The 57671-nt window shown below is 48.5% G+C and carries 40 protein-coding genes (2 of these 40 cut by a window edge); 6 read left to right on the top strand and 34 right to left on the bottom strand.

All coding sequences use genetic code 11. The annotated features are described in order from the left end of the window. The 14 genes from AAHF22_RS18520 to AAHF22_RS18455 all read right to left on the bottom strand — a co-directional run. On the bottom strand, positions 1–1969 hold the 5' portion of the coding sequence (locus AAHF22_RS18520) for a DEAD/DEAH box helicase (protein WP_347326512.1). The gene continues 272 nt to the left of window position 1, outside the view; only the first 1969 of its 2241 coding nucleotides appear in the window; the start codon lies at positions 1967–1969; its stop codon lies beyond the left edge, outside the window. After that, positions 1966–3366 (bottom strand): ATP-binding protein, encoded by a 1401-nt coding sequence (locus tag AAHF22_RS18515; RefSeq protein WP_347326511.1) that lies wholly within the window; start codon positions 3364–3366, stop codon positions 1966–1968. Before AAHF22_RS18515 ends, AAHF22_RS18520 begins: the two co-directional genes overlap by 4 nt. Positions 3367–3373: 7 nt before the next feature. Continuing rightward, on the bottom strand, positions 3374–7933 hold the full coding sequence (locus tag AAHF22_RS18510; protein ID WP_347326510.1) for a TerB N-terminal domain-containing protein: 4560 nt from the start codon (positions 7931–7933) through the stop codon (positions 3374–3376). Positions 7934–8129: 196 nt separating this feature from the next. Further along, entirely contained in the window at positions 8130–10190 is a 2061-nt protein-coding gene (locus tag AAHF22_RS18505) for an FAD-dependent oxidoreductase (protein WP_347326509.1), read from the bottom strand. Between the two features lie 182 nt (positions 10191–10372). Beyond that, on the bottom strand, positions 10373–11422 hold the full coding sequence (locus AAHF22_RS18500) for a YheC/YheD family protein (protein WP_347326508.1): 1050 nt from the start codon (positions 11420–11422) through the stop codon (positions 10373–10375). A gap of 454 nt (positions 11423–11876) precedes the next feature. After that, positions 11877–12938, bottom strand: coding sequence for a YheC/YheD family protein (locus AAHF22_RS18495; RefSeq protein ID WP_347326507.1), 1062 nt, complete (start codon positions 12936–12938; stop codon positions 11877–11879). An 85-nt stretch (positions 12939–13023) separates the two neighbouring features. After that, positions 13024–16494 carry a GAP1-N2 domain-containing protein gene (locus AAHF22_RS18490; RefSeq protein ID WP_347326506.1) on the bottom strand — a complete coding sequence of 1157 codons (3471 nt, stop codon included), beginning with the start codon at positions 16492–16494 and terminating at the stop codon, positions 13024–13026. After that, positions 16491–17753: a TRAFAC clade GTPase domain-containing protein gene (locus tag AAHF22_RS18485; protein ID WP_347326505.1), complete on the bottom strand. Its 1263-nt coding sequence runs from the start codon at positions 17751–17753 to the stop codon at positions 16491–16493. The genes AAHF22_RS18490 and AAHF22_RS18485 overlap by 4 nt, the downstream gene beginning before the upstream one ends. Positions 17754–17769: 16 nt before the next feature. Next, positions 17770–18468 carry a beta-mannanase gene (locus tag AAHF22_RS18480; protein WP_347326504.1) on the bottom strand — a complete coding sequence of 233 codons (699 nt, stop codon included), beginning with the start codon at positions 18466–18468 and terminating at the stop codon, positions 17770–17772. Between the two features lie 331 nt (positions 18469–18799). Then, positions 18800–20089, bottom strand: a complete 1290-nt coding sequence (locus AAHF22_RS18475) for a vWA domain-containing protein (RefSeq protein ID WP_347326503.1) — start codon at positions 20087–20089, stop codon at positions 18800–18802. A 42-nt stretch (positions 20090–20131) separates the two neighbouring features. After that, positions 20132–22507 (bottom strand): transcription initiation factor TFIID, encoded by a 2376-nt coding sequence (locus tag AAHF22_RS18470; protein WP_347326502.1) that lies wholly within the window; start codon positions 22505–22507, stop codon positions 20132–20134. Position 22508: 1 nt separating this feature from the next. After that, positions 22509–25898 (bottom strand): tubulin-like doman-containing protein, encoded by a 3390-nt coding sequence (locus tag AAHF22_RS18465; RefSeq protein ID WP_347326501.1) that lies wholly within the window; start codon positions 25896–25898, stop codon positions 22509–22511. A gap of 654 nt (positions 25899–26552) precedes the next feature. Continuing rightward, entirely contained in the window at positions 26553–28370 is a 1818-nt protein-coding gene (locus tag AAHF22_RS18460; protein ID WP_347326500.1) for a vWA domain-containing protein, read from the bottom strand. A gap of 117 nt (positions 28371–28487) precedes the next feature. After that, positions 28488–28895: a hypothetical protein gene (locus AAHF22_RS18455; RefSeq protein ID WP_347326499.1), complete on the bottom strand. Its 408-nt coding sequence runs from the start codon at positions 28893–28895 to the stop codon at positions 28488–28490. A gap of 244 nt (positions 28896–29139) precedes the next feature. Here AAHF22_RS18455 and AAHF22_RS18450 point away from each other — a divergent pair, with 244 nt between their 5' ends. The 3 genes from AAHF22_RS18450 to AAHF22_RS18440 are packed head-to-tail and all read left to right on the top strand — an operon-like array spanning position 29140 to position 32258. Continuing rightward, positions 29140–29292: a hypothetical protein gene (locus AAHF22_RS18450; RefSeq protein WP_347326498.1), complete on the top strand. Its 153-nt coding sequence runs from the start codon at positions 29140–29142 to the stop codon at positions 29290–29292. A 36-nt stretch (positions 29293–29328) separates the two neighbouring features. Then, positions 29329–30282 carry a hypothetical protein gene (locus tag AAHF22_RS18445; protein ID WP_347326497.1) on the top strand — a complete coding sequence of 318 codons (954 nt, stop codon included), beginning with the start codon at positions 29329–29331 and terminating at the stop codon, positions 30280–30282. Beyond that, positions 30279–32258: a hypothetical protein gene (locus AAHF22_RS18440; protein WP_347326496.1), complete on the top strand. Its 1980-nt coding sequence runs from the start codon at positions 30279–30281 to the stop codon at positions 32256–32258. Before AAHF22_RS18445 ends, AAHF22_RS18440 begins: the two co-directional genes overlap by 4 nt. Before the next feature lie 142 nt (positions 32259–32400). Here AAHF22_RS18440 and AAHF22_RS18435 read toward each other — a convergent pair whose 3' ends face one another. The 7 genes from AAHF22_RS18435 to AAHF22_RS18405 form a co-directional block, all read right to left on the bottom strand. Then, positions 32401–32991 carry a DUF3238 domain-containing protein gene (locus tag AAHF22_RS18435; protein ID WP_347326495.1) on the bottom strand — a complete coding sequence of 197 codons (591 nt, stop codon included), beginning with the start codon at positions 32989–32991 and terminating at the stop codon, positions 32401–32403. Positions 32992–33140: 149 nt separating this feature from the next. Continuing rightward, positions 33141–33482: a hypothetical protein gene (locus tag AAHF22_RS18430; protein ID WP_347326494.1), complete on the bottom strand. Its 342-nt coding sequence runs from the start codon at positions 33480–33482 to the stop codon at positions 33141–33143. Between the two features lie 20 nt (positions 33483–33502). Continuing rightward, on the bottom strand, positions 33503–34831 hold the full coding sequence (locus AAHF22_RS18425) for a helix-turn-helix domain-containing protein (protein ID WP_347326493.1): 1329 nt from the start codon (positions 34829–34831) through the stop codon (positions 33503–33505). A 465-nt stretch (positions 34832–35296) separates the two neighbouring features. Beyond that, a complete protein-coding gene (locus tag AAHF22_RS18420; protein WP_347326492.1) occupies positions 35297–36103 on the bottom strand; it encodes a YcnI family copper-binding membrane protein in 807 nt (268 codons plus the stop codon). 221 nt (positions 36104–36324) lie between these two features. Further along, a complete protein-coding gene (locus AAHF22_RS18415; RefSeq protein WP_347326491.1) occupies positions 36325–38055 on the bottom strand; it encodes a copper resistance CopC/CopD family protein in 1731 nt (576 codons plus the stop codon). 185 nt (positions 38056–38240) lie between these two features. Beyond that, a complete protein-coding gene (locus AAHF22_RS18410) occupies positions 38241–38906 on the bottom strand; it encodes a response regulator (RefSeq protein WP_347326490.1) in 666 nt (221 codons plus the stop codon). After that, positions 38899–39732 (bottom strand): sensor histidine kinase, encoded by an 834-nt coding sequence (locus AAHF22_RS18405; RefSeq protein WP_347326489.1) that lies wholly within the window; start codon positions 39730–39732, stop codon positions 38899–38901. Before AAHF22_RS18405 ends, AAHF22_RS18410 begins: the two co-directional genes overlap by 8 nt. A 371-nt stretch (positions 39733–40103) precedes the next feature. Here AAHF22_RS18405 and AAHF22_RS18400 point away from each other — a divergent pair, with 371 nt between their 5' ends. Then, on the top strand, positions 40104–40259 hold the full coding sequence (locus AAHF22_RS18400; RefSeq protein WP_347326488.1) for a hypothetical protein: 156 nt from the start codon (positions 40104–40106) through the stop codon (positions 40257–40259). A 316-nt stretch (positions 40260–40575) separates the two neighbouring features. Here the strand turns inward: AAHF22_RS18400 and AAHF22_RS18395 are convergent, their stop codons facing one another. Next, positions 40576–41121: a glutathione peroxidase gene (locus tag AAHF22_RS18395; RefSeq protein ID WP_347326487.1), complete on the bottom strand. Its 546-nt coding sequence runs from the start codon at positions 41119–41121 to the stop codon at positions 40576–40578. Between the two features lie 335 nt (positions 41122–41456). Further along, the gene (locus AAHF22_RS18390; RefSeq protein ID WP_347326486.1) at positions 41457–42305 is read right to left on the bottom strand and encodes a formate/nitrite transporter family protein; all 849 of its coding nucleotides are present in this window, start codon (positions 42303–42305) and stop codon (positions 41457–41459) included. A 635-nt stretch (positions 42306–42940) separates the two neighbouring features. Here AAHF22_RS18390 and AAHF22_RS18385 point away from each other — a divergent pair. Next, positions 42941–43243 (top strand): hypothetical protein, encoded by a 303-nt coding sequence (locus AAHF22_RS18385; protein ID WP_347326485.1) that lies wholly within the window; start codon positions 42941–42943, stop codon positions 43241–43243. 305 nt (positions 43244–43548) lie between these two features. Here AAHF22_RS18385 and AAHF22_RS18380 read toward each other — a convergent pair whose 3' ends face one another. Further along, on the bottom strand, positions 43549–44115 hold the full coding sequence (locus AAHF22_RS18380; protein WP_347326484.1) for a DUF420 domain-containing protein: 567 nt from the start codon (positions 44113–44115) through the stop codon (positions 43549–43551). Positions 44116–44246: 131 nt separating this feature from the next. Then, positions 44247–44528, bottom strand: a complete 282-nt coding sequence (locus AAHF22_RS18375; protein ID WP_347326483.1) for a GNAT family N-acetyltransferase — start codon at positions 44526–44528, stop codon at positions 44247–44249. Between the two features lie 294 nt (positions 44529–44822). On the opposite strand from AAHF22_RS18375, the gene AAHF22_RS18370 reads away from it, so the two are divergent. Then, positions 44823–46418 carry a methyl-accepting chemotaxis protein gene (locus tag AAHF22_RS18370; RefSeq protein ID WP_347326482.1) on the top strand — a complete coding sequence of 532 codons (1596 nt, stop codon included), beginning with the start codon at positions 44823–44825 and terminating at the stop codon, positions 46416–46418. 508 nt (positions 46419–46926) lie between these two features. On the opposite strand, the gene AAHF22_RS18365 is transcribed toward AAHF22_RS18370, so the two are convergent. The 9 genes from AAHF22_RS18365 to AAHF22_RS18325 form a co-directional block, all read right to left on the bottom strand. Then, complete coding sequence (locus tag AAHF22_RS18365) at positions 46927–47694, bottom strand: NAD-dependent epimerase/dehydratase family protein (RefSeq protein WP_347326481.1); 768 nt, start codon at positions 47692–47694, stop codon at positions 46927–46929. A 13-nt stretch (positions 47695–47707) separates the two neighbouring features. Next, positions 47708–51175: a PAS domain S-box protein gene (locus AAHF22_RS18360; RefSeq protein WP_347326480.1), complete on the bottom strand. Its 3468-nt coding sequence runs from the start codon at positions 51173–51175 to the stop codon at positions 47708–47710. A 391-nt stretch (positions 51176–51566) separates the two neighbouring features. Next, positions 51567–51749 (bottom strand): hypothetical protein, encoded by a 183-nt coding sequence (locus AAHF22_RS18355; protein ID WP_347326479.1) that lies wholly within the window; start codon positions 51747–51749, stop codon positions 51567–51569. Between the two features lie 274 nt (positions 51750–52023). Next, positions 52024–52485 (bottom strand): SRPBCC family protein, encoded by a 462-nt coding sequence (locus AAHF22_RS18350; RefSeq protein ID WP_347326478.1) that lies wholly within the window; start codon positions 52483–52485, stop codon positions 52024–52026. Between the two features lie 43 nt (positions 52486–52528). Next, complete coding sequence (locus tag AAHF22_RS18345; protein WP_347326477.1) at positions 52529–53029, bottom strand: SRPBCC family protein; 501 nt, start codon at positions 53027–53029, stop codon at positions 52529–52531. A gap of 396 nt (positions 53030–53425) precedes the next feature. Beyond that, complete coding sequence (locus tag AAHF22_RS18340) at positions 53426–54280, bottom strand: aldo/keto reductase (RefSeq protein ID WP_347326476.1); 855 nt, start codon at positions 54278–54280, stop codon at positions 53426–53428. Positions 54281–54760: 480 nt separating this feature from the next. Continuing rightward, the gene (locus AAHF22_RS18335; RefSeq protein ID WP_347326475.1) at positions 54761–55756 is read right to left on the bottom strand and encodes a hypothetical protein; all 996 of its coding nucleotides are present in this window, start codon (positions 55754–55756) and stop codon (positions 54761–54763) included. Positions 55757–56150: 394 nt separating this feature from the next. Next, positions 56151–57029: an N-carbamoylputrescine amidase gene (gene aguB, locus AAHF22_RS18330; RefSeq protein WP_347326474.1), complete on the bottom strand. Its 879-nt coding sequence runs from the start codon at positions 57027–57029 to the stop codon at positions 56151–56153. Positions 57030–57223: 194 nt separating this feature from the next. Beyond that, positions 57224–57671, bottom strand: the 3' end of a protein-coding gene (locus AAHF22_RS18325) for an agmatine deiminase family protein (protein ID WP_347326473.1). The gene runs 581 nt beyond the window's last position; only the last 448 of its 1029 coding nucleotides appear in the window; its start codon lies off the right edge, out of view; the stop codon is at positions 57224–57226.

Below are 57671 nucleotides of genomic sequence, written 5' to 3'. Positions count from 1 at the left end.
AATACGGCTCCATCGGTGTGACCGCACGCAGTCCAAGACGCTCGGACAGATTATGCTTGAGCAAGCGCTCCAACGTGCGAAACGACTTACTGCCCATCCACGGCAAAACGAAGCAGGAATCGCCACCAGCAGGGAGCACTGGCGTTTGCAGCAAGCCTGTTTCCCGCGCCAATCTACGCGCACGCTCCAAACGTGCCGCCGCATTAGGTGCCAGATAAGAATACAGCTCAGACGATGCGAGGATATCACGGATTTTCTGCATCACACGGGTATCGACATCGCCGCCGGCACCTAGCCAGAGCGTATCCACTTTGCCTTGAGACGATTTGACATACACCGCCTTATGACGACTATCGATCTCTTCTACTTTCCATAGCTTGCCAGCAAGTGAGAAACAATAGCCTGGCGGCGGTACGGTCGTGATCGAACCGATCTCCTCTGAGCCGTTATACACCGAATGCTCCTCATCGTCCTTGAACACCGCATAAAAACGGAAATTGTTTACGATTTTCTCACCGGCCATACCGATAATTAACGTACCTTCCTCGGTACGCTGAATATGATCCAGCTGAAGCAAATACTGCAAAAATTGCTGATACTGCTCCACCGTAAACTCGCGAAATGGCGGCAATGTCATAATCGCACGCGCCAGCTCAGCAGGCTCTGCTTCGCCCATACTTTTGAGCGTGCTCATCGTCTGATGATACAAAATGCCAATCGGCAGGTGCCGCGCCTGAAATGGCTCGACCCAGCGATCGCGCACATACAGTTCAATGACCGCAATCGCGCGCAGCATCATCCACGGCATACGTGCCGGAAGCTGTGCTTCTTCATCCTCTTCCTCCGGGCAAACGAAAATCATTTCCGATACCGCACCTTCGCGGCGCCCGGAACGTCCAAGTCGCTGGACAAAGCTGGAACAGGAATACGGCGCACCCAGCTGAATGACCCGTTCCAGTTCACCCAGATCGATCCCCAGCTCCAGCGTGAGCGTCGCAGCAGCTACAGCAGGACCATAGCCTTCACGCAGAGCCGCTTCCGCTTCTTCGCGCAACATCGCCGAGATGCTGCCATGATGCACATGGAAAATGTCCGGCTCCTGTCGTTTAGCTGCCACACGCCGCATTTCGAGCGTCAAATACTCCGCATCGGAGCGGCTATTGGTGAAGATCAGCGCCTTTTTGTGATGGGTCTGATCGTAAATGAAATTATGATACGCCTGCTGCGCATACTCCAGCTGCTGTGCCTGCTCCTCATTGCGCGCATCCGGGAATGAGAAATGTTCCACACTCAGGCGCAGCTTACGCGATCCTTGTGGGGACACCACTTCAACCGGTTGCCCCGTATCCGAGCTAAGCCATGCACATGCACTTTCATAATCGCTCAATGTCGCAGACAGACCGATCCGTTGCGGTCGACAGCCTGCCATACGCTGAATGCGAGACAGCTGTGCTAATACCTGCACTCCGCGATCCACACCCATAAAGGCATGCACTTCATCGACGACGATATAACGCAGATCGCCGAACAATGCCGGGATCGCATTCGGCTTGTTCATCAGTAATCCTTCCAGCGATTCAGGCGTAATTTGCAAAATGCCGGATGGGTTCTGAACCAGCTTTGTTTTATGTGATTGCGGCACATCGCCATGCCAGTGCCAGACTGGAATATCTGCGTCACGCAGCACTCCTTTTAACCGTTCATACTGGTCGTTAATGAGCGCCTTGAGCGGGCCAATGTACAGAATGCCGACCGAGCTGGACGGCTGTTCATACAATGCGGTCAACGCCGGGAAAAAGGCAGCTTCCGTCTTGCCGGAAGCCGTACCGGAGGCGATTAGCAGATGATGCGGCGTGTCGAGTAGTACGCGGCACGCTTCGACCTGTGCCTCACGCAGCTCTTTCCAGCCGCTACGGTAAATATATTCCTGAATGAACGGCGCCAATCGGTAAAACGGATGACCGCTCACAGGTCAAACTCCGCCAGAAAATCATCCACTTCATCCGGCTGAGCCGCAGCGACCGGTCCGCGTGCGCCGTTGCCTGTGGCAGATGCTTTTGCCGGAACTGCCTCATGCCCGGATGTTGGAGTAACTGAAGCTGGAACCGCAGCAAGCTCGCCAAGCAGAATCTCAAAGCTCAATTCCTCGTTAAAATGGAGCGTGTTCAGCAGATCGACAAAGTCACGCACGACTTCACGCGGCGTGAGCAGCTCATCTGCACCCAGTCTGCCTACCGCTGTTTGCATAAAGGCAACGAGCTGATGCTGCTCCAGTACAACGTCATATTTATAATGCTGACTGTGAATATCACGCAGCTTCTGTAGCATGATTAAAATTTCCTCATGGGATAACATTTCCAGACGAATCACAGGGCCGGCAAAATTTTTCGTACTGCTGGCAGCAAAGCGGCTTTCCGCCAGACGCGAACGCAGCGCTTCATAACTGTATAAGCCACGGCGCGGGTCCTCTACAAATTGCGGCGTTCCTCCAACAAATACGCCCAGATGCCCCGCTTTACCCTGCATCGTGTCATTAAAAATGGTCAGCAGCTTCTCATAGTTACTCTGACGGGAGACACTATTCGAAATTTTGTATAAATTCACGCCTTCATCGACAAACAGCAGCAAGCCTTTATAACCGATACGAGCGGCAAATTCCGCCCACAGCTTCATATAGTCATACCAGCCATCATCATCGATAATGACGCTCACATTTAATTCACGTTTTGCCTCGGTGCGTGTCTGATATTCCCCACGCAGCCAGCGTAAAGCGGATTGCTTGAGCGCATCCTCATTCAAACGAATGCCTTGCCAGTACGCCGATAACACTTTGGCAAAATCAAAGCCATGCACCCAGCCTTCCATTTCGGCAGTGACCGCATGGATACGGCGCTGTACTTCGATGCCAATCATTGGATCATCGGCAGACACACGTTGTTCTTCCATCACCTGCTGTTGCAAGGTGGAAATCCACCTTTGCAGCATCGATTCCAGTGCACCGCCGTCCGGGCGTGTGCGTGTGGACAGATTGGTCATCAGCTCACGATACGTCGCCAACCCCTGTCCTTTCGTTCCAGTTAGACGACGCTCCGGTGATAGATCACCATCCGCAACGATAAAACCGCGATCCATCGCGTAATTGCGTACCATTTGCAGCAGGAAGCTTTTCCCGCTACCGTAGCGTCCGGTAATGAGCTTGAACGCTGCGCCACCATCGGCAACATTGTCCAGCTCACGTAAAATGGACTCAATCTCATATTTGCGTCCAACCGCGATATGCTCAAGGCCAATTCTTGGCACTACACCTGCGGCAAACGAATTCACCAGTGCGGTCGTCACACGTTTTGGTATTTTCACATCATTCATTTCCAGTTCACCTCATGATGATTGCATCCAGCAATGATCTGTATTCTTCCATAACCGCACCATCGTCCAGCAATAGATCGCCAATATGATCCATCGCCAGATCGTTGATCTCGTCAGCCAGCAGCGCGGACATCGTGCCATAACGTGCGGCTACTGTTTGTAATGCGTGCTCGTCGGCATCGTCTAGCATTGCAGCCAGTAGTTCGATATGCGGCGTCTGCATCGCTTGCAGACATTCCTGCCATTCCTCTTCCAATTCCGACACGTCCAGCAGTCTCGCCGCGGATGTTGTCGCCGCGTCAGGCTTGCTCGATGTAGTTTGATGGACAAACCCGGAAGATTCCTGCTCAGCTAGCGATGATGCAGATTGCATAGTGTTGCCGTTGCCGGTTCCATATGCAATCGGCTCTGCTTCTAGCACGAAATCTTCATCCTGTCGTTGCCCCACCTGAGCCGATTGTACAGTTATAGGCTTATGTTCCGTATACACGGATGCGCCATATTCAGACGATACATGCTGCTTGTTGATCGCTAACGGGTTGTTTACGTTTATGTTCAATGATTCGCTTATATCCAATGGTTGCTCCGCTTCGTCCAGCATATGGATTGCACCAGGAACAGCCAGTTCATCTCGTTGTTCATAGTCATCAATCACTTCATTCTGGTCATCGATCGGCTCATCCGGTGGATACATCGCTTCAGCACGCACAGCTGCAATAGGAGCTTCATTCGCTGCACCTGCAACTGCGGCTTGAATCGCCGCTTCCGATGCTCCTGACTGACCTGCGTCTTGACCCACCGCTTCCGATACTCCTGACTGACCTGCATCTTGACCTACCGCTTCCGATGCTCCTGACTGACCTGCCGCGGCAGCCCATTCAGCATAAGCTTGCTCCGCCTCGTGCTCCTGACGAATCGCTTCCTTCTCCTCTTCCCGCAAGGTTAGCATATCGCGCACGACCGCTGAATCGGCCTGTAGACGTTCCAGCAATGCCGGATCGATCTCTACCCGGCGCGGTGCAGCCTGTTCTTCGGGAACGGTAAAAGCACGGCGAATATAGCGCTCGATCAGACGAGCAATTTCCGGTTCGACAGGCGGCTGAATACGTAGTCGTCCGTTAACATTTAACTGCTTGCGTAGTTCATTTTCGGTCAGCTTGACGATCCCGGTCAGAAATTCGCGTAGTGGCACATGCTCTGTCAGCGGTAAGCGACGTACCGTGCATGTACGTCCATGTCGTGTGGAATCATATACCGCGCTACGGAACAGATAGCGGTCATTTTCCCGATACACCGGTGGCCGGAACAGACCGAGCAACCGACTTCCTTGCTGACGATCCAAAAAGGCATCGATCGCCGCCAGCACTTTAGGAATATATTCGTTCATGACTTCTTTACCTTCATCGATATAGAAACGACTTCGCTCCAGATCATAATCAAGTAACGACGGTAACAGCTCCATCGGCACGTTTACAGGCGATGCTGTCAGCAGTCGCTCCCATTCCAGATCGGTCAGCTCAGACGGCACATGACGTGGAGATTGCAGCAACAGCTCTAGCATCGACTCATCCAATTCATGCACCTGTGCAAAGTCGACAATCCACGGCGGCAAATACCGATCCAGTTTGCTAAAGCGATGACGATAATGGCGCCATAGGTTCATCAGCAAACGATGTCCATCCAGCGGCTCCTGCCAACCTGCTCCATTAATCACTTCATAGCAGAGCAGGAAAATATACGATAGATCGGTGGCCGGATAACGTTCCTGACGCACCTCACCGCGCCAGTAAAAATACCAGCGCTTTTGCCGCCATGTCATACTCTCATACGTCGGCCAATAGCTCATAAATGGAACAAATTCCGCTTCTTCCTCCACCTGCGCTGCCATCTCCTGAGCACGTAGCGCAAATACATGCTCCGCACTCTGGATCGCTGACATCGAGCGTCCCATCCCTGACGAAGCCGGCTGATCAAACACCGTCGTACCCGTCGTCGTTGGCGGATACGCATCAAACAGCGGTTCCAGTGACAACAGCTCCTGCTCGGCAGGCGTCTGTTGCTCATTACGATGTATAGATGAAGATACATCCGGCTTCGGTATCAAATCAGACGCCTTCAAATGAAGCTCATCCTGGCGTGGCAATGGCTCCTCCGGTGCTGGAATGGAATACGAAATCCCATCCGCGCGCGATAATAGAATCGGCCCTTGCCCTTCGTGGCGTTCATGCCCGTTCGCTTCATCTGGACGAGCATGAGCAGAATGCGTCCCAGTCTTACCATCAGAGTATGTCCCATGAACATTCTGATCTCTATCGGCAAAGGATGATTCCAGTGATGCCGACAAATTAGGAATATCAGCATCCCCTACAATTGTGGTGTCATCGGTAAAGTTTTTCTCTACCGCGTGCACATCTGTAGACTGACCATCTGTAAACTGCTCCTCTCTCGTCCGCCCAGCAGGTGCAATCTCGATGATTTCGCGTTGCTCCGTACTCGGATGTAGAGAACTTGCAGCAGTTGCCACATCATTCGCCGCTTGTCGCCAGCCCAATCCTGCTCCAGCAGATGGATGATTCCATTTATCCCAAGCATCCTTCAATTCCGTAGGTTCGGATACTGCTGGCGGCACATATAAGCGACGCGTGCTAGCTTCGGTATGTGGCATCTCCAGCTCTGCCCCTGCATAGGCAGTATGCGGAGTGTATTCGGTCGGAGCATGCACCTCGGATGGATGTTGCTGATACTCCGGCTGTACAAATGCAGGCGGTCGCTCGACATGAATGCCCTGACGGGACAATTCTTGCAGCAGTCCTTCCATCCGTTCGGATTTGCTGCGATGATCTATCGCTGGTTTGGAAGATACTGGTGGTCGCTCGATAACCATATCTTCCTTGTTACTATATTGTTGGTTGTCGTGTTGTTGGTTACCGTATTGGTGGTCACCATGCTGCATTTGCGATGCAGACGATTCCCATTGCGGTGAATATGCTACTCGTTTGGGCACATCCATCGTTTCCGTTCGCGGTGGAATACGCAAGCCGCGTTCTTCTGTGCCCAGCTCTAGCTCGGTAAAGCCGCCGGTACGCGCCATTTGCGGTAATCCCGGCTGTGCAGCACGCCGAACCATCATCGTATACGGTGGCGGCAGCTCGGTTAATGGATGTTCTGGATCGGCAATCGCATATTCACGCACGACCGAATGGAATAGCTTGAGCAGACTCGTCTGCGCTGTACGCAGATGCGGATCATCCAGAAATTCATTTTCTGTAAAAATAGACAGTCGAATACGTGCATTCATTTTGTTCATCGCACGATACATTTTGCTGGACACATCCGCGGTCATTTGGTCCGGCTCCAGATAGATCGCAATATCGACACCACCAGGCAATACGGCACTGCGCTGACTGAGCAGGCTAACCGGTACAACGGTTAGCGAGCGATTGGAGTCAGTACCAGACTTTGTCGCTTTGCCGGTTTGTGCTTCCTGCCAGTGCGGTTCCAGCATCGATGACCAGCGCTTGCGGAGTTCAGTCAGCAGCGCTTTGCGTCCGATCAGGGCGATCTGGCAGGAAGGAAAACGTCCAATACGCTCCGCAATGAACTCACCCAGCGCATCTGCCTGCGACATCACACCGCCCAGCATCGCGCCAGATATCCCCCAGCGGCATAAAAATTCAAAATGGTCATATAAGCCGCCATTTCCGTCCGGTAATGCCAGTTCGGGGATGATCATTTCTTCCCAGGGTCCACGCAGTCGCTCAGAGCCACGCTGGATAATTTCCTGCGGTGTCAGCCGACTATTGCGCTCAATCGGCGTGCCATCTGCCATTCGCCCCATCGGACCCAGTCCAAGCTCGCGCAGCAGATCGGTTTCGACATGGTTGCCGTCTTCCAGCCGAATCATCGCGCCTGCTGAACCCATACGGCGTGATAACTCTACAGCTGGATAACGTATACTACCGATCTCAATCATCGGCAGCGCCATCACCGTACCGACACCATCTCGTTCCTCCAGCCGACCTTCCAGTAGCCAGCGAGCGTCAGTATGACTGTCCGTTTCAAATGTTGTTTCTTCATACGGAATAAGCGGCGTGGATGCAGCCATTACCTCCGTAGCGGACTCTAGCGGCAGATCATCTGCCACATCCGCCATAAAGCTCGCTTCCTCATGCTCATACCGAGCACGATCTCCTTCATACAGCGTAGCTGTCGCTACATCTGTACTTCCTGCCAGCACGGCTGCGGCATGTTTGTCCCAATACGCTTGCACAGGCGCGCCATCTTCCGTTTCCAATGTGCCTGGCAACAGCCGGAGCAGCCGAGCATACAATTTGCCTGCTTCATCAGGACGCAGCAAACATTCACTATGACCGGATGCGCTGAGCTGCCAGCGCTCCTCACCGGACAGCGTGCAGCCCATCACAAGCTGCTGGATATCCCGCGCCTTTTCCGGCTCGATGGCGTGACTGCCATACGAGATATGCAGGAAAAAGCCTCGGTCTTCCTCGAAGCTGAGCAGGGCGATATACGATTTGTCCGTGAATGATACCGGAGAAGTTAACGTCATGATGTAACCTGGCCTTTCTATTTCAGCGTAGTCAACATAATATCCCAATTATACATGAACCGTTCGCCCGATTGGTATAGGTAACGAACATATTTTCGTTATTTCAGGTAGCAGCAAGAAGCCGAAGCACTATCATGAAAGTATCACAATAGGGTTGCTCCGGCTTATTTTATCGTCCGATTTTATTAAAAAATATTTACTGTACTTGCGATGGAATCCGAAATTGGCGATATACCCATCCAATTAATTCCATTTCATCCGGTAATCCGCCTGCAAAGCCGATATAGCCGTCCGGTCGTAGGGCTACATAACCGCCGCGCTCCATCCCGTATAATTTACGTAGCTCCGCATTCGGATCATCTAAAAATGTGCTTGGACGCGGCTCAGGAAGCATAAGTGGCAGATCAGGCAATACAATGACGGTATCCATCACCGGACGCCAGCTATCTGAAATGCGATTCAGCAGCGGAATATGGGTACGTTCGTCTTCATCCCATTGCTGCGGATCTTCGGGACGCGGTAGGAGCGGCTCGGTATTAGGAAACACAAGCAGCACATGCTTTTCCCTGCTCCACCACTCCAGCTCTGCCGCTCCATTCGGAGCACGATCACCAGGTACAACCATGCCGTGCTTCCAGCTATCGCCTTGCATCACCATCTCGCTATGGCGATAGTGGATACCTGTCTCCGATAAAGCGCGTGCCAGTAAACGCTGCACGACCTGTCGTGAGGAGACAAGCGGTGCCATCGTATTGCGTGCAACTGCAAAAAGTGGGAAACGATTGAGCGCCAGTCGGGTCAACCAGCCTGTCCAGCGCAGCAAATTGCGTCCCACCGGCTCACGCTCTTCCTCATAGCTATCGAGCAGACTTGCATCGGCGCGTCCGCTACAAACGAGTGCCAGCTTCCAGCCCAGATTGAGGGCATCCTGCATGCCGGTGTTCATCCCCTGCCCACCGAGCGGAGAATGAATATGAGCGGCATCGCCAGCAAGCATCACGGCACCGGCGCGATAATGCTCCACTTTGCGCTGATTAATCCGGAAGCGTGTCATCCAGATCGGATCATATACGCGAAATTGTCCACCTGTACATTGATCCAATATATGTTGTACCTCAGATAGCGAAATATCGCGTGCTTTCCCGTCTGCCGCCGACCATGCCTTGCCGTCGTTCGATGACGGTGTTGCCTGATCCTGTGGCTGTTCTGGCGAAGCAAGGATAAGTCGATGACGCCCTTCTCTCATTGGGAAAAAGGCGGCAATCTGCCCTTGATGCAAATGAATATGCAGGCGATCCTGCTCGATAGGACCTTCCACTTTCACATCAGCCAATGCAAAATTTTGCATCATCGATACACCCGGAAAATCCATACCGAGCAGATGACGTACTCTACTATGCGCTCCATCACAACCGATAATCCAGCCTGTATGAATGCGCTCTGATTGTATTTCTTTGCGATCAATCGGCAGAGCATCTGGCATGTGTCCACTTTTTGGAGTGTTTCCATTCTTTAGCATGCTGCTATCTTCTGGAGTGCTTCCATGCTCTAGCGTGTTTCCATCTTCTAGGTTCCTTCCATTCTTTAGCGTGTTTCCGTCTGCTAAAGTTGACTCAGCCGCCAGAGTATTCTCAGCTGCTTCAGCGTCATTCGCTTGCTTGTGTACCTGCTCCACGAGCGCTGTCATTCGCAGTACAGTAGAGCTTTTCCCCTTTCCCGTGCCTGGCGATGATACACGTCGCAGATGTGGCGGTAGCACCACACGGGATGACGATGCGGCAGCAGCATTCGACTCGCTCGACTGCGCCGTGTAATGCTCCATATCGACAAGCGCACGTCCATACTCTACCTGCACACCAAGCTGGGCTAGCCGTTCCAGTAAAATCCGCTCTGTCTCATTTTGCGGTAACATTAGCACAAAAGGATACCGGCTCGGAATGCGCTCACCAAACGCAAGATCAGCAAGCTGACGGGTGCCGCTATACATCGCAGCCTGTCGAATCGGCAAACCGTGCTCTACCATTTGTGCAGATATGGACGGTTCCAGTAGCTCCAGCGTACGTGCCATCACACCGAGCGCTTTACTATGCTTAGAAGGCCCTGGCGCCTGATCGATAATACGAATAGCGAGGCCGCGCCTTGCAAGCTCAATCGCCAGCGTCAGTCCGGTTGGCCCGGCGCCGACGATCAACACGTCACAGGTGGAGGAATGTGCAGCATCGTGTAAAGAATCAAGCGAAGATCCATTGAATGACATCAGAATCACTCCTTTTCGGCTTGCCTTCTTCTGTATAGACCTATATAGAAATTGATTGAACATGAATCGTTGAAAATGGACGTTAAGCTACGTAAATGGTACCCTCAGCGCATCGAAAAAGGTAAACCTACAAAACCGCCTATAACGGTCTATCACCATCGTATAAGAACACGGTCCGTATCTCACTTCATGTCCGGATGCGTAGCAACATACAAGCTATACGCAATCGCCGGTCGCGCCATTTCGACGAATTGAAACATCGCAGATGGCACCCCTGCGCCTACTTCAAACAGCCCAATCCGTCCCTCTGCATCGATCCCAATATCCAGACCGATCTCGTGCAAACGGCCATCCAGCTGCTGCTCCATAAACGATGCCAGACGCAGCGCATACGTATGAATCCGCTGCTCCATCGCACCGCCCACATCCTCGTCAAACTGATGCTGCAAAAAGCGGTTCCATGTCGTCGTCATCTGAAATGTATGCTTGCTGTTCGTCACCTTACTCTGCGGCTCAGATGAAATCCAGACGGCACAAAAAGCGACGATCCATTCATTGTGACCATTTTTGGCAAGATGCACACGAATGTGAAAAGGTAACCCTTGCTTCGTCACACTGGTCATCAGCTTTTGCATGCAATACTTTTCACGAATAAGCATCTCCAGAAAGGCCAGCATCTGCTCTTCATTCATCCGGTGCACATACTCCTGATCAAACACCTCAAATTCATTACCCTCCATACGAATCGTAAACGCGCCCTTGCCGGAGGTGCCGCGATCCGGCTTAGCGATTACTGTCCTATGCTTATATATAAACGCAAGTCCTTTCGCCGTATCCCGTAGCGTCTGAAATGGAATCAGATACGACTTCAGCTCCTCATCCTTGCGTAGCATATTGTATGCCACCGTCTTATGCACCGACATGCCGCGCAGTGTATGGGTAAACGGAATCGTCTCCAGCTTTCGATATACGTCTGCATACTTTTGAATGCCGCGGCGACGCATACGATCGTAGATTACATCAGGATAAGTAAACTCACGCTCCACCCATTCTCCGTGCTCCAGACGGTGCCCGTGAATGCGGCGTTGCCCTTCATTAATGCCTGCCGGATAAAAATAAAAGAAGTCCGCCCCATAGCTTGCAGCCACCAGCGCATTCGCAAGCAGCAGCTCCGGCTCTACCTTCCAGCCGATTAGTAAACCAATCGTCAGCCGCTGCTTTCCAGTTGACATATTTCGCCCACTCCTTTATTCGCTTATTATGTGTACCGTTAAGCTCATCACATAAGAAGAATCATACCGATGACAACACCATGATTGTATTGGATACCGATATAGCTAATTTGCCATCGTCAACGGAATCGTGCTGTGCCGGTAGAGATCAGATTGTTCATGAGAGCGAGCCTATGTTGCTCTTATATCGTTGCTGCTACTATGCATTTTCTGTGCGTACACATGAATTTCTTGCTCATATAAACGTTCTTCTTACTCGTTTGCAGTGCCTATTCGTATATCGTTCATCTACAAAAACCCACGGTTCATGACCAAACAGTACACTTCCCTTTGTAGCGTACCTGTCAAGAGCATGATAGAGCAATACATGTTCAGGAAACTATAGGATTTTACAAATCGGTTCGTTTCTGCTCTGCGAGTTGCCGGAGTTACGGAATGCTTCGATAACTTCATTTTACAACTCTGTTTGTTGCTGTTCTGCCCTTGCAGCGACATGCAGACTGTACGCGATCGCCGGCAATGCCATTTCCACAAAATGAAAGAGCGCAGAAGGAAGACCTAGCCCCGCTTCAAACAGCCGAATACTACCCTGCTCAGTCAAGCCGATATCGAGTCCAATTTCGTGAAATCCGCCTTGCAGCTCCCCGTCCATAAACTGTGCCAGTTGAATCGCATAGCGCTGAATATGACGATCGGTAGCCCCGCCCAGTTTCTCATTCAAATGCTGCGCTAAAAACTTCTCCCATGTGGGCGATACACGAAACGCATGCTCACTGTTCGTCACCTTGATCGACGGATGGAGCGACAGCGAAGGGGAGCAAAAGCCTACGATCCATTCCCCCTGACCATTTTTGGTCACATGCACACGAATATGAAACGGAAATCCCTGCGCCGTCACGCTTGGAATGAGCTGCTGTACACAGTATCGTTGTGGAACGAGCATTTGCAGCATGTCCCGCATCTGCGCATCGTTTAAGCGATGCACATACTCCTGATCTGACACCTCGATCCAACCTTCCTTCACCTGAACGACAAACATCCCTTCACCCGAAGCCCCTCTGTCCGACTTGAGAATGACCGATTGGTATTCATGAATAAACGCGAGTGCAGCATCTGCATCGCGTAACGTTTGAAATGGAATCAGATAGCGCCGTAGCGTCTCGTCTTTGCGCAGCATATTGTAGATGATCGATTTGCGTCCCCATCTACCACGCAGCGTGTGGGTAAAAGGGACATGCTCCAGCTTGCGATACACTTCGGTAAAACCGGACACCTCGCGCCGACGCATCCGATCATACACGACATCTGGATAAGCAAACTCCCCTTTTTCCCATTGCCCATCATTCAAATGCATCCCTTGAATCCGCTGCCGTTCCTCATCGACACCGGATGGAAAGAAATAATAAAAGTCTGCATGCAAACTGGCTGCCGATAATGCACAGGCTTGCAACATAGCTGGCTCAATATCCCAACCGACCAGCAAAGCGACGACAGGTCGACGCTGCTGTACTTGCATAGATGTCACCCTTTCACGATAAACATGTATCATTATGTGCAAATAGCTCGCTTTTCATAAACGAAGAGCGAGCTATTCCTGTAAACTAATTGGTAGTTGTGTCTGTAGTTGTGTCTGTAGTTGTTCCAGACAGTGTAGTGATGATATATTGCTGAGCACCGATGCGAATGCTTTGCAAGTTATTCGTATTCGTCCCCGCAGGCAATGCCAGACTGACTTCATATGGATATACCTGCTGTAGCTCGGCTGCGGTTAGCTCAAGCGAAGCTGGCGCCTGAACACTATTCTCGCTACCCGATGTGTCCGCTGTGCTGGATGAAGATCCAGCTTGATCGGTTGCGCCAGATGATCCGCCTGTTGACGAAGACGCCGGATCGGATGAATTCGTCTTGTCTGTAGCGCTATTAGACGATGTACCCGATGCGTCCATTTTGTCTGTAGTGCTAGACGATGTACCTTTAGTAGATGACGTTGATCCCACTTCGGTTCCTTTGGATGTTTCGGAGCTGGTCGAACGATCATTGCTCGAAGTTGAGCCAGATTCGCTATCTGTCGATTCAGCCGATTCCGATGTACCACATGATAACTGCGGGTCTAGCTTCTCATAGTTGATCTGCTGACCGTCTTTTAAAAGCAGTGTCGCTTTTTTCGGTTCAAAGGCGACGCATGGCTCCATCATTTTAAAATGGAACACAAGACGTGCGCGTTCTGTTCCGTTTTGGCTATTTTGTTTATCGGTTGTACCGGCAGCATCGTTAGCTGATCCGCTGTCCGAGCCGGTATCAACGGAATTGGAAGTGCTCGCTCCATTATCAGTCGTTCCTGTCGCCGACGAGGAGACCAGCGTAATGGTAGGAGCAGCGGAAGCAGCAGCTACCGCATTGGAAGCTGTGCTTCCATTGGTGCCAGCATTGTCGGCATTGGATGACTGCCCATTACTGTCAGAGGACGTACCACTACTGGAACGGCTGGAACTTAATGTTACCAGTATATCCGGCAGTTCATCCGGGTTGATGACAGGTGTCGGCTGCGGAGTCGTTTGTGGCACAGTTGCCACCGTCTGATTACCGCCAAACACGTTCACAAAATAGACCGATAATCCGCCTATCGCACCAAGCCCGAGTAGCCCAGCAATGATCAACATCGGCATCCGGCGACGATTGCGACGAAGCCACTTTTGCCACGGCGTAGCCAGTTCATCCCTAGCGCGATCATAGACGGCAGCTAAGGCAGGCTTGTTGGCAAGTGCACCCTGCTTGAGCGGACTACGCCGAAATGCTTCGCGATCATGCTTACGGAAATACGACAGAATCGCTGCTTCATACGCCGGCACGAAGCGTGGTTTACCACTTAGGCCACGCGAACCCGTCGTCTCCCGGTTACGGTCATTGCTACGCTCGGTTGTGCGCTCACGGCGGCGTTCTCCTGTAGCTCCATCATTGGATATCATAAAAGCAGGCTGACCATCTGACCATGCGAAAAAGTCATACATCGTCTGTGGAGAAGGGGCTTGCTTACGCACTTCATCCACCAGTGTAGAATAATCGAGATCATTCACCGTCGAACTGTACGCAAAAGCAACTGGCAGACGCTCAAAACGTCCATTGCGAATATCTTCGCCCAGCCAGGAGCGTCCAAGCTTCTGCACCTCGTCCTTCTCAGCAGGCGGCAGCTTGTCCATCTCCTCGATCCAATCTACATCCATACTCGTCGCACTGTCATCAAACCAGCAATACAGCAATTGAAGCGCGCGCTTCTTGCCATTCAAACGACGCTCTGCCCTGGACGGATCTTCATCGCTTGGTAACGGGTATCCGAGAAAATCCGCTTGTAGCAAGCGACTACGAGTCAGCGTCGACCATTCCAGTTCACTTAGCAAAATACGCTCTGTCACCACGCGCATCTGTTCGCCTATACCGGATTGCCGCCATGCCTGTTCATTCACATCTGGCTGTTTGCCGGATTCTAAACGATCCAGTAAGCGGAACACTTCGCTTGCCGCAGCCAGCATATCACGGCTACCGCGTAATGCTTCCATAAATGCCTGTCCTGCTTGAAGACGATAATCGTCCAGCTCAAGTAGTTGTGGGTAACGGCTGCCCCATTCAGCGGTAAGTCGAATCACATCCTCCACCGAAGCAGCCTGACGAAATTTGCGCTCGATCAGCGGTGTGAGCAGCTGTGCAGCTAGCTTCGGCTGACCGCCAACAAACTTAAGAAATTCCTCATATAGCGGCGGATACTTTTCCAATAAAGCATATAGTGCCTGTACATCTGTACCTTGCTGACGACTAACCGCACTATGAATAGCGAGTACAAAATAATTTACAATTTTGCGCCCGGTATGCTGTGGATCAATCTCATAATAATCGGCAAATGCACTCGCTACGGCTGTCTCCGGTACTTCTCCAGCACGTACACGATCAAACTCACGATCAAAGCGCGACAGAAACAGATCATTCAGACGCATCGCCGTTTCCAGCGCACCTTCCGGACGCAGATGACGAAGCAACGTTTGCAAAATTTGCGCACGATGACTGCTATACAGCGACTCATCTCCTTGCTCCACACGATACAGCATCGTCCACTCATCATATTGCGCGGGATCAGGCAACGCTTCGGATGCGGCATCGATGCCTGCCTGCCCATGATCGGCAAATTCTTGTAGTTGTTTCAATTGATCCGGGCGAGTTAGATGTTGCCACGCATAATCGATATACAGCTGTCCGGCTTTGCCTGCTTGAGCGGCTTGAATACGACCGCTACTCAGGTCAAAAATGTACTCGCGCTCCAAATTCCGATCTCCGGCGCGAATCGAGCCACTTTCAACGAACAAAATCTGCATTCCTTTGCGGCTTTCCGGTTCTTTCGCATAGGTCGTAAAACCAAGCCGACGGCGAAACGCATACGGCAATGCCAGCATGAGCACATGAAGCAGACGATTCGCTTGCACCGGCAAATCACGCACGGGCACATTGAGCGAAATATACACTTTACGATGACGATGAATCGCCGACATGACCGCACCTAAGAGCTGGCGAAATAACGTTTCATCCAGCCCAAGCTCAGTCAGCACCGCCTGTGGATTCAGTACAGGGATCGAAGGGCGCACCGGCACCTCCTCCAGCTCATCCAATTCTGCACCTTGCTCGGTATCGTATTGCTCACGGAAATCAGCATGGAGCCAGCGGTCATAGTGATGCACCCATTCTTCGCCACGCACAGCAGGAATCACATAGTTATGTGTAAAAAAGGCGCTGCGCAGTCCCGTAAAATCGGTCGGCACATACACGCTCTGTCCAAGCACCAGATCACGATTATCCAATCGCACGAGCTGTAGCGCTGCTGGATAGAGCGAAGCGTCCTTTTCGCCCTGCGCCTGTAGCTCGGTCGGAGCATCATAGGCGCACAGCGGATGAATATTCTTTTTTATAAAGGAAAGGTCAAGACCGGGAGAACGAGCGACTGTATCATAGCCTTCCGTCGTGCGGAAAATCCCGTTCTTCTCGCGTGTGTACAGCTGCTGCTGAATACGAGCATCCGAAACTAGATTCAAGTCTGTCGTCTCCCTTCGATATAATTCAATTTGTATAGAAGCCAGATGAACGGCTCATCGACACGGATCGGGCTAACGACGCTTTGCAGCTTCTGCTCTACCGGATTGCTGCCCAGCGCAGAAACGGCAAAATACGCGGTATCTCGGAAATACACATCCATTGTGCCTTTAAAAGGACGATCCACACGCTCAATAAAGCGGCGAATCTCACCATCGATATTTTCATATTCGTCCAGATCGAAATGCCCGCGATGCACGACATTGTGGAAAATATTGCTGTTCGACTTGATATATTCGCCATCGTCGCCACGCAGCGATTCCAGCATATCGCTTTTTGTGAGCACGACCGCGGTAGGGATATCGGTTTTGCTGTCTTCCTGATGGGCGATAAAGTCGCTGAACAGCGTCAGCACTACATCGCGTGGCTCATCATAGCGCGATACCCATTCGCCACGTGTATCGCCCAGCTTCAGCCGGATACGATCACGGATGGAACGAATTTGCAACGGATCGATCATGAATAGAATGCCAGCCGAGTTTTTAATATGCTGACCGTGCAGACCGAGATAGTCCTGATCGACCATCCCCTCACCGGCCACATCGAAAAAGACGAGCGTCAGCGGCGGCTTCGATTCATCGCGAAATACAAATTGGAAAATAAACGGCTCCTGCATCCGCTCTTTTTGTGTCGAAGCGAGTAGATCACCACGTTCGAACAATGGCTCTTCGTAGTTCATACGGAATTTGCGACTAATTTCCGTCGTCAGTGGCATACATGCCGCATCAAAGCGATCCGCCGTCGAATTTTGCAGCGTATGAATAAGGGCGGTCATATAGACCGATTTGCCGACCTGTGAAGCGCCAACGATAGAAATAATATTACTCGGCACCTTACCTGCCGTCACCGGAAGCTCATTGTGACAATGCGGACATAGGCGGCGCCGTGTTACTTCCCCGTAGCGATCGTTCAGTCCGACCAACACCTGATCCGAATAAATACGATGTTCCTCTGGCACATCCTGCGGACGCAATACCGCCTCCATATCATGGATCGTATCGAGTCCAAAACGAGCACGGTAGCGATTCAAACGCGCATCTTCACGCAGTGCATAATCCTCGTCATCCTCGCGATGATGACTTGCCCGAAACTCAACCTCATCCGGCTCGAACTTGTTAAAACAATACGGGCATACAATATCGTAATATAGCGGTCTGGGTTCGGATTCCGGCTTACGTTTAAACCAGTCGAAAATGTTCATATCCCCCAACTTCCCCCTACTCCAAAATTAATTCGTATAGTTGTCCATAGGTACGCCCATCGGTAAAAAAGAGACGTACATATTCATTTTTACCAATCTCAATCGCTGGCAGCTCGGTGCGTCCAGCACGAAACGGCTCGGCGAATGGGTAGACCACACCATCCTCACGGCTGGTAGGATAACCGCCGTCCTTTTTCACATAACAGAGCACATCACGTTCTACCGGAACTTCGGCGTGTACTTCGATCCGCACCGTTTTGCGTTTGCTAAACCAGCCTGTTTGCTGGCGAACGGAATAACGGATTTTCGCCTTGCCTGCGCTCAGTTCTACGACATTACCGCCATCATGCTGACGCACAAGCATCATTTCGCCATTCTGCTCCACCGCCAGATGAACACGGTACGCCACCTTGCCAAAATGATCCAGCCGTTCGCGATAACCGTTCGTCGCCTTGTACTCTTCACGTGTATACAGCTTAAATGTACGGTGGGCAGGAAATGAATCGGAGGCATGTTCTGCTGTGGAAGCTTCGCTATGATCCATATAATCTGCCGCCTGACTGACGGCTTCTTCTTTACTATTCAGCTTTTCGATATAGACCGCTGCCGCATCGCGAGGCCATAACCAGCGCAACATGCACCAGCCTTCCTCTGCCTGCGCCGTTAATCCACGAATCACCTGCTCATCTCCAGGTTCGGCGTCCACATAACGCATCGCACCCTCCCCTTCCTCTATACGCGTTTATCTATTGTGTCATTGTATGCTGCACTTGTATGGTGTACGTGTACCATCCATTGTAAACCAGAATGAGTCGGATACCTAACTACAATGATCACGTATGGACCGCTAGATACAATGGCAGGGCAGGAATGCTCCCTGCCCTGTGTTCATCGTGTTTGTTTGTAAGGAGCTTTAACTTCATCCAGCGCTTATTTATGCATCTTCTATCCCACTCTACGTGTACACCATTGCTGCAAATATGCGCTCCAGCCAGGCTCATCGCAATGGGCTACATGGGATCGTTCATTCATTTCGATCTGCGTGATTACCGTTGAAACGTGCGACCACTCTCGCCTGGGCGTCTGCGGCGTGGTGAGCCGGACGTGCTAACAGGCGGCGGGGGTGCGTCATTGCGGCGAATCATACGTTTGTTATTTTCTCCGATCGGCACGATCAGCGTGAACAGCGAGAGGATCAGCGCCATTAACATAATCGCGAAGAAACGAATCACACTGTCTGTCCATGACCAATCGGTTTTGCCGATGCCCCATTCAAGTAGCAGACCTGCCAGCAGACCGCCCACACCGCCACCGATACCGAAGCTACGCGCCAGGAAACGATTGTCGAACATCAAGCCCAATCCAACACCGAGCAATGCACCGAGTAGCATCATAAGAGCGACATGCAAAATTTGATAATACAGATTGCTGTTAAACGGCTCGCTGCGCTCTGTGACGAGTGTGCGTTTATCGAGTGTATTGTAGATTTGCTGGAACGTCTGCGTCAGGTCAGTTGCCTGTGCAACGCCGTAATATTGACCGCCTGTTTGCGAAGCGATCTCGGTCAGCAGATTCTGACCGCCATCTGCGGCAAGGCTCAGACCGACCGTATTGATCACAATGCCACGATCACGGTAAGGCTGTAGTGAAGACATATCCAGATCGCTATATCCGTCAGATAGCATAATGACCGTTACTCCACGATTCGCTTGTTCCTGCTGTGTAATCTGATCCATCGCCGTGCTCAGCGCAGCAGTGAAATTCGTTCCACCTGCACTCACATTCAAGCCATCAATGACCGTATTAATCTGCTGCCGTGAAGCGCTATTCAGCTCGGTCAGTGGCAATGCGACACGCGCGTCACCGCTAAATTCAATAATACCGACACGCATATCGTCCTTCATGGAATTGACCATGTTTTTCACAGCCTGATAGCGCAGGTTCTGCGGATCGGTCTGCGTCATGCTACCGGAATTATCCACCACCACGACCACATCTTTCACTGTACGTGCCCCATTAAAATCAAGCTGGTACAGTGCCTCAGCAGCAATTCCGCCGATTAGCATCACGACCAGTGTTGCCGGTACGAGCAGCTTCCACGAAATATCCGCATACCGCTGACGCCATGAAGCACCATTTAGCTTCGGTGAAATCATCTCTGCCAGCAAACAGAAAATGCCGACCATCAAGCTAATAATGCCAAAATAAATGCCCATCAATACGACACGCGGCATCCGATCAAGATACGCATGAAGCAGCCATTCGCTGAAAATAAACCCGAGCGCCCCACCGATCAGACTGAAAAATACGAGAAGCCAATTGATCTTTCGCTGCATCTGCGGCTTCACCCCTTTCTAAATATCATCCTTATCCAATCCTTACTGCTGTTGCTCATCCTCGACATGAAAACGATAGCCGTTCGCCACATACGTATCGTAATACGTGCGCCCATTGCGATAATACATCAGATCGGTAATGCCGAAGCCGCCCATCAGATTGAGCTTCTCCACGCCACTTGTCCGATCTTCATGCACAAAGCCTGTTTTATAAATGCGTGTCGTATGATCGACACCTGCGGCATAACGTACAAATTCGCCATTGGCATTGCCAAACATATACTTTTCTTCATACCGATGCTTATGTGTGTAATCGAGCAGCCGAATATGAATCGTGGCTCGATCTTCCAATGTGCGATATAGCTCTTTGAATAGATCTTCCTGCGACAGAGCTTGCTTATTATGATAGTCGATCGTCACATTCGCACGGCTGAGTAGCTCTTGCTCAAATGTTTGCGATAGTGCAGGTGCAGGCAACAGTTCACGGCGGCACACTTCAATCAAGCGCTCCAGCAAGGCGGACGTTCCTTGCTTCAATAACGCGGTCACATCGCCCATGCTACGCTCCTCGAAAAAGGCAGCTTCTCCACGCCTGTCCTCCACTTCCAGCATCGCTTCCGCAGTCAGACGACTATAATAATCCGATACATTTTGCCCGATATAGTCATCCGCCAAACGCAGGCTTGTAGCCGAAGCACTATGCAGCTCTGTGCCCAGCTCATCCATTTGCTGAACGAGCACCCTACAGCCACGATGCAGTGCCAGCAGTTGATCTTCCCAGCGGCGATACAGCTTGAGCTTCGTTTGTAGTCGTAAAATATACAGCTTATGTGGATAAATGGTAGCAAGCAATGCACGGGTTAAACTGCGCACATTGTGCTTATCCATAAATGGCAGCTTTTGAAAAGATAAATCGTCCGCACGACTGCCATACCATGCATCCAAATCTTGTCGTGCCTGCTCAATCGCAATATTCAGATCACGAATACGACCATGTAGCAGCGGCCATAGACTTGCCGGATGATTTTCTTCTGTCCAGGCAGCTAGCTGGTAAAAGTGCACATCACTGCGCCCTTTTAGCCGCTCATCCATCCCAGTACGAAACTCATGCTCGACATTCCATTCATCCAGTCTGCGCTGCGCTTCTCGCTCATAATTTTGCCCGAAAAAGTCATCTCCGCTCTGTTCGAACAACGCCTGCTCTGCCTCGTGCAAGCTCATCGAACGCAGCGACGAGAAGCTGACGGAACGTGTCATCAGTCCATTCATATCTTCCAGTCTCGACTCGTCCGGAATAAACGCATCCAGCCGCCGTTCCATCGATGCTTCGTCTACGCCGAGCAGCTGCTCTCGCTCCTGTGTACCGATCGCTGAATCCTGCTTCATCCGCTGTACGATACCAAGAAAGAAGTGTTCCAGCACCGTCAATGCAATCGCCTCATCAGGACGACGCACCCGTGCAAAGCCAGCCGAGACAAGCCCTTGCGTGCCATCCGCAATACGAATATTGTTGCGAAACGCCATATTGTTGTAGTCGGAACCGTATAAACTGCTATCGTGCCCGTTATCTGAACGCTGCCGATTTTTCAGCAGGCTGATCCGGCAAATGATATCGTAATTGCTGGCGATGCCACCATTGACCGATACGCCGCGTTCATTGCGATCCGACAACGTATACACCAGTTCAAACAGCGGTGCCGCCGTATGATGTACCATCACAGCAAGTCCATCCTCGGTACGCTGAAGCGGTGCGCTCAAATGATAATCATCACGCTGCATCAGCTCCACTTCATGCAGAAAAGCAATCCCTGCTGAGCTAGCATAACCGAAGTTTTCCTCCTGCTCGCCTTCATGTACGAGCACATACAGATCCATCTGCACCGACTTGAACGATTGACCAAGAATGGAACGTGCCAGCAGTGCAATTTCCGGCACAAGCACATTCATCGGGTCTTCCACCCGCGTGACGACCGACAGATGCAGCCGATCAAACGACGAATACATCCGTCCAAAATCAGCCAGTCGCCGGGCAGCCTGACGAAATACCCGGTTTAGCTCCAGCAGATGGCTCCCTTCCTCGCGAAAATGCCGTGCCCAATCGGGACGGCGTGTTTGCGCGGTGGAGCGTTCCGGATCGGGTACGGACAAACGGGAGATCAATTGCTGGGGATGCTCCTCCCGGTGAGTAGAGGGGAAGGCAGACCGTTCGGGCTGCACTTCCACATACATCACGCCAGCTCCATTGTCCCATTTGCGTGCATTTACGTTGCGGATATGATCCGCAGCTTCCTGCAATCGATCCCCGATAAACAGGAAAACGGCGGGGTAGTGAATACTGCTCCGCCCATCTCCCTGTCCGGCTGTTTTTTCCTCAGCAGCAGCGTAAGCTTCTGCAAATGAGCGCAGCCGTTCCTTCATCTTATTTCAGCTTCCGGCGCAGATCATTTAATTTGGAAACCATTTGTTTGTAGAACTGGTATGCTTCATCACCGTTTACCAGCTCAACACGTTCATATTCCAGACGATCGCGTGCTTCCAAGTACGTTTCATATAATTCATCCAGCTTGTTCAGCAGTGGCGTCACATCTTCGGACGAAGTTAGCTCATTATCGCGACGATCCGCTTTACGCATCAGTACGGCACGGCTTTTCTCATCCAATTGACGGAAATGCTCGAAAATTTCGAATTCCACGATATTTTTCGTTTTCATCAAATTGACGAACGGCTCCCATGCTTCTTCTTCCTCATCGCGATCGTATACAAACAGTGCACCTTTTTTCGTAATCGTATCGGTGTATAGTGCTTGTACGAATTGATCGATCAGCTTTTCCTCGCCTTCATGACGACCGAGCAGACTTTCCAGCTCGGTGATCTTCACCTGAATCGAATCATATTTTGCCAGTTCCTCGCGCAGACGCTCGATCATTCGTGGCGAACGAATTAGATTGTCGGAAGCCAGTTCTTCATTGTAACTGTTGAAAATATCACGCGATGCTTCCAGCGGCAATCCTTCGCTCATCAGGCGGCGCAGTTCAACGAGCGCACGTTTTACTTCACCCAGATTTGGACGAGCCGCATCCAGACGCAGATCATACGCGTTCAATACCGCTTCCAGATCGATCGGCTGGCTAAAACGTACTGCAAAACGACTGCTTGTATTTTGATCGACATCTTTCTCAACGATAATCCCAAGCTGACGAGCACGGTTAAAGTCGTTACGAATACGCGCATTGTACGCCTGTACGCGTGTATTCACATACGTATCGCCCCATGAACGCTCTGGAATAGGTGATGGCAAATACGTCCAGTTTTCCTTCTCGCTCATCACAAGGTGACGACCTACGCCTTCACGATCCAGAATTGTACGCTCATAGTTCTCTTCGTATACTTTCAGCGGCGTGTACACAAACAGCGGTACACCGTTACGTGTGTTCAGCCAGAAAATACGGTTCTTTACCTGACTTTCTTTAATCGTAAAATGCGATTTGCCAATCGCATTGTTCTGGTAGTTGCGAATACCGCGCAGAATGCTTGGCGCCTGCACCGGCACGGACACAAAGCCCCATGATGGGAAGTGCAGATTGCCTGCGCTGTTGCTCAGATGGAACACTGGCACCGCATCATCATCGAGACGACTGGCGATTTGACGCTCAACGAACTTCTCAATCGCTTCGTCATCGCCGTATTTCATGACCAGGAAGTCTTCCATCGAACGTGTGATCAGATCACCGAACTTATCGCTTAGGAAGTCGGAGATGGAGCGCACGATATCCACTTCATTTTCCTTCACCCATTGATCCGAATGGTCAAGCAATTGAGTCGCAAAGTCGCGAATCAGATCGTCGCCATCTTTGCTGTCCATAATATCGCTGACCGCTTTGGAAATGTCCGGCACGCTGACTAGATTCCAATAGTACGTTTTGTTACCGCGATGATCTTCCTGCTCGTTGCCGCTTGTGAGCAGCTCGCCATTTTTCTCGAAAATCGAGCTGAGCGCGTTCAGTACCTCGGTGAACACACCGTAAATGCGGTTATTTTCACGGTTCAGCAATTGATACAGATCCTCGTAAAACTCGATCATTTGCTGAGTACGCTCAATGTCTGCGCGCAGCCAATATTCGTCGATTTTTGCTTCTACATAAGCGTTTTTCTTTTTATCTTTGGATACAAAAGCACTTTTCGCATCGCCCAGACGATCGTTCGCATATTCCGATGCAGATTCGATATCACGCGGAATACGGGTCAAGCTTTCACGCAATGTCTCGATGTAAGACAGCAGCATTTTCAGTAGGCAGAAGCCTTGCTCTGTGTACAGTAAACGGGATACATAGAACGGCCCTTGCTCTGGATGCAGGAACATCCGGCGAATCTGATCGGAAAATTGACCGACAATCTCGCCTGGTAGCTGCTGCTTCGCTTTAATATATTCTTCGCGCGCACGTGTCAGGAATGTCTGCTCCAGCTCGGTATCCAGACTGACCGCCTGCATTCTCACCACATTGTTGTAGCTGAGACGTTCACTGTTTTCAAAGCCTGGCAGCGGTTCGGGTACACGCGATTCAAATGTTTTGGTCATCGTATCCAGATCGACACCTAGCTTACGGGCAAAGTTTTCTACCGCTTCTTGATCCGGTGCTTTGTCGAACATTTTGTCCATCTTCTGGAACAGACGATACGCCAGATACGTAGTCATTTCTTCAATCGGCAGCACCGCAGACGATGCACCGATGATGTTGTATTCATAGTTTGCCGGATAGGCGCGATTCATCTGTGCGATATTGGTGCGAATATTGCTAATATAGTCATGGATTGCGAACTCTTCGCCAGATGCTTTTTCCTCGCTCGCCATAAAGTTCGTAATATTCTCCGCCGTTACGTTCATGCAGTAGTCATACGCATTTTCGAGCAGTTTGCCTTCGGTATTGGTCGCCGAAATCAGATGACACAGATTAAACGGTGGTAAGGGCGAGTTCACATTCAGGATACTGCCATACTGCTGCTTGAATCGTTCGCCACGCGCATCCACGTTCATCCAGTAGTCCAGCTCTTTGAGCGCGGCATAACCGTTTTTGCGAATATATTCGCGGGTATGCTCGCTCAAGCTTTTATTCGACAGGTTCACGTCGGGTGTGAACAGATAACCGAGCATGTTCAGACGGTCAATACCGGCAGAGCCGAAGTCACGCTCTACAATTCCGCGCACGATATACGAAATATCCAGGAATGAGCCACTGCCTGTACCGCCGGACAGACCGGTCAGCAGGAATACCATCAGCTTTTTGTTCGTGCCGACCGATAATGTTTTGATCTTTTTATCGATACTTTGTACAACTTGATTGATCTTGGTGAACAGCAGCAGACGTCCAGCCTGACGTACACCTGCCGCACCGTTCATGCCATCGGTAATGCTCATTTCTGGTGACAGCCATTCGGTGATGTACGGCTCTAACAGGCTACGGTTTTGCAGCAGTCCGCCGATTTCCGGATTGGACAGCAGCACGAATTCGTTGTGCGGATCAAGACCGATGCCTTTGTACTTTTTGTTGCGATCCTGTTCGTTCGTTTCAAAAGCAAGAAATTCGACGTTGCTTGGCTTTTCTTGCTTTTTCTTCGTTACTGGATCTTCCGGCAGACGAAAGCGACGGTTGATTTGATATTTCAGACGCAGCAGGGCATCGATCCCTGTGCCTCCCAGACCGATAATGAGTATCGGGTTGTCGATCGTATCGACTCGAATTTTCTCACTGACGATACCGCCACCTAGCGATACGTCGAGCTGTTGGATGTGTTCTCTAACAATTGGTTTCATGGATGATCCCCCTTGTAACCTTCATAGTATAGTGTCCGTTCATGATGCTTATGATCAGGTGCTAATTAGATGCACAACGGTGCCGATGCTAAACTGTGTTAGCATGCGGTGCTGTTTTCTATTTGAGTTGTGGGTGCGTGTTGTGAATCGGTTAGGAGCTTGATTTGTCGTTGGAGCGTATTGACTGATCGACTCAAAAGATTCAAACGAACGAAGCTTACCTTGCATTCACATACCTTACGCTTCGTTTACCCACATATTCGATTAAATAATTGAACTCATTGAAAATATCCGGGCATCTCTCGCAATTGTTCCCTGATTGCCTCAAGATGCCCGATCCGTACCGCCAGCAGTGTTCCCGAGCCTGTGTAATTGAGCTTGTGATTGTTCCTGAGCCTGCATTACATTGCTCGCCGGATGGCTTACGGATAAATTGGAATTCGTTTAGCTGATAAAGACTGTCCAAGACGAGCCGACAAAAGACTTGAATGTATCCATAATCAAGTGAAATTTCAATTCACATCGTTGATCGTGTCTTTGCAGTGTCATCCTTTTATATGACTTTATTACCTTTTACATGGTTATACTCTGCAAAGCTATGAAATTGGCTATATCACCTGCTACTCCATTCTCAGCTTGCTAACCTTTACCTGCTTAATTCAAATATTCCAGCAAAATCGTCTTATCGACCTGACGCAGTGCGATTGTCAGACGGTCACCGCTTTTGAGTTCGTAGCCTTTGGAAGCATCGATCGAGCGGCCGGATTTTTCGATGCCACTTTCTGCTCCATTACGAATCAGGAGGCGGTCGTTGTTGCCTGGGGTGAAGATGATTTGTTCGGTTTCTTTTAGCTCCGGTGCAAGCTGGAGCAGTTGATGCAGATTGAAGCGGCCGCGGAATGTGTTTAATTTTTTGTACTGCGGATACGACTTCTCACCTGTGTTTTCGTCGCGAATCTCGATCACCATCTGTCCGACAAAACCGCGGTTGCGTTGCTTCAGGAAGCGGAGCAGGAACCAGATGCCAACGCCGAGTATAATGATTGCCAGCACGATAATGATCCAGTTTATAAGACTGAGTCCGGCGATTTTGCCATCATCGGCTGGGGTAGGCGTTGCTGGCGTTGTGCTTCCACTGCTTGCTGTGCCGGTCGCATCAACGGTAACCGGTGCTGTTTCGCGATAGAAGCTTTGTTCTTCTGCACGCACCACTAGCTGGTAACGATGATTGTCTGGCACTTCGAATGTCCCTGTAAATTGTGTACCTTTGGTCGTGAGCGGAACCTGACTTTTGGCGCCGCTATCCAGATCGGTCACATTCAATACCGCTTTGAGACTGCCTACTTGCGAAGCATCGGTCAGCTTTTGACCATTGCTTGTCATATAAGCCGAAATATCGATCTTGTCGCCTTTGCTGTAGCTTTTGTTCGCTAACGGCTCCAGCGCCAGTTCCAGACTATAGTTGAAGATCAAATTAATATCGATCTTGTCCTTGTCTACTCCTTTAACTTGAAGCGTCCAATCGCCTTGCTGCGGATTCAGCAGCTTGACGAGCGAGTAGCTTTTGGAAGTCGATACGTTTACCTGATCAGAAGGAACAGCGACTGCTTTACCGTTCGGGTCGATCAGCTTCACTTCGACTTTTTGCGAGGACATGATGGAAATATTCGCTTCCTTTACGCTTGCGTTCGGGATATTGATCTTTACATTTTGGAATTGTCCATTCCCTGTAATCGAGCCGACAGGCACCACATTCACCTGCTGATGTGCCGCAAAAATCTCACTCAAAATCTGTGGCAACTCATCTGCGGAACTGGTTACAAAAGATTTACCGCCGGTTTCGCTTGCGATGTTCGCCAGCGCCTGCTGATTGAGCTTTCCGTCTGCATTCAAGCCGACCGTGTATACCGGATAACCGAGCTTTTTGGCGTTATCTACCGCTGCTTTAAGCTGCTGGTCTGCCTGGCTATTCGTTTTGCCGGCATTGCTGTTCAGATCGTTATTGCCATCCGCGAATAATACGATCATCGGTTCACTACCCTGACGAGCACCATCTTGCAGGATGCTAATCGCTTCGCTCATCCCGATGGAAATATCGGTATACGGGCCGCGATTCAGATCATCGATAAACCGTTTCAGGCTTGCCTTGCTGTCCGCCGAATTCAAACTCGTCAGCGCTTTTTCACGCTCGATCTGATCGGTATAAGCAACGACACCTACGCGGTCGCCCTGTGCGGGCAACATATCGATGAATAGCTTCATCGCTTCGTTCCCAAGTTTCTGCGGATCGCTCGACTTCATCGAATTACTAACGTCGAGCAGCAGCACCGCATCAATATTAGAACCCGCTGTACCGGACGCGCCGGAGTTGCCGCTTGCTGCCGCAAAGGTCATCCTAGCGCCGGGCAGCAGACTGACGATGATCGCCATCGCCAATAGTATATGCATGAATTTGAATGTTCGTACGTGCATCATTCTACTCCTTTACTCAAGGTAAAATGTGAATCGATAGCTGGCGGTATACGGCCATAATCCCATGTAGTATAGTCTGTATGGATTAAGCGCCGGTTAAATTCACCTTAACATGACTTAAAAATCATAAAGTGAAAAATTTGATACCATTTTCACCACCATATCCATAATAATCCATATCTTCCTCATTTCCAAAAAACGACCACTGCTCTGTTCCCGAGCATTGGCGTATGAACGGATTGCCTGTTTATGTGCTGGGAGATCGCTAAGCGAAGTACGATATTTTGCTGCGCAAAAATCCTTTTTCATTTCACCCCGTGTTAGAAGATCACTAACACTAGAATCAGTACGATATTTTGCTGCGCAAAAATCCTTTTTCATTTCACCCCGTGTTAGAAGATCACTAACACTAGAATCAGTACGATATTTTGCTGCGCAAAAATCCTTTTTCATTTCACCCCGTGTTAGAAGATCACTAACACTAGAATCAGTACGATATTTTGCTGCGCAAAAATCCTTTTTCATTTCACCCCGTGCTAGGAAATCGCTAGCACTGAACCAGAATCATTATAGCTTAAAAAAAGGAATTCTTTCCCCACCCTAAGACGGGGGAAACGACTGGACTATCGGCTAAAAGTTGAATAATACTCATCGCTCCCTTTATTCTGGAATAGATTTTGACATACAATAAAGCATACACCTTCTGTTGAACATACTGGCTGCTACCATAGCAGCCGACGATAAAACAGAATCAGGAGAGGAATCGATTATGGATATACTTGCATACGTATGTATCGGCGCAACGTTTCTTTTTGCCGGTAGCCGATTGATCATGTACGCGTATCGGCGCAAGCGCGTTCCATCCGAACAGCAGCTGGAACAGTTGTTACTGGACGTCGTGAATCAGAAGCAAGGCGGATAACGCTAGACCAATTCGATATAGAGAGTGATGCGAACCATGAATACAACGAAGCAGGCGGTACAGCTGCCGATCCTGGAGCCAAGCCGTCACAATTATGATCGATTGCGCGTGTGCCGCAAATGTGGCAGATTCACCATTTTAATGGATGAAAGCTGTCCTAACTGCGGCAAAATGAAGCTCGTTCCAGTTATGCGTCAGGCGCGCTCGCAAACGATCCGGCGGATGCTGAATGAACTGCTCATTACATTTATTTTAACGATTGCAGCCTTGTTATTGTCGCCAGATATGCGACTGATGGCGCTTTTTGCAGCGGTAGGTATCGTGCTGCTCGTGGCGTTAGTGCTCGTGCAACGCCGTGCGGTAGAACGGGAAACAGCTCGTGAGCTAAGCCGATTATTTCGCCGTCAGCAGCGCGATATTTACGACGGGCTGGTGGAAGATCAGCGAATCGGCGTGGAGGAAGTTCGCGCTGGTAACGAGGTAGAGGGCTATCATATTTTGCGGAAAACGGCTGTACTGGTGCAAAATGATCGGCTGCGGCTCGCTCTGCTATCCTTATTGCAAAATTTCCGGTTGCGCAGCGATATGGATTTGGAACTGGATTCGCTGATCACACGCGGCTTTGATCCACTTGTCGCTGAATATATCGGTGAAATGGCGCGCATCAAGCGCGATATGATTAAAGAACGCTCTATCCGCTATGTGATTGAGCATGAGCCGAAAATTTTGCAAATGGAGCAGGGCTGGAACATTCTCGTCGGTGTCACGTCCGCAATGGTGCGGATGAAACGTTATATTACGACATATCCCGGCTTTATTCGCCGGTATGCTCGCCATTTACCCAGGGAACGATTTGTGCGTTTATACCGGATTGTGCAGTCTGATTCCGGTCTGCTGCAAGATGCACTGGCGCATGATCTGGAAGCGATTCGGCACGAGCTTTATCCGAATGATCCAGAACTAACACCCCACGGAGCGATACAATCATGAGAACGATTCTGCGGTGGTTTGCTCTGCGTAACCTCCTGCTTGCCTGTCTTGGTATCTTACTCGTGCTGCTTGTTATGAAAGGATACGGAATGTATAGCAAAATACAGGCGGTTAAAGCTGCCGATGCTTATTATGCACAGCAGCAATGGATGCAGGCGGAATCGCTATATCGTGCTGCTCGCGATAATGATGATGTTCGCTATGAGGAAGACCATATCGCGTCCAGACTGGCTGAATTACAGCCGATTACTGCATGGAATGATACGCTATCCTCCACGGCGAGCCGTCTACAAGCAGCTGCGGATACCGGACAATTCGATGCTTTTCTGAGCACCTATGCCATCTGGCTACAGCAACAGGAACAGCAAAATGCTCGTCAGGATCGTTTCCATAGCGAGTATGCTCAGATGACGAAGCAATACCAGATGGAAGAGCGATTACTGAAAGGTTTTTCGGCTTTTCGCACGCAATTTACAGCGGCACTTCAGCACAATCTGGATAATGATACGTATACGGATGAATCGGCAAAATGGAATCTGCTGCGCATTCCAGCTACGTACTGGTTGACGCCCCATTCTTCCGGTACAGGAACGGCTGCGGCTGCACAACAGCGCCAGCAAAATGATCTCCGTCAGCAATTTCAGCAATACGATACGACCAAGCTGAAACGGCTGGCGGCTGCGGGAGACTTTGACGCTTTCCTGGGCAATGCTGTTGCGACCTGGCAAGCCTATGGGCAGCATGCCTATGCAGGCGCAGATTGGATCGCATCACTCGTGAATACAGGAGCACAGGCGGTCATTGCGAAGGATATACAATCCCAGCAACCAGCAAATTTTGTCCGTCATGCAGTTAGCTTCCGCAATGCGGCAACACAGTTGGAGCTATCGTCTTCACCCTTACAGCGCACGATCGATCAGCAGCTGGCCTCCTTGCAGGAGCAGGCGTTTACGATGACGACGAACAAGCAGTTTAATGAGGCGTTACAGCTGTACGAAACACTTACCCCACTCGGCGATATGACGTCTGATATCGCTCGCACCAAGCTTGCCTGGGCAAGCGATCAGCCCGCTTATTTGCTACAAAGCTCCAACGCTTCGGTCGCGTATGAGCATACCGTGGGCGGCACCGACTGGCAGGCATTTCCGGTATATGCGATCGCTACGGATCATAGCAATCGGTTATTTTTCGGACATATGGATCGAGATGGCGCGGTTAGCGTCTGGTCTGGACAGATCGAACAACAGTCCGCCCAAATTCAGCAATTATCGCTTGATACGGCACTCAGCACCGCAGATCGGCCTGTGATCGTTGTGCAGTCTCCTGCGGATGCAGCAGCCGGTACGAATCATCTATTCTCACTGTATGCCGTTACACCGAATGGATTACAGGCGATTGCTGCGCTGTCCGGTGCCAGCTATGAAGTAATGCCAGATCGCAGCATGATTGTACACGTCGCGCCCGAAGACGGCGGTGCAGGTCAGTTGAACACGTATATGGCGAATGCAGACGGTGTGTACAGTCAGACCGATAGCCGTGCAGACGATAGCGCGTATACAGAAATTGCAACTGGCGAGATTGAAGCGCATGCCAATGCGCCGATTGCGTTTACAGGTGAGATTGTAGCTGTGGATGATGGGGGAGCGATCATGCGCACAGATCGTAGCTATGTGCGTTTGCGTGGTAGTGTATCGTTCAACGTTGGCACAGTAAAAGTGTACGGTACTTTTAATGGAGACTATGAGGATTTCAGTCCAGCTTCACTGAATTTACCACCGCTTTCTACTACGACTGACTCGGATAGTCAGAGTAATGAGAGTAGTAATCCTATGACGGATGAAATGAGCGGAGCAAACGGAACACCAAATGATCCGTTTGAGCCAGAATATGGACTTGGTCGTAACGATAGCTTGCCGAATGATCGTCCGGCTGTGAGCGAACGTATTCCGATCGTTGAAGTACAAACGATTCAATAAGATCAGGCAACAGCATATACCTTTATAACGATTGCTGTTGTACAAGTAGTCTCTATGAAGGCATGTCACTTTCTTAATCTACATTCATCAAAACAAGGCATGCAGTAATTACTGCATGCCTTGTTCTATAGCACATCGTTCATTAAAACAATCGCTCGATTTTATAAATAAATTCGTCCACCGGCGGAGCTAATTTATCGATCGTCGTTTCCGTAAATTGATAGATCGGTTTCCACGCTCCATTATTCGCGCGTGCATACACTTCATAACATGGAAAAGCATCATGATTCCCTTCCAATTCAACACGTCCATCCATAAACAAGGTAATGTTGAAGGTGTAATTAATCGCTGGTGCCACAGATACTAGCGGATTCGACGAATCACATACACATTTGATCTGAATTCTTTTTTCATCTCGATACGTGACTTCATGTGTAATCGTCGAAGGGCTAGCTTTCCCTTTTACGATCGAAGAAGCCCCTGTACGATTATTCGTTTTCCTCAATTCAGTAGTGCCCGTATCTTCGTCCCCATTAAATGTAAATTTGCCATCCGCACTTGTATAATTGAATGACAAATACTGTTTGGTGCGAAAACTGGCATTGTCCGAAGAAGTAAATGAACGATGATCCCCTTTGAAGTGCAACGTATAGTTGCGATCGTTGGTAAATGGAAATAAAATCCAATCTTCCGAAATAAAAGTTTGAATCTTAACAGCTGCGCTAAATGCCATAACTAATTCCCTCCAATAGTATGTTCAATTCAGAGCACGATATAATGGCTCCATACACATAGAGGAGAAAAAAAGGGCATTTCCACAACATCGAAATTCCTTTTTTCAAGAAAAATTATTGTATCCGATCCACTGGTATTCCGATCCCGTTAATTCCCACCCAGCCCAATAAACAGCATAATAAATACCAGTTCTATCATATACCCAACCACCAGCATCATCGGCACTGTTACAATTAATAGGATCATCCGTAACTTCCGCTCTACTCCATAACGCTCCATCCAGCGTCGCAGCCATAACCATAACAGCACCAGTGCAGGTACACTGATCAACATACCCACGATCACGACGCCATAAAAAATCCACCCTGCTGCTGTTCCGGCAGCTCCCTGCGCTAACCAGCGCTGCTTTGCGGTCACCAAACCGACGACAAGCACCGCCATGAGCACATAATACACTTTGATGATCGTACTCCATTTTCCACTTTTCACTGCTGCTCATCCCTTCATGTTCAAACTGTGTTTGTAGACGGATGATTCACGCGCAAACGATAAATTTTCCGCGGGCGTCCGCGTACCGTCTGCTGTTCTTCGCCTTCCACCTCAGCCAATCCGATCTGACAGAGACTACTCATAATGCGCTGTGCATTACGAATCGTCATCGACAGATGCTGAGCCAGTTGAACCGTCGTGAAGCCATCCCATTTCATATGACGGGTTAAGGCTTCTATTTTACGATACGTGCGTGCACTAATATTAACGGTATTCAGGAGTTCCAGCAGCTCCACATCCAGCGAGCGTGAAGCATAGCTCCATTCTCCTTCATCCCGATCGATTTCGCGAATGTCTCCGTTGTCCTGCACAATAACTAGCAGTCGCTGACGATTATGCCGGGCATGCTGTAGTGCACGCATCGAATGGTCGCTAGCTGTAAAAGCCGTATTACCGTAGCCGATGCCAACAGAAATTTGCACATCCATTTCCAGCTCCATCTGTCCGATCAGCTGTCCGATACGACCCAGCTCACGCTCCATCGCGCCGCGCGTGCTGACGATTTGATAGCTGCCCACGCCATGATGCACCATCATACCATCCACATACTCACACAGCTTCAAAATACGCTGCTGCATATTCAGCTCGGCATGTTGTACCGAATAACGCCCACCTTTGCCTGTATTGGAGCCCAGCAGATCAGCTTCGATCATCTGCATACCGATCTGTGTCTCTTTAAAATAAGAACTGCGCGCTTGCTGAATGAGCAGTTGTGCCGCCTGCCGAATATCCTGCCTCGTAATCGTTAAGCGGTATGCAGGCATGCCATGCTTTTGTAATTCACTGTACACAAAATGCATACAGGTAAGTGCCGCTTTGCTTTTGCCCGTTTTCCATAGCTCCAGATGAAAGTTCACGATCTCTTCCGGATCTTCCCAGCCGTCAAAAAGGTGAAGCCGCGTGGAATCGATACACAATCCTAGCTCAGCATACGATTCGTTCAGATCCAGATCCTCCGAACGAATCATATCGATGGAATACGGCTTATCCGTAATGCCGTGGTCAAACATCATCTCAATCAAGCTTTTGTACAGCGCCGCACCTGCTGGTTTACAATAGACGACCAGCTCATGCTCCTTCAAATAAGGCTGCGCAATCGCCAGTGGAATCGGACCGGAGAAAAACCAGCCCTTTAACCCGTGACGATGCTGTTCCATCAACTCGGGAATGTCGTGTGGATGATTATACACAAGAGGCACAAAAACAACATCCTCGTGCAGCGTATCCGCAATCTGCATAATGTGCTGCACAGAAGGCATCGGTCCGATCACACCAAAACGATACGTCATCATATTCTCCTTCGCTCATTGTGTTATGCTATCCTATCCGCAGCATGATCTCTCGGACATAAGAAATATAGGGATAGGATTGAAAATAGAATCTGTTATCAGGTACTCCGATTCATTATACCAAGTTCACAGCACAAAAAAAGCCTGATAGGAACACAGGCAATCAAGCTCTCTGTTCCTATCAGGCGAGTACATACATAGGCGTTATACGCTCTATGTTCTACATCATACGTTCCATGTTCTACGTCATGCGTTATGCGTTATGCGTCATACGTCATACGTCATGCGTTATGCGTTATATCATTTTACGATCTGGCTGTTCCAATATATCACTATCTCTATCTATCTGTTTCTATACATTCTGTTTCCATACATCGATTCTCCACTATTCACAATCATGCATCTACATCGATGCAAATGATCCTGCTCTGCTACTTACACAGAGCCGATGCTGTGGTGGAAAATTTACTTTGTACCCCGTTTACGTGCAGCTGTGACCCAAGCACCGATAGCAGCGATCAGCGCAACGATCGCAATGACCAGTGTGGCGGTCTGCATCCCACTATTTGCCGCTGGAGCAGCTGTCGTAGCGGCTGCACTGTTGCCAGCTGTCATCGTATCTGTTGTTTCGCCAGTAGTTGCTGTATCCGCACTCGCTTCTGTACCGGTCGCCATGCCCTCTGTACTTCCAGTTGCTTCTGTACCGGTTGTAGCGCTCTCTGTACCACTACCTGCTGTACCAGCGCTATCATGTCCATGATCGGTAGTTGCTGCTGCGCCTGTAGCGCCATCTTTACTTACGACGGTGATCGAGTGGGGCGAGTCGCTGCCTTTGTCCCCTGTCCACTGCACAATACTGCCATCGCTGTAGTATTGAAACGCATCCCATACAAGATCGCTGTCCTTATCCGGGTTTTGACCAACGAATACGAATTGTTGGAATTGACCGGCTTCAATGCCGCCACTTTCCGCTTCCCATGTGACGGTCGACACTTCGCCTGCATCATTTTTCTCAGTGGTCACTTTCCAGCCCGGAACAGGCTGGTATTGTTTGAAGGAAAGATTTTCCGGCACTTTCAGCGTTACTTTAATCGTCGGAATATCTTTCTCCGATGGTACTTTCATCGTGTACGTTTCCCATGCGCCTGTCATCGATTCAGCCGGCTTTACTGTTACGTGCGCACTGGCTACCCCTGTAAATACAATCATCCCTGTTAATGTAACGGCTGAAGCGATCGCGGCAAAGCGCGTCCAAAACGAATTTTTGTTCATCGATCCAATACCCCTTTTCATATCGTATAGTTAAAACTGTTCTATTCGTGCTCATTATGTTACTTATGCGCTGTTCATCGTGTTGCGTACAAACTGTTCATCGTCTCACGTACAAGCTGTTCATCGGATGGGTACTTAAAAAAGCAGCACCTCCATCGCCCTCTTCCTCTCGTTACGATCATACTAGACCAGATCCGAATTGGGGTTGCTCATCCGCTCCCCTACGAACCGGGCACCTTAAGGACAAACTTCGCTTGTAGCGATTCTAGCTTGGACGTCAGCACCGTCATATCGACCTGCCAGTTGCCGTTCATACTAATCATGCCCTGTGTTTCGTACATGCCATCCTTGCCGTCTTTGGAGGTGATCGTAATATCGGTCGGTGCCATCGCCATATCCAGATGATGAAGCTGCATCGTAATCTGCTCCACATCCACATGTTTACCCTGACTGTCGGTGACCATCACCTCAAACGTATTCATCCCCATCCGGCTAGGTGGTACACGCAGGCTAATCTCATACCCATTCACCTGCTGAACTTGCGCCTGTACTTCCCTCGGTGCACCGCCATTGCCGAGCGGAGCGGCATACGGTGATAAATGCACGAGCAGTGCAGCCAGCACCAGCACGACGAACCCGGTTAACACTTCCCAGATCATATCTTTGCCGATATCGCCCTTCTGGCTGCGTGCTTTAGCATAATTCATCCCACCAAAGCCAGCCATCACGAGAAATAGCAACATTTTGGATAACAGTGTCAGACCGTAGCCCGTGTTAAATAGTGCATTGATCGTTGGCAAATAGATCAGGCTACCGTAAATGCCAGTCACCAGCAGAGCTGCCACTGAGCCGATCGCCAGCCATGAAAAGCGGCGTACTACGCCCCAGTACAGCTTGCGACGCTCATCCCCCTTATGATCTCTGACGATACGCGGCAGGAACAATGCTATAGCAAGCAATGCACCAGACCAGAGCAGCGCAGATAACAAGTGTAAATAATCAGCAGCAATCGCCACACCGGCAATTTCTGCCGCATACGCATGTCCGTCAAACGCCTTCGCTAGCAATCCACCTGCCAGCACGACAATCGCGATCAGACCAAGCACACGTTGCAGCCCTGGCTTGATGCTCGGAAGCTGGCGCACGATCAGCAGCAGCAATACGATCACAGCTGCCGCCATCTGTAGCAACCATACTTTACCGAATACGGTGCCGGTAAATGTATTGCCATATTCGCCGCCGACCGCCGATAACGGAATATCCGCTGTCCAGGCGATACGCAGCGGTAACTGTGCGGCAAGCGCAATAACCGTCAGCAGCGCGCCGGCTAGCGCCAGCCACGTATAACGCCGCTCGCGTAGCCATCCCAGTTCACTGCGCGCCGCAAGCGGCAGCAGAAATAAAGGCAGACAGAGCACACCGAGCACGATCGCCTGTGCTGCATATTGTACCCAGCGCATCGCGATCAATAGCGGACTAAGCGGCCGGCTATCATCCAGCGTGACACTGGTTGCATCTTTTAGCGATTTGCCTGCACCGTTGCCAACCTGGAAAATAATTGCGCCTTCTACCGGATGCCCGTCACCGGAAATGGCTTTCCATGACACGGTATAGATATCTTCCGGTAACGCAGAAGGCAAGTCCGCTACTAAGCGTGTGCCATCTTTTGGATCGATGTACGCTTGGATGCCGCTCACCTCATTACCGGAGGAACGATGCAGCGTAATGCCATAATAAGCACGCTGAATGTCTTCATTAAAGCGAATCATAATCTGCTTCGGTGATTGCTGTACTACTTCATTTTGTGCCGGTGACGATTCGGTTACCGATGCATGCGCAAGCACCTGCTGCGGAAAGCCTACCGCCAGCAGTAAAAGCATCGTTACGAGCATCAGCTTGATGATCGCATGCAGACGACTTCTCCTCGATGATTGGCTAATCGTCGTACACATTGAACGAGCAATATTGTGAATAATGGCCTCTCACCTGCTTTATGTTAGTTTACCTACTCTGTTGCGGCTGTTATTCCACCATTCCGTTCCGTATGGATTCCCTCTCATCATACAAATAACAGCTCCACCTGAAAATGACTACATGGGGCTATAAATGCCATGTTTATGCTGCAAATTTGAATGAATTATGGACGATGCCGTTTATTTTCGGTGGCGAGTCCCTGCTCCAGTGCATACCGGGTGAGCTGTACCCGATTTTCCAGCTGTAGCTTTTGCAAAATATTTTTGAGATGATTTTTTACCGTTTGTTCTGAAATGCCCAGTCCAGCGGCGATTTCTCGATTCGTCATCCCCGAAGATACCCATTGCAAAATCTCATGTTCTCTACGTGTTAATGTATCTGCGGCTGGATCACTGCGCGTCTTGCCAAACGGAAACTCCTGCAAAATCCGCTGTGCGATCTCCTGACTCATCTCTTCCCGATCAAACGCCACGCTACGCAAATATTCCAGCCATGTCGAAGGCGGTAAGCTTTTTAACAAATAGCCCTGCGCTCCCTGCTTAATCGCCTGAAATAGATGTGCCGCATCATCCGATACGGTCATCATAATAATTTTTACGTAAGGAAAGCGTAATTTGATCAGTCCGGTTGTCTCCAGTCCATCCATTCCCTTCATGGAAATGTCCATCAAGATCAGATCCGGCATCCACTTCTCTGTAAATTCAAGCGCTTCCTGTCCGCTCGACGCTGTACCTACAATTTCAAATAGCGGCTCCTCCGACAAAATTACACTCGTTGCCTCGCGAGCGTGGGCATGATCATCAACAATGAGTACACGCACCTTATCCATGAGCGTTGCCCCCTGTCAGTATAAACTGTGTTCGTCCGTCCTGCCTGCGAAATTCAAAGCGCCAGCCACGCTGTATCGCGCGCTCGGCAGTAATCCGTAATCCGAAGCGGCCCGGCTGCTGAAGCGAATCCTCTATATAGCCGCTGCCATCATCCTCTACGATCACACACCATTCTTGCTGGTCGCCTGTTCCGTGGATCGCTGCACTGCGTGCGCCAGCATGCTTATGCACATTAAGCAGTGCTTCACGAATACAGGCTAGCAATTCTGCCTGCTGCGCCGTATTGAAACAACCGTCTGCAAGCTGCCAGTCCACATTCACCTTGACGCCTGCAAGCGGAACCATTTCGCGAATCCTCGTTTCCAGCGTGCTCTGATGGGCATCTTCCTGTCGTGGCGGCTGCTTGAGATCAGCAATCGCCTGCCGCACATCATGATTCGCTTCCCCTACGGTACGACTCAGATCATGTAGTAGCTGCATCACTTCGGGATCATCGAATTTGCGCTTGGCTTGATCCAGCTTCACACCGAGTAAAAAGAGCGACTGTGCCACCCCATCATGTAGCTCCCCAGCAAGCAGTTGCCGTTCCTCCAGCTTGCCTTTGGCAATGCGCTCATGATCCAATGCGGCACGGGTATTTTCCATCATCGTGAACAAGCCGCGCAGCAGCGTAATGCTCACGATATAGACGATTAGAGGCGATAGCCAGTTGCCTGCATCCATCGACAAATACGGCATCAAAAATTGATGACGCACATACTCCCAGATTCCAATCGTCAGTGTCGGCACAAACAGAATCATCCACTTAATATGTTGATACGACATCGTATTCTCCTTTACATCCAAATATACGCCAGATTGGTCACGTTTAATCATCACACTACCGGAAAGCGTCGATTCGGTCTACCATTTCCAAACCTAGTGCGGTTCGGCTACAGCCCAAGTTTGAAAAATACGTGAACATCGCTTAATTTTTTTAAAAATTGAAACAAATCGTTTGCAATTCGTTAATCGAATGCTTACAATGAAGTTATATGATAATGATTATCATTCCTGATGTTTTGAGAATAGAATGATAATGATCGCTGGCTTGCTGTTCGGCAACCATCTATCGCCTACCGCTTAACGGAACACCTTAGATTGTACACAATATGACTGCCGCGCTGAACCGCGCCTCAAAAGGAGACGGAATCTGGATGAACGCAATGACACAAAAGACTACACTTCAAATAGACGATTATCTCGATCTGCTCAATCTGGCTGTGCATATCGGTGATCGGAAATGGCAAAAGGAAATTATTCGCAAGCTGGAATATTTGAAGCAATGTGCCACCGCTTCCCGCAGCCGCTAATAGCACCATATTAGATCATACTCTTTCAGATCCAAACGAGTTAAGAGACGAACGAGAACACGTATATCCTCAAACTTCTACCATATAGAACAAACCGACCTCATAAGTTGAAGTCGGTTTTTTTGTGCTATTCTAGTCACGGTCGATGCTGTTCTGATGCACTTATTCATACCATTCTGATGAAAATATCTAGCTGTTTGGCAGTATATAGGATAAGGTCCGGCTGTATAGGACAGGTCGTGTGTGCTTATAGCCTATCTCTGATCGGGTCATGGCAGCACGACCTGCTCCACACAGCCGGACGTCATTCATTCATTTATAGCAGAGCTTCAATATCCTGTTCCATATCCAATGGATCGGTTGTCGATTCAAAGCGGCGAATAACCTGACCATCACGGTCGATCAGGAATTTGGTGAAATTCCATTTGATGGAGTCGCCTGGCAAATATTCAGGATGACGTTCATGGAGCAGTGGCAACAAAATTTTCGCAACGGAATGTGTTGTATCAAAGCCTTCAAAAGGCTTGCTATTGGCCAGGTAAGTAAACAGCGGATGAGCATGTTTATCGCGCACATCTACTTTTTGGAACATCGGGAAGGAAACGCCATAGTTTAGCGTGCAAAACGCATTAATCTGGTCATTACCATCCGGCTCTTGATCCGCAAACTGGTTAGAAGGGAAGCCTAGAACAACAAACCCTTTCTCTTTATAACGATCGTACAGACGTTGCAGGTCTTCATATTGAAAAGTAAAGCCACACTGACTTGCTGTGTTCACAATCAGAATCACTTTACCACGGTAATTTTCCAACGAAATATCTCGCCCATTCATCGCTTTAGCGGAATATTGGTATACACTCATCGTTTTCTGCTCGTCTCCCTTGTGTAAAATAATAATGGCGCCTAACGTATTGTAACCAATTAACTAGGCAATTGAAACTACATATAAGAAAAATTTGTCGAAAAGTATGATAAAAGTCCCCTGAATATGAGCCAAAACCTAACACTCACATAAATCATTCATTATATAGGCTATGCACTACGCAAAAAAAGCGCTGATCGCTCAGCGCTCTGTTTATGTTGCTTTTTATATTGATGTTGATTAGTGCTTTTTGCTGTTGGTGTTTATATTGATCGTCGTGTTTATATTTGCCCTGATAGTTATATTCATCTAAACATAACTTTTAATTCATCACTTCAATAGTAGTGCTCATCCTTCACTGACGAGGAAGAACGTTCGCTATCATCCATAGAAGGGTCATGCTGTGGATCATCCATAAACGGCTTATTTACATAATAGTACATCATCGCCATAAATACCGAACCCCCGATCAGATTACCGATCGTGACCGGCACCAGATTATGAATAACACCGGCAAAATTAATCGTTTCTGGATGATCCACAACAAGCGCAATCGCAAATGTACACATATTGGCGATACTATGCTCATACCCGGAAATAAAGAAGCAAAATACGAATAACATCATACAGAATAGCTTGGCAACTTCATTTTTTAGCCCCATCGGAATAAAAAATGCCAGACAGACGAGCCAGTTACACAAAATCGCTCGGAAAAATAACTGCATCGTAGGCGCTTGCATTTTATGTTCCACTACGCCAAGTAAAAATCCATTGACCGAATGATCGGCATATAGCCCTGTTAAATAAATCAGCAGCGCAAATGCACATGCCCCCATAATATTGCCGATATAGCTCGTCACCCATAGCCTGACGACCTGCACCCACCTTAGTTTGCGAATGAGCGCAGCATACGAATAGTAGAACGTATCGCCTGTAAACAAATCGCCGCCACCTAATGAGATCAGAATGATCGCCGCACCGAACGTTAGCGCAGCCATCGGATACGCTGCCGGTGACTCGACCGCATAAAAGAAGTTGCCTGTCTTGAAGGCAACGATGACGCCGAAGCCGATAAACATACTGGCGAGCATCGAACGAGATACATAACGCAGCTTACTTTGTGTATAGATCCTGTTTTTTTCCAGTGCCAGCTTTTCGACCTGCTTTAAAGAATGGACTTCCATGCGTTCACCTCCACTTGTTCCAGATTCGTTTCACTACAGCCCCATCGTTTGATGCACGCTGTACCAGAGCGATTCTGTACTTTGTCCCATCAGAACGATGTCTGTGCTTTATGTCTCTTTTCGCTTTTTGAACCCAAAACCCTGCTGTTCAAACACATAAATTGTGATCTTCAGTATAGACAAATACACAAAAGGCTCCTACCCGTCTTCCTACTCATTCACTTAGCTGCTGTTTCTTATCCGGCTGGAGGTGGTAAATAAAGTCTGTTAACATCCATTTAACATAACTCCTATTCTTCTCAACTTCGTCCATTCCATTTCGCATACATAGGAATAATTACCTATTTGTCGAATTTCCCCGACAAAAGTCTCATTTCCTATAAAGTTTACAAACCCATCGTCCGAAAAATAATATATAGAGCACGAGTCACAAATTAGACACATCATTTTTTCAACAAACAAGACTCAAGTGACTTTCGTCCTTGATCTTGATGATATATAGGTTTTATCAGCATATTTTCACAAGGGTCTTACGGTTCATATAAAAAATTTAACATATTTAAGCTAAATTTAATGAACATTGTGTGAAAATATGATAATGTAAATTTACAATCAAAACTCAGAGGTGAATAATCATGACAAACCAAACTAAACTCATTCAACTGTGTCAACAACTTCCACAAGATCAACAAGCCATTTCTCGCTATGTTGAACATGCCCTGCAATCGATCGATGAACTGGTAGAAAAACACCGTCAATATAACGCTACAATGGCAATCTACGGCGACAAAATCAACGGTAATGAAGAACGCGTCTATCGTGACACCATCTCCGAAATCAAAGCACAATTGCTGGAAACACTCGAAAGAACGGTTGAAGACTTCTCACACGTAGGCGACAAGAACTGGACTAAAAACTACAAAGACGGTATCAAGTAAGCGAGCTGCACACCGATTCATTCCGATATTCAGACTTTGCTGATCTCTAGTAGCTGACCGGCTTGAACCTTCCCTTGATAGCTGCTTCTGCCCTTCATGGGCTGAGACAGATTAAATAGATCACAGATCCAATAGATCGATGTACAACTTTAATTCAACCCGTCATCTGATGGATAGAACCGACTTGAACATCTACCAATATGAAAAACCCGCAGCTAATCCGCTGCGGGTTTTTGCTTATACTTATTCACTTGTGTGTATACATAGCAACTTTGTTTATGCCTATCTACGCTTCGAGCTACGCATCAGTAGTACGGTGCCATCATCAGATAGACGATAACGCCGGTAGAACTAACATATAACCAGATCGGCATCGTCCAGCGAACGATCTTTTTGTGCTTCGTAATCTGCATCGTCCAGCCCCACACGAGCGCGAACAGCGCCAGTGGCACGACAACTGCCGCCAGGAAGCTATGCGTAATCAGAATAAAAAAGTAGATCGGACGAATAATACCCTGACCACCGTAACGTGCTGTCTCCGGGGACAGATAATGGAACGAAAGATACGTAACTAGAAATAACAGTGTCGTCGAGAATGCCGCTAGAATAAATCCGCGATGCAGCTTAATGTTCTTTTTAAGAATTGCGATCAATGCCGCTACTAAAAAAATGAACGTAAAGCTGTTAAAGATCGCATTCATACGTGGCAGAATCGTAATATCGAAATCGAGTGAACCTTTGTAACCGATCCCTGGTGCGAAAAACAGCAACAGAATAATCACATTGGCAATAATCGATACGGTAATGATCAGCCCCGCAAAGTTTTTATTTGTTGTCGGCTTGAGATTGCCTGTTTGTGTTCCTTTGCCCATAAGTATTCTCCCATCCTTGCGATTCAGACTCAGGATATGGTACATCCTCAATGTACATTATATTTTAAATATCGAACACGAACCAAGCTTTTGGTGACAACAGTTTGAACTTTTTGCGGATGCTGGATCACTCAGGACTCTTTACGCCAGATGTCGCTATATTCTTCATGGCGTTTAAATTGCGCCAGCGCATAAGAGCATGCCGGAACGATCGTTTTGCCTTGTTCACGTGCAATGTCAACGACACGCTTGACCAATTCCTCGCCTACTTTTTGCCCACGCAGCTCTTCCGCTACAAATGTATGATCAATAATGATCGATTGATCATCATAAGGGCCAAAGCCGATCTCTGCTTTTTGTTGTCCGTCTACCTGTACAGCCAATCCATTTTCAGTTTCAACGATGTTATGCATCGATTTCACTCCTTCAGGAATCAAAGTCATAGACAGCATCGATATTTTTTGGAAAGTAGAACGATGATCGATAGCTGTGTGATATGTCTATTCCTTTATCCCCGCTATACCACATCACGAAACACGTTCGCCAACGAATCATCCTATCCATGTTGCTTGTAAAAATAAGGCAAACCTGTGTATTCTACAAATACAGAATATAAAAAATTACCATTTTATCCATCCATCTATTATTTTTTCTAAAAAATATACGACATATATTATATAACATGGTTAAAATTGGAGGATGAATACATGAAATGGTTCCGTGATTTAAACACTGCAACCAAAATTATTTCCGCTTTTCTCGTACTTGTTTTGACGTTTCTCGCTTTTGGCGTATACAGTCTACAAAATCTATATTCCAGTAGTCAGCAGACGAATAAAGTGTATACCAGCAATTTAGTCTCTGTCCGCACACTGTCCGAAATACAGATCTATTATCAACGTCTGCGGGTGAATTTGCGCGATGTGAATATGAATTCCGATGCTACGATTCAGAAGTCTTACCTGGATAAGATCGAATCTTTAAAAGAAAGTATCGATAAAAGTCTGGCTGTCTATACTCCACTCGCCACTTCTACCCAGGAGCAACAAGAGCTAACTACATTTAATCAAACGTACGCTAAATACTTAACTGTATTTGATCAGGCTGTCCAACTCGCTCGAGTTCCTGGTGATCAGGGTCGTACCGCATTTATCACCTTTAAAGATACCGAGCTTAAACCAATCGGTGATCTTGCTTCCGATCAGATTGACCAGCTTATTGCAGTCAATAATACACTCGCCAAACAAGCCAATGATCAATCCAACACATCCTACCAATCGACTCGACTCGTCACCATTATCGTACTTATTGTGGTCATTTTACTTAGTTTGCTGCTTGCTCTCATTATTACACGCAATATTGCGACTCCACTTAAAAAACTATCTGCGCTCATTGCTCATTTTGCTGATGGCGACCTGAGCGGCAAATCGGATATTAACCGTAAAGACGAAGTTGGACAACTTTCTAATTCGGTCAATATTATGGCGGAAAATTTGCGTAACCTGATCTCCCAAATTACGATGTCTGCTCAAAGTGTAGCGGCATCTTCTCAGGAAATCTCTGCTACAACTGAAGAAATTGCCAATGCCAGCACCAATCAGGCACAATCCGCTACAACGATTAACGAGCTGTTCCGTGAACTTTCAACCGCGATCGAAGCGGTAGCTACCAGTGCAAGCGAAGCTGCCGAATTGTCCAATCATACGATGGAAGTCGCCCAACAGGGGAGTGGGATTATTAATGAATCGATGGTCAGTATGCAGGCTGTGAACGATTCTATTCGTCGCCTGGAAGAAGATTCGCTGCGTATTGGCGAAATTACGGACGTGATCGACGATATTGCCGATCAGACGAACCTGCTTGCTTTGAATGCAGCGATTGAAGCGGCACGTGCGGGTGAACAAGGTAAAGGCTTTGCTGTCGTGGCGGATGAGGTGCGTAAGCTTGCCGAGCGCAGTATGGATGCGACCAAACAGATCGCCAGCATTATTAAAACGATGCAGCGGAATACGCAGGATAGTGTTACGTCTGTCCAGCAGAGCACCAGCCAATCAAATCAGACGAGTGAAGCGTTCCAGAACATTTTGCGTATGGTGAACGATTCTGCACTCAAAGTGAACGATATTGCTGCGGCTTGTGAAGAAGAATCCGCACAGGCCAGTCAGGTGATGTTGTCTGTTGAAAATATCGCTGCGGCCAGCGAAGAATCAGCGGCATCTGCGGAAGAAACCGCAGCATCTTCGCACTCGCTCGCTCAGCTGGCAGAAGAATTGAACGATTCGGTATCTCGTTTTAGAGTATAAGTATAAGCAGCGTAAAAGGCGGCTGTACGAATGATTTGCGCACGATAGCGTAGATGATCAGCAGATCACTACAGGAAGCTATGCTGCAATAAATGGAAACGATATCATCGATAATTACATTCGAAAAAGCCGATGTGCTCACATACTGCTGAGCGCATCGGTTTTTTGTGTAGCTTTTTGGTGTGTGATGTGTCGCTTTTTATCGATAGGGTCCGTCTCTTATCCACGATATTGGGATCGTTTTATAATCGCACTTTATGATCGTTTGCAGTTGGTATTATATGCCTCGCTAACACATCACATAGTTTGTACTATGTGCATCGTGAACACATGCCATAGGTGTCATATGCAATCTATCACACATATAACTCACTCGCTTCAACTGCGCATCAATCAGGTTACGTGCATAGGAATGAACTAGCACTATACTGCTACTTACTGCTACTTACTGCTACTTACTGCTACTTACTGCTACTTACTGCTACTTACTGCTAACGTATTACTACCTTTACGGCTGCTGACCGCCTTGATAGATCGTCTCATCCTGCTTGAGTTCAGACTGTCCTTTTTCCCCAGCAAGCACGTCCTCTGCATTATCCTGCGGCTTGTAGCCGATCTCCTGCTCGAGATAGCCAATATCGTAATAATTGTCCGTATTGGCAGATGTGCCGTATAGATTCATATATTTACGATCGTCATCCGCTTCGATACAACAGCGCATTAGCTGGATCATATCGCGCTCCGAGATCCAAATATGCATGGAACGCTCGGAATGAGGGCGATCATCACCCGGGAAATTACCGATTCGCACATTAAACGAAGATAAACCATAACGATCCGCGTACCAGCGACCGAGCAGTTCAATATAACATTTGCTCAGTCCATAGATGCTGTCCGGGCGATACGGATCGTTCACATCAATCTCTTCACCGACTGGATAGAAGCCTGTCGCATGGTTGGAGCTGGCAAAGATCACGCGGCGTACACCATGCTTGCGTGCTGCCTCATATACCTGATACGCTCCACCTACATTAACGGGCAACGCCACACCGAGAAAGTCGTCTTCATCCTTTTTCCAGGCGATATGAAGCACCGTATCGATTCCATTCATTAGCTCGCTCAGTCGCTGCTCGTCCGTCACATCCAGTGGTACGATGCCTCTGGACTCGTCTGCTTGTACATCGGCTCCAACCACATCGTAATGTTCCTTTAAGCCATCCAATAGTACGCTTCCGATAACGCCACTAGCTCCTGTAATCAATAGTTTACGTGTCATAATGCTCCTCCTTTTAATCCAGGGGATGAAGATGGAACGCACACTCTTTCAAAATTCGCTCGACTTCCTGCAAACGAAGCGGCTTGCTAATAAAATCCTGCATGCCCGCATCGAGACACATATCGCGATCCGAGCTGCGAGCAAATGCAGTCGTAGCGACAATAACAGGTTGCTCATGCTCTGGCAGACGCTCTCTGATCTCCCGCGTCGCCTCAACTCCGTCCATTTCCGGCATCTGGATATCCATGAAAATCAACTCATACGGACGTGACATGGCGAGCGTGACCGCTTCCTGTCCATTGTTAGCAATATCGATTCGATAGCCCATTTTACGCAGCATTTCGCGTAACAGTTTCTGATTTACCGGATGATCTTCAGCGACCATAATCCGTAGTGGACCATATTTACCATCGACCTGCCCTTCAGCAGGCAGCTCTTGTCTATGCTCCTTTTTCGTAACCTCTGTCGCATAATCATCCGGTAAATAATGCACCGGTAACAGGAAACGGAATGTTGCTCCTCTACCTTCTTCGCTCTCCACATTGATCGTACCGCCCATCAGCTCAATCAACTTTTTACAAATTGCCAGTCCAAGCCCGGTTCCACCGTATTTGCGGTTAATGGAAGGATGCAGTTGAGAGAACGACTGGAATAATAAGCTTTGCTTATCACTCGAAATTCCAATCCCTGTATCACTCACTTCAAATTCCAGTACACACTCATTTTGACGACGCTCGGCCTGACGTACCGCCACATGGACACTGCCATTATCCGTAAATTTGATCGCATTACTGATCAGATTTACCAGCACCTGCCGCAAGCGAGACGCATCGCCGATAATCGATTTGGGAATATGCTCGTCAGTATGGCAGGTGAGTTCGATGCCTTTTTCAGCTGCGCGTGACGTGAACAGATCCAGCACACCATCCAGCAATGGCAATAACTGAATCGGTGTATGTTCCAGTAACATTTTACCGGCTTCGATGCGGCTAAAGTCCAGTATTTCATTTAAAATATGCAAGAGCGCATCACTGCTATCCCGAATAATCTCGATATAGCTACGCTGTTCCTCATCCATTTCGGTATCAGCGAGCAGTCCGGTCATCCCAATAATGCCATTCATTGGCGTTCGGATTTCATGACTCATAATCGCCAGAAATTCAGACTTGGCACGATCTGCGCGCTCGGCAAGCTCTTTGGCACGAATAATCTGCTTCTCATTCGTAATATCGTTAAAGACGACAACAGCGCCTTTGCGCTTGCCGCGATCCCAGATCGGTGTGATGCGATACGACACCATAAAGCTGGAACCGTCTTTACGTAAAAAGACCGCCTCCTGCTCCTCATATGAAGTCCCTTCGCGCAGCGCGCGATCGATCGGATGATCCTGTGGCAAATAAGCCGTTCCATCCGCGTGCGTAAGCTGGAACATTTCCAGCAATGGCTGTCCAGCAAGCTCCAATGTGCTAAAACCGAGCATTCGCGTTGCCGCTGGATTGATAAATGTTGTACGGCCTTCATTGTCCAGCCCGAAGATCCCTTCGGATACCGAATTGAGAATTAACGTATATTCATTGCTTAGCTTTTCGATCTGCTCCAGATGCCGCTTCATCTCTGTAATATCGGTCGCAATTCCGTATACGCCGACGATCTGCTCATCCACGACAATCGGTAAATTAACGACACTCACATCGCGAGCATCACCATTTTTTACAACGACACGCGATTCATACGATTGTGGTTCTCCTTGTAATGCACGTTCAAAATGTTCCACGGTATCGTATACATTTTCCGGTGCCACAAAGCACTCAAATGAGCGTCCAATCAACTCATCCTCCGTGCGTCCAACAAGCTTTTCCATCTCCGCATTGATCGTCGTATACCGCCCCTGTGTATCAAACGAAAATACACTTGCCGGATTATAGTCAAACAACGAGCGGTAGCGCTGCTCACTTTCCTGAATAAGCTGTGCCGAATGGCGGCGCTCCTGAATATCACGCGCAATCGATAACAACTGCTCTGCTCCACCATCGCCGCTACCAATAAAGCGTCCTGACGCTTCCAGCCATACATAACCACCTGAACGATGGCGATGACGGTAACTGACTGGTCTCGGCTGCTCATCCGTCGTATACATCGTCATATAATGACGAATGGCCTCCAGATCGTCAGGGTGTACATAATCCATAATCGATGTTCCGGTCAGCTCTTCTGGACGATAACCGAGTATCGTCTGACAGGCTGGAGAGCAATATAGATACAGGGCATGCTCGACAGACAGACGACTAATAAAGTCGAGTGACTGCTCGGAGATCAGACGATATTGACGTTCACTTTCTTTCAGCCGCTCTTCCATTTCAATACGTGAAGTAATGTCTTGTGTCATCCCAATCACCTGAATCGGTGTACCATTATGATCTGTCGCTACCTGCCAGTGGGACTGCAAATAACGCATTTCTCCATCCGGTAAGGCGACACGGAAAATATGCATCCCGGTTCGCTGTTCACCAAACGATGCCCGAACCGCAGCTGCCAGTCCCTCCATATCAGCCGGATAAATCAGCCTGGAGATGGAGCGATCTGGCACCTCTGGTTCTTGAAATAAATACGGAAATAGCTGCTGCGCTTCCTTACTGGAGCTAATCGTACCGGCTGCAATATTCCAATCCCACGAGCCGATTCGCGCGATACGCTGTACATCGCGCAAGCTCGCCTCATACTTGATCCGGTCGTTCACATTGCGACCGATCCCGAGCACTTTACTAATATAGCCTTGCTCATCACGCACGACTTGAAACGAAATCTCGAACCACAAATAATGTCCTTGCTTATGCTTCAAGCGGCGTGTAATCATGCCCTGATCCAGGTAAGCCTGTCCGCTATTCATCATATCTCTGGCATCATCTGGATGATAATACAACATGCGCGTCTGACCGACCATTTCTTCCGGCTTGTAGCCCAGCACACTGTAAAATGATTCGGACACATATTGCAAAATGCCATCGGCATTACTGTACGACACTAGATCTTTCGCATTTTCCGTAATCAGATGATAAATCTCACGATCCGCTCTCGGTATATTCGTATGTCGTTGCAATGGCTCAAGCTTTTGAAACTGAGCGATATAGTAAACGACCTCTCCATGCTCATCACGGATCACCGATAATTCGATCCCTGTTCGTAGAGGTTGTCCATTACGGTGCACAAATTCCCGCTGCATGCAGTAGTGCTCGCCCGAGGTATGAAGCGCCTGCTCAGCAATCGTCATATAGGCTAGTAATGCGGTCCCCTGCTGCTTATCTTGCAGCCCAGCATCACCACATCGCTTCAATTCATCCTCCTCATAGCCGAGCAACAGGCACAGTGCTGGATTGACACCAAGCCATGCTCCCTCCTTCGGCTCAATAATGGCAATCCCGACAGAGGCAGTCCGATAAATATGTTCATATAGCATACGGTCATGCCCTGATTGGTTAATCATGTTGCTCCCCTCCATTGAAAACCCACTTGCCTCTATGTGTATCTACACGAGTGATGATTCGTTCATCACTCGCTATTTGATCCGCTTCGACTAAAGCCATGTATACCTGTTCTATTGCTCACCAAATGCAGTATAACAGTTCTTTACTCTCCTCGATATACTGCCAATTACCCTTTAAATCAAGCGCCGAATACGAGCTTACCCAGATTACCGAAAAATATACATATGTATGATTAACGTCTCTAAATATTACCCTTTTCTGTCCATTTCTGGTCATAAAAAACACCGGACTGCCTTGATTGCAGCCCGGTGTTTCACGCTTGCCGGTTGTCGTCATCTGACGGCTCTCCATGATGGATGTACAAGCGGCTCGCCGAATAAAGTACTGAAATTAACGGAGCGTCGAATTCATCGATGTGCTCGTTGTTGTACCTGGCGCTTCACTTTTACGCTGGCGCATAGAGTTGGAAATGTTACGCACTTGAGTCATTACTTTATCACGTGCATTTTTGTTACGCATCAAGTATACAGCACCCAGTCCAATTGTCGTCCACAACGCTTTTCTTCCTGTCATGTTGTTCATCCTCCTCTGATGTGTAAGTACGGTGTAAATCATATGGAATTACATGTACATGATTGATGTTGTCTTATTTACAGATTACCCGTAGCCGCCAGAAATAAACAATCGATTCGTACTTCCTTTCATTTCAGTGAGCTTGAAATAGTGAGCTTGAAATTCGTTGTCTACTTCCCAGTGTAATCTGTATGCTCTAGTGATGTCTGAAATCTGTGTGATCTGTGTACGGTTGTGCTCTGTGTGGTACTTGTCTAAGCTCTTCGTACTCCTATTAAGGCACCTGCACCTTCAAATGCTGTGTTAACCCTTGAATACCGCGATAAATCACCTGATTATGATTCCAGATAAAAAATGGTCTAAGCCACGGTTCGCACCATTTCATCCACGGTTTGGTCGTCTGCACTTCCCAGTAGTAGTGCAGCATCGTCCAATCGCCACATTGCTCCAAGCGGAAAATACCATAACCGTGCAGATCGCCTGTTGCCTCCAAACGAATTAATGCACACTCCTGCTTCTCGACAATACTGAACTGAAACGCCAGCCGATAGCCAAACCGCGTCCGAATATGCATCCGATAATGATCGCCGACACCTTGTGGATGCCCATGATGGTACACTTTTTGAAAGGTGACACCTTCCCAGTCTTCAATCGCTTCAAAATCACTAATACGCTCCCAGACCGCCTGGGTCGTTGTTTGCAGTCGCCAACTATGTGTAAACTGATACTTCCCCATCTCAAATCCTCCATCCCCTAGATGATCGATAGCTTGCTGCGGTCTAGCGATACACAATCGTTTCATGATGTGGCTGACTTACCTGAGCATTCAGACGGGCAGCTACGCCCTGCACACCTTCATCCATCACTTTATCATGACTCCATGTATACACCGGGCGCATGACCGGATTCATCAGCCGAAGCCCCCGATGATGCAGCCTGACTTTCCATTCACAGCGCAGCTTGGTCTGACGTCCATCCGGCGACTGCTTCATAAAACAGGTGCCTGTTCCAGCTAGCGGACCTTCAACTTCCAATGTGAATTGATCCGGCTTGCGTTTGTCCGTCACTTTCAGGTAGATCGACAGGTGAAACAGCATTTTCGTTTTGAACGTGCAGCGGAACACATCGCCAATCCCATCAGCGCTATGTCCTTGCTTCACCTTTTCAAACACGACATTATCCCAGCAATCGATATCTTCAATATGATCTGCAATCTCCCATAACTTGTCTGTTGAAGTGCCTACTGTCCAGCTGCTAATGAATAAATAATGATGCTGCACGCTGTCTCCACCTTCCTGTTCGGTTCGTCTATGATGAATGGATGCGTTCTGCCTCTGCTACGCCCTGCCAAATGAGTATATGTTCTGTAAAATGTACAGATTACCCTTTCTGGCGTTCGCGAGCTTGAGTTCATAAGCTTTAGTTCAGGAGCTTTAGTTCAGGAGCTTTAGTTCAAGAGCTTTAGTTCGACAACTTTAATAAAGGGCATAAACTTGATTAAAGGACGAGTATCAAAAGAGCACACTTGCGAAATTGCGAAATAAATCCCTGTGTAAGCAAGCATAGGTAGACTGTATACAACAAGCATAGATGGACTACCTACGAAACATAGCAACGAAAAGCCGATACGCAAATAGCATCTATGCGATAAAGTGATGCTATTTTAGGATGCTCCTTTAAACCATGTCCAGCGTCACCTTATGCTGTGGAGCCGGAAAAGCTTCGTCCAGTCGTTGTAACTGTTGCTCGCTCAGCTGAATCGCAGCCGCTTGCGCATTGCTGCTAGCATGCTCAACCGTGGACGCTTTTGGAATGGCAATCACCGAACCGCTGCGAATACACCATGACAGCATAATCTGAAATGGCGCTGCATCATGTTCATCAGCAATCTGCTGTACGACCGGATGCTGGATCAGTTCGCGCCGCAGCGAACCTGCTTGCGCCAGCGGAGAATACGCCATCACCGGCATACCCTGTTCCTGTTGCCACGGCAGCAGATCATATTCAATGCCACGCGAACCGAGATGATATAATACCTGATTGGCAGCGCATTGCTCCGCGCCACCAATACGCATCAATTCGTTCATATCGTCCACATCCAGATTGGATACGCCCCAGCGACGTATTTTCCCATCTGCCATAAGACGCTGCATGCCCTCAACCGTTTCCTGCAATGGAATCCTTCCGCGCCAGTGCAGCAAATATAAATCTAAGTAGTCGGTGCCGAGTCGTTTCAAGCTTTGCTCGCAACTGTGTACTAGCTTGTGACCACCTGCATGATGCGGATACACTTTGGAAACGAGAAACACTTCGTCCCGCCGTCCACGGATCGCTTCGCCCACTAATTCCTCAGAGCGCCCTTCGCCATACATTTCCGCTGTATCAATCACGTTCATACCTGCATCGATGCCTGCTTGCAGCGCAGCTATTTCCTCCACACGACGCGAATGATCGTCCCCCATATTCCATGTGCCCTGCCCGATCGCAGGTAGTACGGTTCCGTCTGGTAGTGTAATCGTTTGCTTGAGCATGATTGTTCCCCTTTCTTTATATTGAGATTCGTTGATGGGTAAGTGAGTCGTAGTATAGTGGCTATTGGTATCTGGTGGAGTTGCCATAGGCTTCTAGTTAATTGGCGATTCATTTGTCGTCCATTGGCAGTGACTAGGTCGTAGAACTATAGCCAGTTGGCGTGCCTATGCTTTATTTTCGCTTAGTAGATGGATATATGATATGTGCACATACAGCGATACATGTTTACCGATACAAGACACATACCTATCGTTGATCGACAGGTAGGCGGTTATGGTGTATTTCTAACTACCCATTAACCGTTATGGGGTGGTAAGAATAAAAGGAATGGAATAATTAATCATAGCCGGATAGGGCGGAAGAAAAGAATAACCCCGTGGACATACTGGAAACAAACAATAAAGCTTCTGCAATGGCTCATTTGCCACCACAAAAGCTCTGTTGTAATCCATCGATCATACTATGATATTACGTTGTTTTCAGTATCCATGACGCATATAATACCGTGCACGGCTAACGGATTGTTCACGCCATACTGTTATATCCTCAGGCCCATATTCATAATATTCACTATACTCTTCTTCATAATTGGCAAAAGCAATTACAGAAGTGTCGATATGTTCGACCGCCTGTACCATAAGATGAGCATGCGCTAGCATGGCATATTCCGTATGGTGGGCAGCTATTTTAGCAATCTGCGGATGTGTCGTCAGAAATGTATGACCACATTTCATCACTATACTTGCCTGTAAGAGCCATTCCAGAACCTTTGGATCAGTCACATGCTGGTAGCCGCCGTGCATAAGCTGTTGTTTGAGCAGATCGATCGGTATACGTAAAGCATGTACTGGCAAACAGTAGCTCACGACGATACATACTACGATCGCCAGCGCCGTCCATTGCATTGCTACGGTAGAAGGCTCACGAACCAGTTGCATCATAAGATTGAAAATAATAATAACTGCCGCTATTTTTTTCAATCCATTTAGCGTGCTATTATTGCTGAACCAGGACAAACATTGGGTAACAAACGGATAGCGAATGAGTATAGAAGAACCGAGAAAGACCATACCGATCCATATTGCTAAACTAGCAAACAGTCCCATCCAATAAGGAATGAAAGACGTTATGGATGACGAATCGATTAAAAGACCCTGCTCCATACCATACATCTGCAAAAATAAAGCGACCGCATAACTGCTATAAATAAGGCTATCTCGTCTCCATGTATGTATTGGTAACTCCGAATACCCATATTGCTTCTGAATCAGCTTGCTCCACTGTGCTAAATGATAGAACCATTGATCAAAGCGTGCAAAATAATAATCCAACCTGAACCAGAGACTAGGATTGGAAAAATCAGGTATAACGATCGAACGAATGGTGAAGACGGTACCTTTCTTTTTGTAAAATAACGTATTGATCATATATCTTTCGTCAGCGCGTAACCGAGCAACGTACTGATTCTGAAGCATAAACCGAAGATCCAGCGCAGTTGCAGGTCGAGTTCGACTTTGTTGTTCATCTTGGATGATAACGATGCCACGATTGTATAAAGACATCACAATAGTCAGAATAGATGAAAGTCGCCAATGGTTGTTGTGATATAGGGATTCCAGTCTTAATAGATCGGTTCGCATGTATAGTTTGGGGAATTTCCGGTAGAGAAAAGGAACTAGCTGTTTTTCCCAAAAACATAACAATGTAATCGCACTGAATGATAAAACGATAATGATCAAAGATAGCTGTTCTATACAATATTCACCTCACCATCTTATTGGATATATTATGAATTGTACCAAAAAAAGGCCCATTCTCCACTACAGAAGAATGAGCCTTTTTGATCTATACGTTACTATTATTCATGATTTACTTAAAACGACGCTCGCCATCATATGTTGCAATCATGCCATACAAATCCGGACGGCGGTCGCGGAAGATGCCCCACTCCAGACGCTGTGTTTCGAGCAGATCCAGATCGAATTCAGCGACGAGTACGCCTTCACTGCTGCGGTCGGCTTCCTGTACTTTGTTGCCCTGTGGGCCAGCGATAAAGGAAGAACCGTAGAAGTTAATCGAGGAATCCTCATCTTCTTCTTTACCGATGCGGTTGGAAGCGATAACCGGAATCAAGTTTGCGCCTGCATGACCGAGCATGCATGCTTGCCAGTGATCTTTGGAATCAATCCCTGCATCCTGCGGCTCGGAACCGATTGCGGTCGGATAGAACAGCAGCTCTGCGCCCATCAGCGACATACAGCGTGCTGCTTCAGGATACCATTGATCCCAGCAGATGCCGACACCGATCTTCGCATAACGGGTATTCCACACCTGGAAGCCGGTATCGCCTGGGTTAAAATAAAACTTTTCTTCATAGCCCGGACCGTCTGGAATATGACTTTTCCGATATTTACCCAGCACTTCGCCGTCTGCGTCGATCACGGCAAGCGAGTTATAACGCGCATAGTTTTTTTTCTCGTAGAAGCTGATCGGCAGCACAACTTGCAGCTCTTTCGCTACCTCACGGAAATGGTTAATCGCTTTGTTTTGTTCCAGCTCAGTTGCATACTGATAATATTCCGCTTTTTCTTTCTGGCAGAAATAAGGGGTCTCGAATAGCTCTTGTAGCAAAATAATTTGTGCACCCTGTGCCGCAGCCTCACGTACGAGCGCATCTGCTTTACGGATGTTGTCTTCAATATCCCAGGAACAGCTCATTTGAGTAGCTGCTACTTTTACGTTTCTCATGTAGTGTAGTCACCCTTCCTATATGAACGCGAGTGCAGGTCGTGACATCCTAAGATATACACGACCCGCTCACTTCGAATAATAAATCCTGTTTTACTAAGCGTACCGATATATAACAAACCATCATGATATAACAAGCCATAACCAGTGAATACAGCTACTGGAAAGGCTCAAGCTCATGCCCATGCGACTGCTTATTTGCCCGCAGGAATTTGCTGGGTTGTGCAGTGGACGTTACCGCCTTCGCGAATAATTGCCATACCGTTAATGGTACGGATACGACGATCTGGAAATACCTGTTGCAAGACTTCAATCGCTTTGCGATCGGTTGCTTCGGCTGTACCGCCAAATACAGGTAAAATAATACCGCCATTCACAAAGTAAAAGTTTAGATAGCTCAGCGTCAGGCGTTGATCATCATGCATGACGAGCGGTGGCTGTTCGATCTCAATCACTTCCAGCTTGCGACCTTTAGCATCGGTTGCGTCTGCCAGAATACGCAGATTTTCCTGTGTGATCTCATAGTTATCATCGGCAGGATCATGACATACTTGCAGAATCACTTTACCCGGTGCAGCAAAACATGCCACATTATCCACATGACCATCCGTTTCATCGCCGGACAGACCGCGTTTCAGCCAG

Origin of the sequence: Paenibacillus wenxiniae, assembly GCF_039822605.1 — a bacterium.
GTDB classification, from domain to species: domain Bacteria; phylum Bacillota; class Bacilli; order Paenibacillales; family Paenibacillaceae; genus Saccharibacillus; species Saccharibacillus wenxiniae.
Note: the sequence above shows the minus strand (reverse complement) of the source record. Positions and strands in the feature narration are given on the sequence as shown.

Excerpts from the sequence above, each read along its gene's own strand:
- AAHF22_RS18515 (WP_347326511.1), bottom strand. The coding sequence starts at position 3,366 with ATGAATGATGTGAAAATACCAAAACGTGTGACGACCGCACTGGTGAAT.
- AAHF22_RS18510 (WP_347326510.1), bottom strand. The coding sequence starts at position 7,933 with ATGACGTTAACTTCTCCGGTATCATTCACGGACAAATCGTATATCGCC.
- AAHF22_RS18505 (WP_347326509.1), bottom strand. The coding sequence starts at position 10,190 with ATGTCATTCAATGGATCTTCGCTTGATTCTTTACACGATGCTGCACAT.
- AAHF22_RS18500 (WP_347326508.1), bottom strand. The coding sequence starts at position 11,422 with ATGTCAACTGGAAAGCAGCGGCTGACGATTGGTTTACTAATCGGCTGG.
- AAHF22_RS18495 (WP_347326507.1), bottom strand. The coding sequence starts at position 12,938 with ATGCAAGTACAGCAGCGTCGACCTGTCGTCGCTTTGCTGGTCGGTTGG.
- AAHF22_RS18485 (WP_347326505.1), bottom strand. The coding sequence starts at position 17,753 with ATGAACATTTTCGACTGGTTTAAACGTAAGCCGGAATCCGAACCCAGA.
- AAHF22_RS18480 (WP_347326504.1), bottom strand. The coding sequence starts at position 18,468 with ATGCGTTATGTGGACGCCGAACCTGGAGATGAGCAGGTGATTCGTGGA.
- AAHF22_RS18475 (WP_347326503.1), bottom strand. The coding sequence starts at position 20,089 with ATGCAGCGAAAGATCAATTGGCTTCTCGTATTTTTCAGTCTGATCGGT.
- AAHF22_RS18470 (WP_347326502.1), bottom strand. The coding sequence starts at position 22,507 with ATGAAGGAACGGCTGCGCTCATTTGCAGAAGCTTACGCTGCTGCTGAG.
- AAHF22_RS18465 (WP_347326501.1), bottom strand. The coding sequence starts at position 25,898 with ATGAAACCAATTGTTAGAGAACACATCCAACAGCTCGACGTATCGCTA.
- AAHF22_RS18460 (WP_347326500.1), bottom strand. The coding sequence starts at position 28,370 with ATGCACGTACGAACATTCAAATTCATGCATATACTATTGGCGATGGCG.
- AAHF22_RS18455 (WP_347326499.1), bottom strand. The coding sequence starts at position 28,895 with ATGAAAAAGGATTTTTGCGCAGCAAAATATCGTACTGATTCTAGTGTT.
- AAHF22_RS18450 (WP_347326498.1), top strand. The coding sequence starts at position 29,140 with ATGGATATACTTGCATACGTATGTATCGGCGCAACGTTTCTTTTTGCC.
- AAHF22_RS18445 (WP_347326497.1), top strand. The coding sequence starts at position 29,329 with ATGAATACAACGAAGCAGGCGGTACAGCTGCCGATCCTGGAGCCAAGC.
- AAHF22_RS18440 (WP_347326496.1), top strand. The coding sequence starts at position 30,279 with ATGAGAACGATTCTGCGGTGGTTTGCTCTGCGTAACCTCCTGCTTGCC.
- AAHF22_RS18435 (WP_347326495.1), bottom strand. The coding sequence starts at position 32,991 with ATGGCATTTAGCGCAGCTGTTAAGATTCAAACTTTTATTTCGGAAGAT.
- AAHF22_RS18425 (WP_347326493.1), bottom strand. The coding sequence starts at position 34,831 with ATGACGTATCGTTTTGGTGTGATCGGACCGATGCCTTCTGTGCAGCAC.
- AAHF22_RS18420 (WP_347326492.1), bottom strand. The coding sequence starts at position 36,103 with ATGAACAAAAATTCGTTTTGGACGCGCTTTGCCGCGATCGCTTCAGCC.
- AAHF22_RS18415 (WP_347326491.1), bottom strand. The coding sequence starts at position 38,055 with ATGTGTACGACGATTAGCCAATCATCGAGGAGAAGTCGTCTGCATGCG.
- AAHF22_RS18410 (WP_347326490.1), bottom strand. The coding sequence starts at position 38,906 with ATGGATAAGGTGCGTGTACTCATTGTTGATGATCATGCCCACGCTCGC.
- AAHF22_RS18405 (WP_347326489.1), bottom strand. The coding sequence starts at position 39,732 with ATGTCGTATCAACATATTAAGTGGATGATTCTGTTTGTGCCGACACTG.
- AAHF22_RS18400 (WP_347326488.1), top strand. The coding sequence starts at position 40,104 with ATGAACGCAATGACACAAAAGACTACACTTCAAATAGACGATTATCTC.
- AAHF22_RS18395 (WP_347326487.1), bottom strand. The coding sequence starts at position 41,121 with ATGAGTGTATACCAATATTCCGCTAAAGCGATGAATGGGCGAGATATT.
- AAHF22_RS18390 (WP_347326486.1), bottom strand. The coding sequence starts at position 42,305 with ATGGAAGTCCATTCTTTAAAGCAGGTCGAAAAGCTGGCACTGGAAAAA.
- AAHF22_RS18385 (WP_347326485.1), top strand. The coding sequence starts at position 42,941 with ATGACAAACCAAACTAAACTCATTCAACTGTGTCAACAACTTCCACAA.
- AAHF22_RS18380 (WP_347326484.1), bottom strand. The coding sequence starts at position 44,115 with ATGGGCAAAGGAACACAAACAGGCAATCTCAAGCCGACAACAAATAAA.
- AAHF22_RS18375 (WP_347326483.1), bottom strand. The coding sequence starts at position 44,528 with ATGCATAACATCGTTGAAACTGAAAATGGATTGGCTGTACAGGTAGAC.
- AAHF22_RS18370 (WP_347326482.1), top strand. The coding sequence starts at position 44,823 with ATGAAATGGTTCCGTGATTTAAACACTGCAACCAAAATTATTTCCGCT.
- AAHF22_RS18365 (WP_347326481.1), bottom strand. The coding sequence starts at position 47,694 with ATGACACGTAAACTATTGATTACAGGAGCTAGTGGCGTTATCGGAAGC.
- AAHF22_RS18360 (WP_347326480.1), bottom strand. The coding sequence starts at position 51,175 with ATGATTAACCAATCAGGGCATGACCGTATGCTATATGAACATATTTAT.
- AAHF22_RS18355 (WP_347326479.1), bottom strand. The coding sequence starts at position 51,749 with ATGACAGGAAGAAAAGCGTTGTGGACGACAATTGGACTGGGTGCTGTA.
- AAHF22_RS18350 (WP_347326478.1), bottom strand. The coding sequence starts at position 52,485 with ATGGGGAAGTATCAGTTTACACATAGTTGGCGACTGCAAACAACGACC.
- AAHF22_RS18340 (WP_347326476.1), bottom strand. The coding sequence starts at position 54,280 with ATGCTCAAGCAAACGATTACACTACCAGACGGAACCGTACTACCTGCG.
- AAHF22_RS18335 (WP_347326475.1), bottom strand. The coding sequence starts at position 55,756 with ATGCTTCAGAATCAGTACGTTGCTCGGTTACGCGCTGACGAAAGATAT.
- aguB (WP_347326474.1), bottom strand. The coding sequence starts at position 57,029 with ATGAGAAACGTAAAAGTAGCAGCTACTCAAATGAGCTGTTCCTGGGAT.